The 57671-nt window shown below is 31.3% G+C and carries 46 protein-coding genes and 1 other annotated feature (2 of these 47 running past the window's edge); of the genes, 2 read left to right on the forward strand and 44 right to left on the reverse strand.

The window, feature by feature from the left end; all coding sequences use genetic code 11:
* Together ACJDT4_RS05740 and ACJDT4_RS05745 are read right to left on the reverse strand one after the other, a co-directional pair.
* Positions 1–773, reverse strand: the 5' portion of a protein-coding gene (locus ACJDT4_RS05740) for a YicC/YloC family endoribonuclease (RefSeq protein ID WP_406786584.1). 109 nt of this gene lie to the left of the window's left edge; only the first 773 of its 882 coding nucleotides appear in the window; the start codon lies at positions 771–773; the stop codon falls past the left edge of the window.
* A 134-nt stretch (positions 774–907) separates the two neighbouring features.
* Positions 908–2056: an aminotransferase class I/II-fold pyridoxal phosphate-dependent enzyme gene (locus ACJDT4_RS05745; protein WP_406786585.1), complete on the reverse strand. Its 1149-nt coding sequence runs from the start codon at positions 2054–2056 to the stop codon at positions 908–910.
* Positions 2057–2295: 239 nt separating this feature from the next.
* Between ACJDT4_RS05745 and pfkB the strand changes: the two genes are divergently transcribed.
* Both pfkB and ACJDT4_RS05755 read left to right on the forward strand, forming a co-directional pair.
* Complete coding sequence (gene pfkB / locus ACJDT4_RS05750; protein WP_406786586.1) at positions 2296–3219, forward strand: 1-phosphofructokinase; 924 nt, start codon at positions 2296–2298, stop codon at positions 3217–3219.
* Complete coding sequence (locus ACJDT4_RS05755) at positions 3219–5108, forward strand: PTS fructose transporter subunit IIABC (RefSeq protein ID WP_406786587.1); 1890 nt, start codon at positions 3219–3221, stop codon at positions 5106–5108. Before pfkB ends, ACJDT4_RS05755 begins: the two co-directional genes overlap by 1 nt.
* Before the next feature lie 530 nt (positions 5109–5638).
* On the opposite strand, the gene spoIVA is transcribed toward ACJDT4_RS05755, so the two are convergent.
* From spoIVA to ACJDT4_RS05965, 42 genes are all read right to left on the reverse strand, one after another.
* Positions 5639–7117, reverse strand: a complete 1479-nt coding sequence (gene spoIVA, locus ACJDT4_RS05760) for a stage IV sporulation protein A (RefSeq protein WP_406786588.1) — start codon at positions 7115–7117, stop codon at positions 5639–5641.
* Between the two features lie 446 nt (positions 7118–7563).
* Positions 7564–8556 carry an NAD(P)H-dependent glycerol-3-phosphate dehydrogenase gene (locus tag ACJDT4_RS05765; protein WP_406786589.1) on the reverse strand — a complete coding sequence of 331 codons (993 nt, stop codon included), beginning with the start codon at positions 8554–8556 and terminating at the stop codon, positions 7564–7566.
* Between the two features lies 1 nt (position 8557).
* Positions 8558–9874, reverse strand: coding sequence for a ribosome biogenesis GTPase Der (gene der, locus ACJDT4_RS05770; RefSeq protein ID WP_406786590.1), 1317 nt, complete (start codon positions 9872–9874; stop codon positions 8558–8560).
* A gap of 2 nt (positions 9875–9876) precedes the next feature.
* A complete protein-coding gene (locus ACJDT4_RS05775; protein WP_406786591.1) occupies positions 9877–11190 on the reverse strand; it encodes a DUF512 domain-containing protein in 1314 nt (437 codons plus the stop codon).
* A 173-nt stretch (positions 11191–11363) separates the two neighbouring features.
* A complete protein-coding gene (gene phoU / locus ACJDT4_RS05780) occupies positions 11364–12020 on the reverse strand; it encodes a phosphate signaling complex protein PhoU (RefSeq protein WP_406786592.1) in 657 nt (218 codons plus the stop codon).
* A gap of 30 nt (positions 12021–12050) precedes the next feature.
* Positions 12051–12800 carry a phosphate ABC transporter ATP-binding protein PstB gene (pstB, locus tag ACJDT4_RS05785; RefSeq protein WP_406786593.1) on the reverse strand — a complete coding sequence of 250 codons (750 nt, stop codon included), beginning with the start codon at positions 12798–12800 and terminating at the stop codon, positions 12051–12053.
* An 11-nt stretch (positions 12801–12811) separates the two neighbouring features.
* Entirely contained in the window at positions 12812–13696 is an 885-nt protein-coding gene (pstA, locus tag ACJDT4_RS05790) for a phosphate ABC transporter permease PstA (protein ID WP_406786594.1), read from the reverse strand.
* A complete protein-coding gene (gene pstC / locus ACJDT4_RS05795; protein ID WP_406786595.1) occupies positions 13693–14586 on the reverse strand; it encodes a phosphate ABC transporter permease subunit PstC in 894 nt (297 codons plus the stop codon). Before pstC ends, pstA begins: the two co-directional genes overlap by 4 nt.
* 119 nt (positions 14587–14705) lie before the next feature.
* Positions 14706–15620: a phosphate ABC transporter substrate-binding protein gene (locus ACJDT4_RS05800; RefSeq protein WP_406786596.1), complete on the reverse strand. Its 915-nt coding sequence runs from the start codon at positions 15618–15620 to the stop codon at positions 14706–14708.
* 112 nt (positions 15621–15732) lie between these two features.
* Complete coding sequence (locus ACJDT4_RS05805) at positions 15733–17808, reverse strand: methyl-accepting chemotaxis protein (RefSeq protein WP_406786597.1); 2076 nt, start codon at positions 17806–17808, stop codon at positions 15733–15735.
* Positions 17809–17967: 159 nt separating this feature from the next.
* Positions 17968–19668, reverse strand: coding sequence for a two-component system histidine kinase PnpS (gene pnpS, locus ACJDT4_RS05810; RefSeq protein WP_406786598.1), 1701 nt, complete (start codon positions 19666–19668; stop codon positions 17968–17970).
* Position 19669: 1 nt separating this feature from the next.
* Positions 19670–20368 carry a response regulator transcription factor gene (locus ACJDT4_RS05815; protein WP_406786599.1) on the reverse strand — a complete coding sequence of 233 codons (699 nt, stop codon included), beginning with the start codon at positions 20366–20368 and terminating at the stop codon, positions 19670–19672.
* 17 nt (positions 20369–20385) lie between these two features.
* Entirely contained in the window at positions 20386–21090 is a 705-nt protein-coding gene (gene pgeF / locus ACJDT4_RS05820) for a peptidoglycan editing factor PgeF (RefSeq protein ID WP_406786600.1), read from the reverse strand.
* A gap of 165 nt (positions 21091–21255) precedes the next feature.
* The gene (gene nrdR, locus ACJDT4_RS05825) at positions 21256–21720 is read right to left on the reverse strand and encodes a transcriptional regulator NrdR (RefSeq protein ID WP_406786601.1); all 465 of its coding nucleotides are present in this window, start codon (positions 21718–21720) and stop codon (positions 21256–21258) included.
* 61 nt (positions 21721–21781) lie between these two features.
* Complete coding sequence (locus tag ACJDT4_RS05830; protein WP_406786602.1) at positions 21782–22033, reverse strand: YlmC/YmxH family sporulation protein; 252 nt, start codon at positions 22031–22033, stop codon at positions 21782–21784.
* Between the two features lie 271 nt (positions 22034–22304).
* Positions 22305–23078 carry an RNA polymerase sporulation sigma factor SigG gene (gene sigG / locus ACJDT4_RS05835; protein WP_406786603.1) on the reverse strand — a complete coding sequence of 258 codons (774 nt, stop codon included), beginning with the start codon at positions 23076–23078 and terminating at the stop codon, positions 22305–22307.
* A 73-nt stretch (positions 23079–23151) separates the two neighbouring features.
* A complete protein-coding gene (gene sigE / locus ACJDT4_RS05840; RefSeq protein ID WP_406786604.1) occupies positions 23152–23859 on the reverse strand; it encodes an RNA polymerase sporulation sigma factor SigE in 708 nt (235 codons plus the stop codon).
* A 13-nt stretch (positions 23860–23872) separates the two neighbouring features.
* Entirely contained in the window at positions 23873–24673 is an 801-nt protein-coding gene (spoIIGA, locus tag ACJDT4_RS05845; protein ID WP_406786605.1) for a sigma-E processing peptidase SpoIIGA, read from the reverse strand.
* A gap of 482 nt (positions 24674–25155) precedes the next feature.
* Positions 25156–26274 (reverse strand): cell division protein FtsZ, encoded by a 1119-nt coding sequence (gene ftsZ, locus ACJDT4_RS05850; RefSeq protein WP_406786606.1) that lies wholly within the window; start codon positions 26272–26274, stop codon positions 25156–25158.
* A 16-nt stretch (positions 26275–26290) separates the two neighbouring features.
* Positions 26291–27550 carry a cell division protein FtsA gene (ftsA, locus tag ACJDT4_RS05855; protein ID WP_406786607.1) on the reverse strand — a complete coding sequence of 420 codons (1260 nt, stop codon included), beginning with the start codon at positions 27548–27550 and terminating at the stop codon, positions 26291–26293.
* Between the two features lie 288 nt (positions 27551–27838).
* A complete protein-coding gene (locus tag ACJDT4_RS05860) occupies positions 27839–29116 on the reverse strand; it encodes a glycosyltransferase family 2 protein (protein ID WP_406786608.1) in 1278 nt (425 codons plus the stop codon).
* A 161-nt stretch (positions 29117–29277) separates the two neighbouring features.
* A complete protein-coding gene (locus tag ACJDT4_RS05865; RefSeq protein WP_406786609.1) occupies positions 29278–30336 on the reverse strand; it encodes a type IV pilus twitching motility protein PilT in 1059 nt (352 codons plus the stop codon).
* 154 nt (positions 30337–30490) lie between these two features.
* Entirely contained in the window at positions 30491–31204 is a 714-nt protein-coding gene (gene sigK, locus ACJDT4_RS05870) for an RNA polymerase sporulation sigma factor SigK (RefSeq protein WP_406786610.1), read from the reverse strand.
* Positions 31205–31291: 87 nt separating this feature from the next.
* The gene (locus ACJDT4_RS05875) at positions 31292–32905 is read right to left on the reverse strand and encodes a penicillin-binding transpeptidase domain-containing protein (RefSeq protein ID WP_406786611.1); all 1614 of its coding nucleotides are present in this window, start codon (positions 32903–32905) and stop codon (positions 31292–31294) included.
* Positions 32906–32968: 63 nt separating this feature from the next.
* The gene (locus ACJDT4_RS05880) at positions 32969–34192 is read right to left on the reverse strand and encodes a peptidase U32 family protein (RefSeq protein WP_406786612.1); all 1224 of its coding nucleotides are present in this window, start codon (positions 34190–34192) and stop codon (positions 32969–32971) included.
* Positions 34193–34196: 4 nt separating this feature from the next.
* Positions 34197–34835: an O-methyltransferase gene (locus ACJDT4_RS05885; RefSeq protein ID WP_406786613.1), complete on the reverse strand. Its 639-nt coding sequence runs from the start codon at positions 34833–34835 to the stop codon at positions 34197–34199.
* Between the two features lie 16 nt (positions 34836–34851).
* Positions 34852–35871 (reverse strand): endolytic transglycosylase MltG, encoded by a 1020-nt coding sequence (gene mltG / locus ACJDT4_RS05890; protein ID WP_406786614.1) that lies wholly within the window; start codon positions 35869–35871, stop codon positions 34852–34854.
* A 27-nt stretch (positions 35872–35898) separates the two neighbouring features.
* Complete coding sequence (typA, locus tag ACJDT4_RS05895; RefSeq protein ID WP_406786615.1) at positions 35899–37719, reverse strand: translational GTPase TypA; 1821 nt, start codon at positions 37717–37719, stop codon at positions 35899–35901.
* A 134-nt stretch (positions 37720–37853) separates the two neighbouring features.
* Positions 37854–39500 carry a ribonuclease J gene (locus ACJDT4_RS05900; protein WP_406786757.1) on the reverse strand — a complete coding sequence of 549 codons (1647 nt, stop codon included), beginning with the start codon at positions 39498–39500 and terminating at the stop codon, positions 37854–37856.
* A 73-nt stretch (positions 39501–39573) separates the two neighbouring features.
* Positions 39574–40029 carry a Fur family transcriptional regulator gene (locus ACJDT4_RS05905; protein ID WP_406786616.1) on the reverse strand — a complete coding sequence of 152 codons (456 nt, stop codon included), beginning with the start codon at positions 40027–40029 and terminating at the stop codon, positions 39574–39576.
* 37 nt (positions 40030–40066) lie between these two features.
* Positions 40067–40330 carry a DUF1292 domain-containing protein gene (locus ACJDT4_RS05910; RefSeq protein ID WP_406786617.1) on the reverse strand — a complete coding sequence of 88 codons (264 nt, stop codon included), beginning with the start codon at positions 40328–40330 and terminating at the stop codon, positions 40067–40069.
* Between the two features lie 53 nt (positions 40331–40383).
* Complete coding sequence (gene ruvX / locus ACJDT4_RS05915) at positions 40384–40806, reverse strand: Holliday junction resolvase RuvX (protein ID WP_406786618.1); 423 nt, start codon at positions 40804–40806, stop codon at positions 40384–40386.
* A gap of 118 nt (positions 40807–40924) precedes the next feature.
* The gene (locus ACJDT4_RS05920) at positions 40925–41185 is read right to left on the reverse strand and encodes an IreB family regulatory phosphoprotein (protein WP_406786619.1); all 261 of its coding nucleotides are present in this window, start codon (positions 41183–41185) and stop codon (positions 40925–40927) included.
* Positions 41186–41264: 79 nt separating this feature from the next.
* On the reverse strand, positions 41265–43904 hold the full coding sequence (gene alaS, locus ACJDT4_RS05925) for an alanine--tRNA ligase (protein ID WP_406786620.1): 2640 nt from the start codon (positions 43902–43904) through the stop codon (positions 41265–41267).
* A 178-nt stretch (positions 43905–44082) separates the two neighbouring features.
* Positions 44083–44254 (reverse strand) — a binding site (T-box leader).
* 65 nt (positions 44255–44319) lie between these two features.
* On the reverse strand, positions 44320–45333 hold the full coding sequence (locus ACJDT4_RS05930) for an AI-2E family transporter (RefSeq protein WP_406786621.1): 1014 nt from the start codon (positions 45331–45333) through the stop codon (positions 44320–44322).
* The gene (locus tag ACJDT4_RS05935; RefSeq protein WP_406786622.1) at positions 45317–45829 is read right to left on the reverse strand and encodes a PRC-barrel domain-containing protein; all 513 of its coding nucleotides are present in this window, start codon (positions 45827–45829) and stop codon (positions 45317–45319) included. The genes ACJDT4_RS05930 and ACJDT4_RS05935 overlap by 17 nt, the downstream gene beginning before the upstream one ends.
* 169 nt (positions 45830–45998) lie before the next feature.
* A complete protein-coding gene (locus tag ACJDT4_RS05940; protein WP_406786623.1) occupies positions 45999–46430 on the reverse strand; it encodes an RrF2 family transcriptional regulator in 432 nt (143 codons plus the stop codon).
* Positions 46431–47221: 791 nt separating this feature from the next.
* A complete protein-coding gene (locus ACJDT4_RS05945) occupies positions 47222–48658 on the reverse strand; it encodes a glutamate synthase subunit beta (protein WP_406786624.1) in 1437 nt (478 codons plus the stop codon).
* A 14-nt stretch (positions 48659–48672) separates the two neighbouring features.
* Positions 48673–53196, reverse strand: coding sequence for a glutamate synthase large subunit (gene gltB / locus ACJDT4_RS05950; protein ID WP_406786625.1), 4524 nt, complete (start codon positions 53194–53196; stop codon positions 48673–48675).
* A 156-nt stretch (positions 53197–53352) separates the two neighbouring features.
* Positions 53353–55722: an ATP-dependent DNA helicase gene (locus ACJDT4_RS05955; RefSeq protein ID WP_406786626.1), complete on the reverse strand. Its 2370-nt coding sequence runs from the start codon at positions 55720–55722 to the stop codon at positions 53353–53355.
* The gene (locus tag ACJDT4_RS05960; protein ID WP_406786627.1) at positions 55715–56992 is read right to left on the reverse strand and encodes a replication-associated recombination protein A; all 1278 of its coding nucleotides are present in this window, start codon (positions 56990–56992) and stop codon (positions 55715–55717) included. Before ACJDT4_RS05960 ends, ACJDT4_RS05955 begins: the two co-directional genes overlap by 8 nt.
* 222 nt (positions 56993–57214) lie before the next feature.
* A protein-coding gene (locus ACJDT4_RS05965) for a prolyl-tRNA synthetase associated domain-containing protein (RefSeq protein WP_406786628.1) crosses the window boundary here: on the reverse strand, positions 57215–57671 show its 3' portion. 38 nt of this gene lie beyond the right edge of the window; 457 of the gene's 495 nt are visible here — the last part of the coding sequence; its start codon lies off the right edge, out of view; it ends in the stop codon at positions 57215–57217.

The raw sequence follows: 57671 nt of genomic DNA on the forward strand, positions 1-57671 counted from the left end.
TCCCTATTCATTTCTTGAACTATAAAATCAAGTTTTCTTCCTATTGGTTCGTCCTTTTCAAGTGTATCCTTGAGTTGAGTTATATGACTTTTAAGTCTTACTGTTTCCTCATCAATACATGCTTTATCAGCAAAAATAGCAACCTCCATTGAAATACGAGATTCATCTATTTCCTTATTTTCTCCTAATAATTCCTTAATTCTTTCATTTAGCTTTATCCTATATTCTTCCACAACACAAGAAGCTTTTTCTTCTATAAAGCATACATTTTTATTTATTATATCACATTTATTTCCTATGTCTTCTTTAAGTTTTGCGCCCTCTTTTTCTCTCATATCTATAAGCTTATTAAGAGCTTCTTGAAGTGGTATTGATATTTCATTCCAAATTTCATCAAAGTTTTCTTCTTTTTGTTCTATAGATATAACATCAGGAAATTTTGAAATAAGTGATACAGAAATATCATCCTTTACATCATAACTTTCTTTTATCTTTTTTAAGCAATTATAATAACTATCTGCTAAATTCTTATTTAATATAACATCATAATCATCATCATTATAAACATTTTGAGTTATGAAAACATCAACTTTTCCTCTTTTAAGCTTCTGCTGAATTTCTTTTCTTATTTTATCTTCTAAAGATATAAGACTTCTAGGCAATTTTACATTAAGATCAAGATACCTATGATTCACACTTTTTAGCTCTATGGTAAAATTTCTGTTACCATTATCATAAATAGCTCTTCCAAATCCAGTCATACTTTTTAACATTGTAAATCATCCTTTCGTAAGAGCTTATTGTAAGGTCGTATTTTAAAACAATAAGGAAATTTAAGAGTTTATATATAACAAACTCAATTATACCACATTTTTTATATGTTTATAGTACTTTTTTATTTTTAATGTTAAAATTCCTCAATTTTATTCAAATATTTATATATATCTTTCAAATCCTTCGTTAAAGACAATCTAAAATATCCATTTCCAAGATTTCCAAAACTATATCCTGGCGTAGTTATAATTCCATAATCCCAAATAAGCTTTTCATAAAATTCAGTTGTAGAATAGCCCTTAGGAACTTTACACCAAATATAAAATGTAGCCTCACTATTATAGTATTCAATATTTTTTGCTTTAAGTATATTTTTTGCTTTTTCTCTTCTCGCATCATAAATTTTTTTATTCTTAGAAGTTTCTATTTCTAATATATCTAATGCTCTAGCAGCTGCATACTGTATAGGTAAAAATTGTCCCGAATCCACATTACTTTTAACCTTCAAAAGCTCCTTTAAAACTTTAGAATTTCCAACCGCATATCCTATTCTAAACCCAGTCATATTAAAAGTTTTTGAAAATGTACCTATTTCCACAGATTTTTTAGCTTTATCAAACTGAAGCATGCTAATTGGAACCTTACCTTCTCTTACTATTTCCATATAAGCTGAATCATTTACTAATATTATATCCCTATCCGTACAAAATTTTATGATATCCTTAAAAAAAGTATCATTAGCTTCAGCACCTGTTGGATTATTAGGGTAATTTATTATGAACATCTTACTTTTTTTAGCTATACTTTCAGGTATTTTATTTAACTCCGGAAGATAGCTGCTTTTCTCTCTTATTGGAAGCTTATACGTATTAACTCCCCACAGCATAGGACTAGTAACATAAACTTGATAGCATGGGTTAGGCACTATAATAAAATCTCCTATATTGCAAACTGCTGGTATAATATTATTTATGCCCTCTTTTGAGCCTATTAAAATTAGTACTTCCTCTTCTTTTAGGTTGACGTTAAAGCGTTCCTTATAATATTCAATAATTTTCACTTTAAGTTCCCGGATTCCATCATATGGAGGATACTTATTAAATCCTTCTATATTAACAGATTTTAAGAACTCATCTATTATGATCTTATTTGTAGTAATATCAGGATCCCCTATACTTAAATCTAGAATATCCTTTCCCTCATTAATAAGTTTATTTTTAAAGCTTTCAATTTTTTTAAAATGATATTCTTCTATTCCTGATAACCTATTATTTATTTTCATACCTAATACGCACCTACTTTATATTTATATATCTCTATTCAATATATTCTCTTAATAAATATTTGTTAATTTCAAATTCAATTAAATTTTATGCTTATTTGTGTTTATATATGTTGTTTTTTGATTGATTTTGTATTATCATATTTCTGTTGACAAAGATATATAAAATAGAACTTAATTTATAGTTAAAATGTTTTTCTGTATACTATAAAAATTATATTTGCAAAGGTTGTGATCTAATGATATATACTGTTACCTTTAATCCAGCAATTGATTATGTAATAGAAGTGGATAATTTTAAATCTGGTACAGTAAACAGAGTAAAAAACAATGAAAAATTTGCCGGTGGAAAAGGCATAAATGTATCTAGAGTTTTAAATAACTTAAATGTAAAAAGTATAGCTTTAGGCTTTATTGGAGGGTTTACTGGAAAATTTATAGAAGATTCTCTAGAGCTTCAGGGTATAAAAACTAATTTTATAAAAGTAGAAGAAGATACTAGGATTAACGTTAAATTAAAATCCTCTGTAGAAACTGAAATTAATGGTTCTGGTCCTAACATTACTGAAGAAAATTTAAACAAACTATTTAAAATTATAGAAAGTTTAACTTCAGATGATTACTTGGTTTTAGCTGGAAATGTTCAAAAATCAGTTCCAGCGGATATATATTCTGTTATTCAAAAAAAATGTATTCTAAACAATACAAAGGTAATTGTGGATACAACTGGTGATGCATTAGTTTCCACTCTTCCCAATAAACCTTTTTTAATAAAACCAAATAACCATGAGCTTGGAGAAATATTCAAAAAAGAACTAGAAAGTGAAGAAGAAATTATATTCTATGCAAAAAAACTAATTGATATGGGAGCAGAAAATGTCATAATATCAATGGCTGAAAAAGGTGCCCTTCTTGTCAATGAGTCAGAGGTTTATAAAGCTTCACCTGCAAAAGGAACTGTTCAAAATTCAGTTGGTGCTGGTGATTCCGTAATAGCTGGCTTTCTTGCAAGTTATTCAAAAAATAAGGATATTGTCAAGGCTTTTAGACATGGAGCTGCTTCTGGAAGTGCTACAGCCTTTTCAAAGGATTTATGTAAAAAAGAAGATGTAGAACACTATTTACCACAGGTAACGATAACAAAATTAATAGGAGGAAAATAATGAAAATAACTGAGCTTTTAGGGAAAGATACGATTATTTTAGACTTAAAATCAAAAACAAAAACTGAAGTAATAGATGAATTAGTAGATAAGTTATTCAGTGCAGGAAAATTAAATGATAAAGATGAGTACAAAAAATGTATATTAAAAAGAGAATCTGAGTTCTCTACTGGAATAGGTGATGGAATTGCAATTCCTCATGCCAAAACTGCCGCTGTAAAAACTCCTGCATTGGCGTTTGGTCTTTCAAATGAAGGTATAGACTATGATTCTCTTGACGGAAATCCAGCCAACATATTTTTTATGATAGCTGCAAGCGAAGGAGCTAATAATGAACATTTAGAAACTCTTTCAAGACTATCAACTATGCTTATGGACTCTAATTTTAAAGAGGGCCTTCTTAAGGCAAAAAGTGCGGATGAAGTTCTAACTCTCATCAACAATCAAGAAGAGGAAAAATTAGAAGAAGCTTCAGAAGAAATACAAACTAAAGAAACAAATTCAAAAGATCTTGTACTAGCTGTCACTGCATGCCCTACTGGAATTGCTCATACATACATGTCTGCTGATTCCCTAAAGAGTAAGGCCAAAGAAATGGGCGTAGATATAAAGGTCGAAACAAATGGATCAACTGGTGTAAAAAATAGGTTAACTGCAGATGAAATAGAAAGAGCAGCTGGAATAATAGTTGCTGCAGATAAACAAGTAGAAATGGCACGATTTGATGGTAAAAAAGTACTGCAAGTACCTGTTGTAGATGGAATAAAAAGACCTGAAGAGCTTATTAATAAAGTTTTATCTGGAGATGCTCCAATCTACAAGCATGAGGGTGGAAGTAGTTCTTCTTCTGAGTCAAGCTCCGGAGGAGGAATAGGCATCTATAAGCATCTTATGAATGGTATTTCAAACATGCTTCCTTTTGTTGTAGGTGGTGGTATATTAATTGCTATATCCTTTATGTTTGGAATTAAAGCATATGATCCAAAGGACCCTACTTATAATTACTTTGCCAAGCTATTAAATGATATAGGCAGTGGAAACGCTTTTAGTTTAATGATTCCTGTGCTTGCAGGTTTTATTGGTATGAGCATTGCCGATAGACCTGGTTTTGCTCCTGCTATGGTTGGTGGATATATTGCCTCAACTAACGGTGCTGGTTTCATAGGCGGCCTTATTGGTGGTTTTCTTGGTGGTTATGTTGTAGTTTTCTTAAAGAAAATATTTGCAAAGCTTCCTGAAACTTTAGATGGCTTAAAACCTGTGCTTATATATCCACTGCTTGGAATATTTATTACTGGTGCAATAATGTTTGTAGCAATAGTGGGGCCTGTAAAATCAATAAACTTAGGTCTTCAACATTGGCTTTCTGGAATGGGTACAACTAATAAGCTTATTTTAGGTTTAATATTAGGTGGAATGATGGCCATCGATATGGGTGGTCCAATAAATAAAGCTGGTTTTGCCTTCGGTATTGCAATGATAAGCTCAGGAAATTATTATCCACATGCTGCAGTTATGGCTGGCGGTATGGCTGCTCCTCTTGGAATTGCCCTTGCAACTACCTTATTTAAAAACAAATTTACTGCTGATGAAAGAAAATCTGGATTAACCTGCTATGTATTAGGAGCTTGTTTTATAACAGAAGGTGCAATTCCTTTTGCTGCTGGTGATCCAACTAGGGTAATACCTTCTTGCGTTATAGGTTCGGCCATTGCCGGAGCTTTAACGATGTTCTTTAATATAGGTCTGCCAGCTCCTCACGGTGGAATATTTGTAATTGCAATAGTTAACGGAAACCCTCTTTTATACTTACTATCAATTATAATTGGAGCTGTAGTTACAGCAATACTTCTCGGAATCTTAAAGAAACCAATTAAAGCTCAAGAATAAAATTTAATAAAATGTACAAGCTTACATGTAAAATTCCGTAGGTGCGGATGATTTTTTCCTTGCACTACCATGAAGGTGAAGGAACAATGCTAAAGCAACAGTTCACGGCATCTAAAAAAAATAACAAGTCCATCTAGCAGCTAATTTTGCGTGATATTTCATCAACTGGTTCCGTTAATACTAACTAGTATTAACGGAACCAGTTTCCTCTTATTGCACAAAATCATCTTACAATATGGACTTGTTATTTTATTCTAAATTTCTAAAAAATCCTAATAAATCTTTGTAAAATACTTAAATATTTCAGTCTGTTTTGTATTATAAGTGTAGATACTAATCTCATTTGATTGAATAATCTGCACTTATTTTTGAGCGTTTTTCCAGTAAGTAAACATACAAGAGGCTTGGGCTAATATATAAATGACTAATACAAGTTAAAGAAGGATAATGGAATTACATACGAAACCCTGTATATGATCGTTATCCTTTTATACCTCAAGCAATTACTCGCTTAAAATCGCCACTTAGCTTTAAAGTATTATACAAATCAGTCCTCCGTTCCCTTCATTTATTATTTTCTCAAGTGTTTTCTGTATTTTAGCCTGAACGTCATCTGGCATTTTGTAGAGCTTTTTTTGAAGTCCCTCTTTTACAAGTACTTCTATTGATTTTCCAAACATATTGCTTTCCCATATCTGAGAAGGATCATTTTCAAATTGCTCTAAAAGTGATTTTACCATTTCTTCACTTTCTCTTTCACTTCCCATTATAGGTGACACTTCTGTCTCAATATCTGCTCTTATAAAGTGAAAACTTGGTGCACTGGCTTTAAGTCTAACTTCATACCTGCTCCCATTTCTAACTATTTGAGGCTCTTCAAGCTTCATCTCCGAAAGTTGAGGTGATACAAGGCCATAGCCTTTTTCTTTAACATCATTCAAGGCTTCAGATATCCTATCAAATTGTACTTTTGCTGTGTGCATTTCCTTCATAGCAGACAGTAATTTATTTTCTCCATCAATGTCACATTCACATTCTTCACTTAAAACTTTATAAAACATATCTTTTTTAGGTTCTAGGTTTATTCTTCCTGTTCCTTCTCCCATATTCATTTCAACCATTTCTGCTTTTTCAAGGTAGTCTACATTTGAATATGAGTCAATAGTTTTTGAAATATCCCTAACCTTATTAAGTCTCTTACTTAAATCCTTAACAAAGTTCATGAAATTTTCCTTAAGCCAATGGCTTGAAGTAAGCTTTTCAATCCATTCCGGCATATCTATATTAATTTCTTTTATAGGGAACTCTTTTAAAACTTTTGTAAACAATTTAGTTATGTCATTTGTTTCCATATTAAGTACATTTATAACCTCAACTGGAACATCATATTTCTCTTCAAGTTCAGTCCTTAACTGGAGTGTTTCTGGGGCATCCGTATGTGCAGAATTAAGTACTAAAATAAATGGTTTATTTATAGACTTAAGTTCCTCTACTACCCTTTCTTCAGCTTCTACATAGTCCTCTCTTGGTATGTCGGTAATAGAACCATCAGTAGTTACTACAAGTCCTATAGTAGAATGTTCGTCAATTACTTTCTTAGTTCCTATTTCTGCTGCTTCTTCAAAAGGTATTTCATGATCAAACCATGGGGTATTAACCATTTTAGGTTTTTCTCCTTCAGAATATCCAAGTGCATTCTTAACAATGTATCCAACACAGTCAACCATTCTCACCTTAAATTTTATCCCCTCATCTAAACTTATATCCACAGCTTCATTAGGTACAAATTTAGGTTCCGTCGTATGAATTGTTTTTCCAGAAGCACTTTGAGGAAGTTCATCCTTTGCTCTTTCTCTCTTATGAGGATTGTCTATATTGGGAAGAACCATAAGGTCCATAAATCTCTTTATAAAGGTTGACTTGCCAGTTCTTACAGGTCCCACTACACCCACATATATATCACCTTGAGTTCTTTCCGCAATATCCTTATATATATTAAAGTCTTCCAAAATCTTTCCTCCTGTACCTTAATATTAACAATATATATATATTAAGCTTAGAAGTACTTTATTCACAAAATAACATATTAATTTATTTAACTTTTGTTGAGAGATATCTATATATTTAAGATAAAAACACTATAATTTATCACCTTTAAATTTTTCATCGTAACTATTTGCTGTTCTAGTGCAGTTCTCATATAACTTTTTAGCGAAATAAAACCTAACATAATTAAAGTGTCAATATTTCATCACATGCATCTGCTAAAGCTTTATTTGTTACTTTAACTACTTTCATTATTCCTTCCTCCAATTCATTTTTTAACTACTTTAAAGTATAAATTTTAAAAGCCGTACTACTGTTTTTTTACAATAGTACGGCTTTCATCTAAATTATTAAATATTAAGTTGATGATAATGCGCTTACCGCAAAATCTCTTATATTATAAAGAGCTTTATGTTTCGCTTTTCTTTTCTCTTACCATTAAGTCATGAACTTCACTTTCTGGATTTTTATTTTTAAATAAAACATTGTAAAGTGCATTGGTTATAGGCATATCTACATTAAGTAATTTGCTAAGCTCATAAAATGCCTCACATGCTTTTACTCCCTCAACCACCATGCCAATTTCTTGGCAAGCTTCCTCACATGGCATACCCTTACCAATAAGTATACCTGCTCTTCTATTTCTACTGTACATACTGGTACAAGTAACTATAAGATCACCCATTCCAGTGAGCCCATAAAAGGTTCCAATTTTTCCACCAAGCTTTATACCTATTTTAACTATTTCACTCATCCCACGTGTCATAAGAGCAGCCTTTGTGTTATCGCCGTATCCCATTCCATCACATATCCCTGCCGCCAATGCAATTATATTTTTTACAGCACCACCTATTTCCACTCCAACAATATCATCATTAGTATATACCCTAAATTTATTTGCCATAAATACATCTTGAATTTCCTCAGCATACTTCATTTTACTTGAGGAAACAACAGCAGTAGTTGGAACTTCCATTGCTACTTCTTCTGCATGACTTGGTCCAGATAATATAACAACCGCATTTTTAGGCAGCTCTTCTTCTATAACCTCTGATAATCTTTTTTGACTTTGCTCTTCTATTCCCTTTGCAATATTTATTATTATTTGATCATCATTTAAAAACGGCTTTATTTTTTTACACATTTCTCTTATAACATGAGATGGAACTGCAAGAACTATATATTTACTTTGTTTAACCGCATATTCTATATCATTAATCGCTTTAAGCTTAAATGGTATTACAGCTTTTGGGAGATATCTTGAATTTCGCTTATTTACATTTATGTCATTTATAATATCCTGTTTTCTATCCCATATTAAAACATCATAACCTTTGTTAGCAAGCATTATCCCAAGGGCAGTTCCAAAACTACCCCCTCCCAAAAAAGTTATACCACTCATTTTAATCCTTCCTCTCCCTAAATATTGTTTTAATACCCGTTCCCTCGAAATCAAAGCTCTGTCTTATTTTATTTTCCAAGTATCTTTGATACGAGAAGTGGAGTGCATTAGGATTATTTACAAAAAATACAAATGTAGGAGGTTTAGTTCCTATTTGAGTTACATAATATATCTTAAGACGCGTAACTCCAACGACTGGAGGCTCTTTCATAAGCACGGCGTTACTTATAACATCGTTTAAAACTCCTGTCGCAATTCTTTTATTATAGTTATCATAGCACTTTTTTATAATCTCAAGCACCTTATGTACCCTTTGACCTGTCTTTGCAGATATAAAGAGGTATGGAGCATATGCCATAAATGAAAAGTTAACTGCCATATTATCTTTAAAAGCTTTCATGGTTTTATCATCTTTTTCAACTAAATCCCACTTATTAACTATAACAAAAATAGCCTTATTACTTTCATGTGCATAGCCTATTATTCTCTCATCTTGCTCACTTACACTTTCAGTTGCATCAAGTACAAGTACACACACGTCGCACCTTTCTATAGCTGCCATAGTCCTTACTGCGCTGTACTTCTCTACTTCCTCTTTTATCTTGCTTTTCTTTCTAAGTCCTGCTGTATCTATAAGAACAAATTTCCCAAGATCAGTTTCAAGGTAACTGTCAATAGCATCTCTTGTAGTTCCCGGAATGTTACTTACTATAACTCTTTCTTCTCCAAGAATTCTATTTATCAAAGATGACTTACCAACATTTGGTTTACCAACTACTGCAACTTTAATATACTCTTCTTCAGGTTCATTAGCTTCAATATCATCAAAATATTTTACAACTTCATCAAGCATATCTCCAAGACCAAGTCCCTGAGCTGCAGATATTGAAATAGGGTCTCCTAAACCAAGATTATAAAATTCGTAAATATTATTTTCTTCTTTGCTTTTATCTATTTTATTTACAACAAGAAGCACAGGCTTTTTGCTCTTTCTAAGCATTTGAGCTACTTCATTATCTGCATCTGTAAGTCCCTGTTTTCCATCGACTATAAATATTATTACATGGGACATTTCTATTGCGATTTGTGCCTGACGTCTCATTTGAGATAATATAATATCATCGTTTTCTGGTTCTATACCTCCAGTATCAATTATTGTAAACTTTTTTGCTACCCATTCTGATTCTGCATAAACTCTATCTCTTGTAACTCCTGGAGTATCCTCTACTATAGAAATTCTTTTACCTGCTAATTTGTTAAACAAAGTTGATTTACCAACATTTGGCCTTCCAACTATAGCTACTATAGGTTTTGCCATTTTTATTCCTCCCTGCCACTTTCATTAATAAGCTTTATTAGGTCTTCACCTGTACTTCTACATATTATGATTTTTCTATTAAGCTCTCTTTCCATGTCTTTCACACTTGTGTCATCTAAAAATATTTTTTCATCATCTTTGAGCATATTTTCTGGCAATATTATGTATTTGCCAAGTTCACTTTTTTTTGCATATTTAATAATATCTCTACCTGTTAAAAGACCTGCTACAGTTATTTTTTCTCCAAAAAATTCATTTATAACTCTAATAACATTTATCTTTACATTTTTATTTTTTTTCATAATCATATCCGCAGCATTTTTTATCTCATCATATGCTAAAACACCAGTAATCATGGTATAAGAACTCTCAATATCATCTAGAAGAAATTCAATGTTTTCCTCTATATTATCTCTAAAAGTTCTTATCATGCCTATACCATCCTCAAATTGATCAAAGCTTCCATAAAAATCGGTATTAGGTATTTCTTCGCCACTTAAAACATAGAACTCATCTGAGAGTCTTATGAAGGGAGAACCTATCTCCTTCATAAATTTCTCTTGAAGTTTTTTCACATTTTTTATCTCTATTCTAGCCTTTTCAGCATCAAAAGTATTCATATTAAATAAACCTTCTCTATAGTCAGTAACTCCTACAGGAACACCTGCTACATTTCTAACTGCTGGATAAAATTTATACAAATCATTAACAGTTTTTATAAGTTCATCTCCATTATTTATACCAGGACACAAAACAATTTGGCAATTCATTTCTATGCCTGCCTCAGCCAGCTTCTTCATTCTTGGAATTAAATTTCCAGCAAACCTATTATGAAGCATTTTAATTCTAAGCTCAGGATTTGTTGTTTGCACAGATATATTTATAGGGCTTATTTTGTAATCTATTATCCTATTAATATCATCATCACTCATGTTCGTAAGAGTCACAAAGTTACCCTGTAAAAATGAAAGCCTTGAATCATCATCTTTAAAATAGAGAGTTTTTCTCATTCCCTTTGGAAGCTGATCTATAAAACAAAAAATACAATTGTTAGTACAGGATTTTGCTTTATCAAGAATTCCATTTTCAAATTCTATTCCAAGCTTTTCATCATATTCTTTTTCTATTTCAAGCTCCCATATCTCTCCATATGGTTTTTCTATTTCAACTACTATGTATTCATCACACATCATAAATCTATAATCTATAATATCTTTAACCTTTTTACCATTTATACTTATAAGTTTATCCTTAGGCTCAATACCAAGCTCTTCAGCTATACTTCCTTTATAAACTTTAGAAATTACATTTTCCATGGTTACACTCCTAAAATATCTTTAATCTACCTTTTAGTAATATACATTACTTAGCATGTTAAGTCAAGAAAGTAATTACATTACGTGAAAATTCAAGCCAATATAATTAGTATACCATTTAATCATAATATAATGAAAGGGGGAAGGATATTTAATCCTCACCCCCAAAAATTCTAATCATTTAAATCTACTTGTTCACCGGTTATAAGATATATTGTAGATTCGCAAATATTAGTTGTTCTGTCACCAACTCTTTCAAAATACTTGCACACAAACAAAAATTGAGTTGCTTGATTTATTGTTTTAGGATCATTTCTCATCATAAACAAAAGTTCACTAAAAACATGCTTATATATAGCATCTAATTCATCATCCATTTTACATACTTCATATGCCTTATCAAGATTAGTATCAACATACGCATCAAGAGCACCTTTTATCATATTTTTAACTATATTCCCCATGTTTGGTATATCTATAAGAGGCTTTACATACTTTTCATCTTTAAGTCTCTTTATTGCCTTTGCTATATCAACAGCATGATCGGCCATTCTTTCAAGGTCTGTAACTATTTTAATAGTCGTAAATATATTTCTAAGGTCTGCTGCAATAGGCTGCTGCATTGCCGTAAGCTTTATAGCCTTATCTTCTATGCTTTTTTGCATTCCATCAATTATATCATCGTTTTTTATAATTTCTTCTGCGACTTTTATATCTTGATTAACAAGAGCTTCAATACACTCATACATTTGCTTTTCAACAAAGCTTCCCATTCTTAAAAGATCTGTATGCAGCTCTTCAAGATGCGAATCAAACACTTTTCTTGTCATAAATATTCACCTACTCTTCCATATATTATTCTACCCAAATCTGCCTGTTATATAATCCTCTGTTCTTTTATCTTGAGGTTTATAAAAAATATTCTCTGTTTTACCACTTTCAACTACTTCTCCATTTAGAAAAAATGCTGTATTATCTGATATTCTTCCAGCCTGCTGCATATTATGCGTTACAATTATAACTGTGTATTTTTTCTTAAGTTCATCCATAAGTTCTTCAATTTTTAGTGTTGAAATAGGATCCAATGCTGATGTAGGCTCATCCATTAATAAAACTTCTGGTTCAACAGCAAGTGTTCTTGCTACACAAAGTCTCTGCTGCTGCCCTCCAGAAAGTCCAAGGGCATTTTTCTTAAGTCTATCTTTAACCTCATCCCAAAGAGCTGATCCAACAAGGCTTCTCTCTACAATTTCATCAAGTCTGCTCTTATTTTTAATACCATGTATTCTAGGTCCATAAGCTATATTATCATATATGGACATAGGAAAGGGGTTAGGCCTTTGGAATACCATTCCTATCCTCTTTCTAAGTTCTATTTCGTCATAATCCTTGTATATATTTTTATTTTCAAATAATACCTCACCGTCTATTTTTACACTGTCTATAAGATCATTCATTCTGTTAATCGTTCTTAAAAAAGTTGACTTTCCACATCCTGAAGGCCCTATAAGTGCAGTGACTGTATTCTTCTCAAAATTCAAGTTTATTTCTTTTAAAGCCTGAACACTTCCATAATATAAATTTAAATTTTTAGTTTCTATTATGTCCATCAAATCTCCTCCTATTTTCCACTGTATGATTCATATATTTTTCTTCCAATTATACGAGCTAAAAAATTAAATAGTAGAACCATTATTACAAGAACTGCAGATGCGCCACTGGCAATTTTAGCTGCATCTGGAACCATTCCCTCTGAATTAAGCTTCCATATATGAACCGCAAGAGTTTCAGCAGGTCTAAACAAGCTAAAGGGTGATTCTTTTCCAACCAAACTAACATTACTATATTTAAGTATTGGTGCACTCATACCCGATGTATATAAAAGTGCAGCAGCCTCACCAAATATTCTACCTGCTGCCAGTATTACTCCTGTAAGTATTTGCGGTATTGACGAAGGTAAAATTACAGTTTTTATAGCTTGCCATTTAGTCGCACCAAGTCCAAGACTAGCCTCTTTAACCTTTATTGATGAAGCTCTAATAGCATTTTCACTAACTCTCGTCATAGATGGCAAATTAAGTATTGTAATGGAAAGTGCACCTGCCAAAATAGTAAAGCTCCATTTTGTCATTGTAACAAACACTAAAAGACCAAATAATCCTACTACTATAGAAGGAAGCGATGCCATTGTTTCAATACAAAGTCTTATAAAGCTGAGAAAGATCCCTTCTTTTGCATATTCAGCCAAATATATTCCAGCACCAACTCCAAGTGGTATTGTTATTGCAAGAGAAATCACCAGCATATAAAATGAATTAAAAAGCTGCGGACCTATTCCCCCGCCAGATGAGGCTACCTTAGGTTCTCCAAATAAGAAGTTTAAATTAAGTGATTCCCTTCCTCTATATAAAATATATCCTATAAATAATACTAAAATTACTACAATTGATAATGACATAATATATAATATCGCTGTTGCTATTTTATCAACAACCTTAGATTTCATCGCACCTCACCTTTCCTTCCAATAAATCTTATTAAAATTATGAATATAAATGAAATTATTAAAAGTAAAAATGCAAGTGACCACAATGCATCATTCCACATAGTCCCATTAGCTGTATTTGCCATGTCCATAGTTATAACGCTAGTAAGGGTTGTAGTTGCATCTGTTAATGCTCCTGGAGATTTAATAGTATTTCCAATGACCATTTGAACTGCTAAAGCTTCTCCAAATGCCCTTGCAAGTCCAAGAACAATTCCTGTAAGTATACCATTTTTGCTAGCTGGAACTATAATTTTATATATTGTTTGCCATCTTGTTGCACCAAGTCCATAAGAAGCCTCTATATAATCTTTTGAAACATTTTTAATTGCATCAGAAGATAAACTTGCAATAGTTGGAAGTATCATTATGCTTAATACAAGTATTCCTGCAAGAAGGCTAAAGCCTACTCCACCAAATCTATTTCTTATAAATGGTACAAGAACAATTACTCCAATAAAACCATATACAACTGATGGAATTCCAACAAATAGTTCAAGCGACGGCTGAAGCAGCTTTTCTCCGAGCCTTGGAGATATCATATTCATAAACACAGCTAATGCCACAGCCATAGGAGTACTTAAAATTACAGCACCAATTGATACAAGTGCAGAACCCTTCATGAAAATCAAGGCTCCAAACTGTCCTGGTCTATTATCCGGTTTCCATGAACTTGAAAATAGAAACTTAGTAAATGAATAATGATCTTTAGTAAAAATTTGTATTCCCTTAGATGCTACAAAAAATATAATTGAGAGGGTTAATATTACTATCAAAAAACCGCATAAAGTAACAAATCCTCTTCCTATATACTCATTTTTAAGTTTTTTTAAGAAACTCTTTCTTCCCATATTTTTTACCTCAATTATCAATTAATTTATTTATGTAAACAAAATAAAATCTATGTAATATTATCCAATATAAATTTTAACAGACTGGCTTGTTAAACTTAAACCAGTCTGCTTTCAAGCTATTTAAGTTGAACTTTCATATCAGCTGTAGGTATATATCCAAGTTTTTTAACTAAATCTTTATTGTCGCTGCTCATTACATAATCTATAAATGCTTTAGCAACACCTTTTGCTTCTCCCTTTGTGTACATATGTTCATAAGACGCAAATTTATACTTTCCTGAAATTATGTTGTCATTAGTTGCATCTACTCCATCAAGCTGAACCATATTAATATCCTTTTTAACATCTTCTGTTAAGTATGATAATGCAAGATAGCTTATTGCTCCTTTAGTGCTTTGCATAGCAGTTTTAACTGATCCACTTGCATCTTGTATAGTTCCCAAACCTTCTTTTTCATTTTTTCCCTCCATTACTGTCTTAAAGAAAGTTGCTCTTGTTCCTGAAGATGCTGGTCTGTTAATTATATTTATTGGAAGATTTGGTCCTGAAACTTGACTCCAATTTGTTATCTTTCCTTGAAATATGTCTTGTACTTGGGTTTTTGTTAAACTTTTTACAGTTACATCTTTACTTGTAACCACAGAAAAACCTATAACACACACTTTATGATCAGACAATTTTCCAGCATCTGCTGCACTTAACTTGTCTTCTGCAAATATATCTGAATTTCCTAAATCAACTGAGCCTTGTAAAACTTGATTTAAACCAGTTCCACTGCCTCCACCTTGAACATTTACACTAGCATCAGGATTCTTTTGCTTAAATCCTTCAACTGATTGTTCAGCAAGTGGTTGAAGTGCTGTAGAACCAGAAGCAGTTATTGATCCAGAAACTTTTTGCTCTGTTTTAGTCTTCGTATCTGAAGCTGCCTTTTTTGTATCAGAGGATGTATTACCACAACCTGCAAATATTCCAGCCATAACTGTAATTGCAAGAGCAGCAACCACTATTTTTATCTTTTTATTTTTCATATTTAAATCTCCCTTCAAAACTCAATAAATTTTATCTCTTAACTACAAGTAATATGATATCTTGTCAATGTTAATCGAATATTATACTAATGTTAAATAAATTTAACATTGCTTAAAATTTAAATTTATTTATGCCTATATTTAGCTTGACTATAACATTATCCATGCTTTCAAGTGAAATATCTACTTTGTTAATTAAAGAATATTGATTGCTTATTACATCTTCAATTTCATTGACAAGCATCATGAACTGTCCATAGGAATGGTTTATTTTATCGAATTTATCTCCAACAATTTGATTCTCATTGTTTACCACTTCAAGATTTGTATTTATAGACCTTATGCTGTCTGTGATTTTATTATTAAGCTTAAATATTTTTTCATAGTTATCAGCGGTATTTTTAGTTACATTTATTTCTCTGCTGCATAAATTATTAACAGATTGTATTTTTTCCCCTACCTCATTAACTTTAAGTTTAATTTTGTTTATTATTATTTCTACATTTTCCATCTGAAGCTCTATTCCACTGGATAATTCTCTTATTTCACCTGCAATTACGCTAAAGCTATTGCCTGAATTACCTAATCTTGCTGATTCAACAGCTGCGTTTATACCTAAAATATGAGTTTTTTCTGATATCTGATTTACAACATTAATAATGTATTTTATATCATCTATACTTTTTATTAATTCTTCAAAAGAATTTTGTACATCTTCCATACTCTTTTCTGAAACAGTACTCATTTCTATAAGTTCTTTAACATTTTTTATTCCATCATTATTGATTTCATTTATACCTTGAGCAGTATTAATCATTCCATCCGATAAAAGTTTTATACCTTCAACTTTAAGTTTTATGTTATTAAATGCTTCAAACCCCTTATCTAAATTATCAGATATGTTATTTGTATTTTCCGAAACAATTTTAATATCTTTATCTATTACTTTCATTTTACTTACTACCAGCTGCTGAGAATCCTTTACAGAGTCATTAATATGAACAATATCATCTGAAACATACTTTATATTTCCAACAAGCTGTTTTATATTTGATGTCATTTTATTAAAGGAACCTGTAAGTCTTCCTATTTCATCTAATCTCCCTATTTCGTTTTTTATATTAAAATTTCCATCAGCAATTTGATTAGTATTTTGTATAAGTACATTCATAGGTTTAAAAAGCCTAGCTATAATAAGATTAATTATTGGTATTACAATTAAAATTCCTATAAAAGTAATAATTGAAATTATAATTTCAAGCTTTTTAGGGGTGTTCTTTATTTCATTTTTATCATCAGTAAGTATTATTCCCAACTTAAGCTCCGGTATACTTTTTATATTTGCTATATATGTTTTATCCTTAAAATTATATTGAATAAAAGAAGAACTTTCTTTCAAAAAAAATTCTTTGGATAAAATCACTTTTTTTATCTCGTATATTTCATTTTTTTTATTTATGTAATACTTCTCCGGATGATACACTATGTTGTTTTTTGAATCAACAATACATACATAACCCTTTCCCATGTATTTAAAATTATCAAATCTTTTAGAAAAATAATCTATAAGCATAGTTTTACCAATAACACCAATTGTATTTCCATTTCCATCTTTTACAGGACTTACAAAGGTTATAACTGGTTTGCTGCTCATAACAGAAGTGTACACAGAGCTCACTTCGGACTTTCCATTAAGAGCATCTTTTACATAATCATAATGTGAATTATCATAGCCCTCATAATTACTATTCGTACATATAGTTGTTATACCATCCTTGCCTGTAAAAAATACATTTTCAGTATATTCCTTGTTCATGACACTTAAATTAAACTTATTTTTAATTAGATTTATATTGATACTTTCTTTACTTAAAATATCTTGTCTTGAAGTTTCATTCTCCTCTGCTGCAAATTTTTGAAGTTCTAAATCCTTTGACATGTTTTCAACGTCGCTTATCTGAACCTTCATCATGCTTTGAAAGTTATTTCTCATCTCAGAAGTAACTATACCGATATTGCTAGTACTCATGTCATAAATCTTATGATAAGTTAAATAGTATATTATTACGTTTGTTGTAAGCATTAGAATTATAATTGAAATTGAAATTGCCATCATTATTCTTAATGCAATTGAATCCTTCTTTAATTTTATTCGTTTTAAAGCGCCTTTTTCAGTTGAAACTTCCATACACAGTCTCCTTTTCTTAATAGAATTAAAAACTTATATTTTTAATTACCTAATGTAATTTTATTAAATCGGTGTTAAGGCTGTATAAGAAATTGTTATCTTTATGTTAAAAAAATAAAGAGGGTGTAATATCCTCTTTATTTTAATCATTATTCATATTTATCCTATTGGTAAAGTTACTATAAACTTACTTCCTCGATTAAGTTCGCTCTCAACTTTAATTGTACCCTTAAAATTCATAACTATATGCTTTACTATAGCTAAACCAAGCCCTGTTCCTCCTTTAGCTCTAGAACGTGCTTTATCAACTCTATAAAAGGTTTCAAAAAGTCTTGGTATATCCTTATTTGGTATGCCAGCGCCTGTATCTTCAACCCATATAATACAATTACCGTCCTCGTACTTACTTCCAATAAAAACCCTGTCGTTACTTTCACTATACTTTATAGCGTTATCCGCAAGATTAATAACAATTTGTTTAAATTTATCAATATCTCCTGTTATCATAGGTCCTTCTTCACACTTAGTTTCAATTTCAATATTTTTCTTTGCAGCAGTATCCTTAAGCAAATTATAAACTTCTTTAATACTCTCTTTTACATTAATTTTCTCCTTTTTCATCTCCGTATTTATTTCTATATCTGAGAGTACAAGTATATCACCTATAAGTCTTGTCAATCTATCTACTTCGCTGTCTATTATGTCTAAAAACTCATTTCTTTTTTTATCGTCATCAACATATCTTATAGTTTCTGCAAAGCCTTTTATTGAAGTAAGCGGAGTTTTAAGTTCATGAGAAACATTTGCTACAAACTGTGTTCTCATATTTTCAAGCTTCTTTATATCAGTAATATCTTGAAATACAGCTACAATGCCTATATATTCATATCCATTTATTATATCGGCAGTTTTAACCCTAAGAATTCTTTCTGTTGGCCATGTAATTTTAAGTTCCTTATATTTTTTTGACTTTTCTCTAAATATATTTTCAAGATCATAATTTCTTATATTATCTATAAGCTTTAGCCCTATTATGTTCTTCTTGAGTCCAAATATCCTTTCAGCATAAGGATTTATCATTATAACATTGTTTTTTCTATCTACTGCTATGACTCCACTATCCATACTTTCAAGAATAGCTTCAAGCTTATTTTGCTTTTCTACAGAATCCATAATAGTGCTTTGAAGTTTGTCTGCCATATGATTAAATGTCTTTCCTAAATGTCCTATTTCATCATTAGAAGACATTCTAACCCTTCCTTCAAGTTCTCCCTTAGCTATAGCAGAAGTTATAAACTCTAAATCCTTTATTGGCGCTGTAATTCTATTTGACAATTTAAACGATAAAAACATAGCAAAAATACCACTTAATGCAACAACGGCTATATAGTATTTTAAATAAACATGCTTAAAGCTGTTAACATAGGAAATTTGCATAGCACTTCTAACTATGCTTCCATCATCCCCCCTACAAGCATAATATATTATGTTCTTTTTTAAAGAATTACTATACCTTATACTATAACCTTCTCCGCTTTTTCTTGCTTCAATTACCTCTGCCCTTTTGTTATGGTTATCAAGCTTTTTATAGTCTATATCATTATCATATAATACTACTCCAGCTCTATTTATATATGTAATCCTAAAATCACAGTTTTTAAATTCTTTTTTCAGTATAGTAATTACATCTTTACTGTGCTTAAAACTCAATAAATTTGAAACTAAAATGCTGTTTCTTTTTAAATCCTGCTTTAAATTTTCCTCATATTCCTTGTTTACTATTTTCATAAACAAAACAGTTACAATAAAAAGAGTAAAAACAAGAACAACTATATTGTATAAAAATAATTTTTTTCTCATCCTACTCACCCTCAAAACTAAATCTATAACCTATTCCTCTTATAGTTTCTATATATTGAGGATTTTTGTCATCTTGCTCAATCTTTTGTCTCAAATGTCTTATATGAACATCAACTGTACGCGTTTCACCTATATATTCATATCCCCAAATTTTATCAAGGAGAAAATCTCTTGTCATGACTCTGCCCTTATTCTTTATTAAAACCTCAAGCAGTTCAAATTCTTTTAACGTAAGTTCTATTTTTTTACCATTTTTAATAATCTCATGCTTTTGAAAATCAATTAATATGTCACTAAACTTATAAACTTTATCATTATACTCTATTTTAGTTCTTCTTAAAACAGCTTTAACTCTCGCTACAAGCTCTCTTACAGAAAAAGGTTTTGTAATGTAGTCATCAGCTCCAAGTTCAAGTCCTAAAATTTTATCAAGTTCCTCACTTTTTGCTGTAATCATAATAACAGGCATATTTGATATATTATTATCACGTCTTATCTCCCTACATACATCGTATCCATCTAATTCTGGAAGCATGAGGTCAAGAAGTACAAGTTGAGGTAATTCACTCTTTGCCATTTTTATCCCATCAATTCCATTACTCGCACTTATTACCTTATAGCCATTCTTTTCGAGGTTAAAAGTGATAAGTTGAACTATATGTTCTTCATCATCTACAACTAAAATTTTTTCTCCAGCCATACTATATACCTCCAATTTTATTTAATAAAAATAAAAGAAAACATCCTCCCGGCCACACTTCCATCTCTCCTATAAGAATGAAATTTATATCGTTTGCTGCAGCTAGTGCATTGATTTAAGCTTTTAATATTCTTCACTTCAACATTTTGAAGCTGCTTTTCTATACACCTTTGTAAATTTAGCTTTCCATTTAAATATATTTTTTCATTCCTATATATTGGCACTTCACTAAACTTTTTGGCAACATCATATCCAAACTCGTAACAGCATACCATATTATGAGGTCCGATAACTGCACCTATTTTCTTAGTATCGCACCCAAATTCTTCTTTCATTTTAATTACTGTTTTTTCAACTATACAGCTTAATGTACCTTTCCAACCACTGTGAACTGCCGCAAAAATTTCTTTTTCTCTATCATATATTAAAATAGGAACACAGTCTGCAGTAAAAACCCCTACTGCTATATTTTTTTTATTTGAAATTATGGCATCGCCATCATGAACTTTTTCATCATACCTGTAAATAGAATCTCCATGTACTTGGTTTAAATAACCCACATTGTCCAAATCAAACCACCCTTTAAGGTTATTGATATTTTCTAAGCCCTCTTCACTCTTCAAATTAAAATTCAAATTATTTTTAGCAGTTGAAAAATACAAATGTATATTTTCATCTTCTATTTCTATAAATTCATAACTTCCTATATTTTTTATTCCCATAGATAATTATCCTCCCAATAACATATTAGCATATTTTATTTTTTTGTGTTAATCCAAACAACATTTTAACATAGTTAACAATATCTTAATATAATCATTTATTTAAAGTAAATAAACAAAAAAAATTGATAGGCTTTAATCTATCAATTTATATATTAAACAAAATTATTCTTCACATCTTTTATTAATCAAATTTGATAATTCTTTCATAAAAGTGTTTACATCCTTAAATTGCCTGTATACAGACGCAAACCTAACATAAGATATTTCATCAATATCTTTAAGTTTATCCATAACCATTTCTCCAATAAGATTTGATTTTACTTCTGTAAGCATTTGATTACTTATATTTTTTTCAATCTCAGAAGCTATATCTTCAATTTGTTTTCTTGAAACTGGTCTCTTTTCACAAGACTTTATTAGTCCATTAACTATTTTAGATTTATCAAAAAATTCTCTACTAGAATCCTTCTTTACAACTAATATTGGTATATCTTCAACTTTTTCATATGTAGTATACCTCTTAGAACATCCAAGGCATTCTCTTCTTCTTCTTATAGCCATATTATCTTCTGTTGATCTTGAGTCTATTACTTTACTTTCATCATATCCGCAAAATGGACATTTCAATACTTTCACGTCCTTTGTTATAAAACTTTAACATAATTATACACTTTATGTAACACACTATTCAATCCCTATTTTCAAATAAGTTGTCCCCATCTATAAGTATTACATCTACTCCTATAACTTTTATTTTGTTCCATTCTATCTCTATATCGTCGCTTTTTGAAAACCAATGCGAACTTTTAGAATTTGGAATTATTAAAGATAAAACTTTATAATTATCGGTATCTACCTTTAAATCCTTTATAAATCCAAGCTTTGTCCCAGTGTTTATATCTATAAGCTCCATTGATTTTAAATTGTTCAAAGAATGCATATAGCTCCCTCCAAAAAACTACTTTTATATATTATATGTACTCTAAATGTCTGTTAGAATTTAAAAACCTTAAATTCTAAGTTTATCCAATTAACATTTGATTTAGAATAAAGAGTACAAACAGAGTAAAAAGTACAGTGAAGGATGATTTAAGTAAGTGAAACAAAAGATAAATCCACCAGCACCATACTTTCTACTCTGTGTAAAAATTAAACCCTATTAAAAATATTTTAGCTAGTTTAAAGCCGGGAAGCATTTTCACTATATATTTTTAAACGTATTTTCTCATATGTTTGAGGGCCGTTTTCTCAAGCCTTGATACCTGAGCCTGGGAAATTCCTATTTCATCCGCAACTTCCATTTGAGTTCTGCCATCAAAAAAGCGCATATTAAGTATCATTTTCTCTCTACTACTCAATTTTTTCATAGCTTCTTTAATGGATATATCCTGAACCCAATTTTGATCGTGACTTTTATTATCACTTATTTGATCCATAACATATATTGCATCTCCATCATCATGGTATATTGGTTCATATAATGACATAGGTTCCTGTATAGCATCTAGTGCAAATATTACCTCTTCTCTTGGCACTTTAAGTTCTTTTGCAATTTGAGAGACAGTTGGTTCTTTATTATTTTTTGCTACAAATTTATCTCTTACCTGCAGAGCCCTATATGCAATATCCCTAAGAGATCTACTTACTCTTATTGAATTGTTATCTCTTAAATACCTTCTAATTTCACCTATAATCATAGGAACTGCATATGTTGAAAACTTTACATTTTGGCTCAAATCAAAATTATCTATTGATTTTATAAGCCCTATACATCCAACCTGAAATAAATCATCAGCATTTTCGCCCCTATTATTAAATCTTTGTATTACACTAAGTACTAATCTCAAATTTCCTTTAATAAACTTCTCTCTTGAACTTTCGTTGCCATTTCTCATGCTTATCAAAAGCTCCCTCATTTCTTTTTCCTTTAAAACTGGAAGTTTTGATGTATTAACTCCACATATTTCCACCTTATTTATAACCACTTTATATCAGCCCCTTTGGAATAATAGCATTAAAATTATTCCCTTTGAAAGCTGATTTTATACGAGAGACAAACTATAGCATTTTATTTATCTCTCGTTTTAAACGTTTAATTATTCTTTTCTCAAGTCTCGAAATATATGATTGGGAAATGCCTAGCATGTCCGCAACTTCTTTTTGTGTTTTTTCTCCAGACCCTGTAAGACCATATCTTAATTCAACTATCTCTTTTTCTCTATTGTTTAACTTTTGGAGAGCTACCACAAGAAGTTGTTTATCTACTTCATCTTCAATAAAATTATATACACAATCATTATCTGTGCCTAATATATCTGATAAAAGCAGTTCATTTCCATCCCAATCTACGTTTAAAGGTTCATAAAATGATATTTCTGATTTCACCTTACTGTTTCTCCTAAGGTACATAAGAATTTCGTTTTCTATACACCTTGATGCATATGTAGCTAATTTAATTTTTTTCTTTGGGTCAAATGTATTTACTGCTTTAATAAGCCCTATAGTACCTACAGATATTAAATCTTCAACTCCGACCCCAGTGTTTTCAAATTTTCTGGCAATATAAACTACAAGCCTTAAATTTCGTTCTATCAAAGTTGATCTTACACTTTCATCTCCCTCAATTAATTTATTTACTAAATCATCTTCTTCATCTTTTGATAATGGGGGAGGAAGAGCATCATTTCCACCTATATAATAAAGTTTACCTGAAAATAATTTTATTTTACTTATTAACCTATTTAATAATACTAATAATCGCCTCATAAAATCCCTCCATTCATATACATCCTCTAGGCAGAAGTGCTGTATATTCATTATATTCACTTAGTTTATTATCACTTAATGCTATAACCATATCTTTATTTTCTGCTTTATTTCCAACATATATTTTTATATAGGCTGGCTTAAAAGCTTCCAATCTTCCTATTTTACCATCAACAACCTTATACTTTATGTAACACTTATACCTATCATCCAAAATAATATTACCTAAGGATTTTCTTTCAATAACCATCACTGGAAGATTGCTTATAGGCTCTCTTAATTCATTTCCAGTGTCTAAAAAAGCTCTTATAGATTTCTCAGTGTTATTTATACCGATATCCACACGATATATTAAATTAAATACATCCTTTCTATCCTTAACAAAGGTAATAATTCTAAATATGAGCATATACAAAATCATTATTCCAACCATTAAATATCTGTAAGATATATTACTAAAATCAATATCAAAAATTTTAGCCTGGGACTGTGAAAAATTTAAAAACATACACACACCAGCTAAAGTCATTGAATAAATTATAAGTATAACTAACGCTCTTATATTAAATAATACATTTTTATTTCTAAAGGTAATGTAAATCATGATTTCAGCAGTAATAATTTTAAATATAATGCCTGAAAAAAATCTAATGCTAGGAAATATTAATGTGCAAACATACATACCTCCTATAGTGCCCGCTATAATAATATATCTAAATTTAACTTTCTTCATTAGTGTTTGAGATGTTATATAAAGTAAAAATGTGTTTACAATGGCATTTTCAATAATAAGTACATCAAGATATATAAGCAATGTTATCCACCCCTTTTATGATAATTATATTACTAACATCTTCAAAATTTTGTCATTTTGTATTAATTGAATAAGTTTTTTGATTTTTAATTTTTGATAATAATTTTTTTATAACGCTATATAATATCTTTTTTTATGAATAATTTATTCTAAATATGAAAAATGAAACAAAAATATCTGGTATTATACATCTAATATGCAGAATATATAATGAAACTACTGCGAAACTTAAACTATTTATGTTCCAAAACACAAATTTTCAAAGGATTATGGTACATAAATAGTTTGTAGCTCAGCTATTTTCACTATAGATAATTTGGAATATTAAAATTGTCACCGCCAAATTAATACCCTTACAGACCCAAATTGAAATGCTGATTTGTCATGATAAAATTATCTGAATTCTATTTTTTTAAATATCGTCTAGAATAACTAAAAAATCTTAATTTGCATAAAAAAAAAGCGCCTATAAAAGCACTTTTTTAAAATCTATTTTTATTATGCTGCCTTCTCAAAAAAGCAGGTATATCTAAATCATCCTTTTTTACAGTAAATGAACCCGTATTGTCCAAAGCACTAGCAGCTTCATCTTCTGGCTTATTAGATGATTGAATTATGTTTTCATCTTCATCCTTCTGAACTTCTTTATCATTTTCAAATCCTGTTGCTATTACTGTTATTCTTATTTCATCTTTTAAATTCTCATCTATTACAGCACCAAATATTATATTAGCATCTGGATCTGCTGCTTCTTGTACTACCTGTGCCGCTTCATTTATTTCAAGAAGACCAAGATCTGCTCCACCTGTAACATTAAGAAGAACACCAGTTGCTCCAACAATTGAAGTTTCCAAAAGAGGACTTGATATTGCCTGTTTAGCCGCATCAGCTGCTCTTGTATCTCCTGCACCTCTTCCAACGCCCATATGTGCAAGGCCTTTATCTATCATAACAGTCCTTACATCTGCAAAATCAAGATTTACAAGACCTGGAATAGTAATCAAATCTGAAATACCTTGAACACCCTGCTTCAAAATATCGTCTGCCAACCTAAACGCTTCAACAAGAGTTGTCTTCTTGTCTACAATGGCAAGCAACCTTTCATTAGGAATAGTTACAAGTGTATCTACACTTTCCTTCAAATTTTTAATTCCAGATTCCGCGTGAAGCATTCTTTTTCTTCCTTCAAACGGGAAAGGCTTTGTAACTACACCTACAGTTAAAATCCCCATAGATTTTGCTACCTCAGCAACAACCGGAGCCGCACCTGTTCCCGTACCGCCTCCCATACCTGCTGTTATAAATACCATATCTGCGCCCTTTATAGCTTGGGAAATTTCATCTTTACTTTCCTCAGCTGCCTTTTTGCCAATTTCCGGATTTGCTCCTGCACCTAGTCCTTTGGTAAGCTTATCACCTATCTGTATCTTTTGTGAAGCCTTAGAAAGAGCTAAAGCCTGCTTGTCCGTATTTATTGCAATAAATTCTACATTTTTAAGTCCCTCTACAATCATTCTGTTCACGGCATTATTTCCTCCACCACCGCAACCAATTACCTTTATCTGAGCAAATTGCTGAACATCAACATCAAAATCAAGCACAATAATACCTCCCTCATTAGAAAAGATCTGTAAAAAAATCCTTAACCTTTGAAAAAATATTTATATTTTCCTGGCTTTTTTTACTATTTTTATTCCATATACTTTTTATTTCATCTTCATTACTAAAATTTGAAAAATCATCATTTTCAATATTTACACTATTACATATATCATATGTAATACCTACTGCTCCTGCATACATAGGATTAGAAGCCCCTACATAATTAGGTGAACCTATTGCTACATTTTTACCTAAAATACTAGTACCAAGCTCATCTGCTCCTCTTATTAATGCTATACCACCACCAACTATTACGACATTTGATATTTCATTATAATATCCACTATCAACTATTTTCTTTTTTATAAACTCATATAATTCTTCTACTCTTGATTTTATTATTAATTTTAAAAACTTACAATCAACCTCTACAACTTGATTACCAGGTAATTTTACATTAACCTTTTCAGCATATCCAGAATTTCCACTTCTGATATCTGCAAATCTTAATTTTAACTTCTCTGCCTCATTAAATGGTATTTTCACTCCAATTGAAATATCATTAGTTATATTATTACCACCTAAAGGAATAAAGTCTTCATAACAAATATTATCATTTTTTATTATAGTTATGTCAATTGTTTCTGCTCCAACATCAATTAATGCACACCCAAGTTCTCTACTTTCTGTAGATAACACAACATTTGAAACAACTTTAGGTGCAAAGCAAATTCCTTTTACATTATATCCAGCTTTAGCTACACTTTTTATAAAATTATTTACAATAGCCGATTGGGCCGTAATAACGTGAACATCAGCCTCTAACCTCATCCCGCTCATTCCAATAGGATCTTTAATATTATCATATCCATCAACAATAAACTGCTGAGGTTCGACACCTATAATTTCATTATTAGACGGTACGGATATGAGTTTGGCAGACTCTAAGAGTCTTTCTACATCTTTACTTCTTATCTCTCTGTCATCTGATGAAACTGCAATTACAGCCTTATTATGTACTAATCCACATATGCTTCCAGGAAGTGATACGTAGACATTGTCTATTTTAATATCAATTATCATTTGTAGTTTTTCAATGCATTCTTTTATAGATTCAGCTGTTTTATCTATATTAACAACAATGGATTTCTTCAACCCTTTACAATCAGAAGAAGTTATTCCTAGTATTTCAAGTTCCCCTCTTTTTGCGATTTTTCCTGCTGCTGCACAAATTTTTGATGATCCTATGTCCAATCCTACAATGTAACTATCCATTTACTTCCCTCCCTCTATGAGAACTCACATGTAGGGGAATAATACTTAAAATTTAACATATCTTGTATAAAAATTCCCTTAAATATTAATTTGTTTCAATTTAATATTTAATTAATAATTAAAATTCTCCACATTAAATTATATTCAACATAAATACAAATTTTCCTTTAATAATTTTAATAAAAATATAACTTCGCTTAAATGTACACATAGTTATAGTATATACAAAAAATAAGAGATATACAAGATATCCCCTCTACTTTTAGCATGATTTATGAAAAAATATTTCTAATTAACCTTTTCTAATTCAGATATATCCATACTTCTTGTATGAGCTGTGTGACTCCATTTTTTATCATTCTTATTAATAATTCCAATTAATGCAATGGGCGCCCATGTCAATAAATAAATAGGATAAAATATTACATAGCATAATAATATTTTTAAACTTAATTTTTTATCTATAAAAATTACTAAAGGTGTGTATATATATTGAGCTACAGCAACAATAGCAGCACAAATCTTAAGCAAATTAAAATCCATATATAATCCTATTGAATTAATTTTATATATAAAATCAGAAATTTGTGATAATAATTGTGAAAAACTTAATATTCCAGCCACTCCAAAAAGAACTGTAATTATAGGCTGAATTGTATAAATTGCACAATCAAAGGCTGTAAAGCTCCTTTTTAAAACAGCCCTCTTCATAAGCTTAAAGAAATATCGGCTGTAAACATCTGCAAAACCTTGCATCCATCGTTTTCTTTGATTCCAAGATTGTTTTAATTTTAATGGCTTTTCATCATACACAATAGCATCATGTGCCCAACCAACCTTATAACCATTTAATATAAGCTTGCAAGTGAACTCTAGATCTTCTGTAAGACAAGTTGCACCCCATCCAAGCTTTTTTAACACATCTACATCTATACATAGACCTGTTCCCCCCAATTGAGCAGAAAGCCCTATGTTAGCCTTCGCCAATTGAATCATTCTATCAGTAGACCAAAAAGCTATTGAGTAGCTTCCAGTAATCCATGAATCAACAGGATTTTTACTGTCAAGATATCCTTGAACAACCTTATAGCCCTCGCATAATTTTTTATTCATTTCATTAAGAAAGTTCTTAGATGCTAAATTATCTGCATCAAATATTATGACAGCATCATACTTTTTCTCCATCTTGAATATTTTGTCAAACATCCACTCTAACGCATAACCCTTACCACGTTTGTCTTTACTTTTTCTTTCATATACAATGGCACCCTTTTCCTTAGCTTTCATCGTTGTACTATCATTAGAATTGTCAGAAATAACATATATATCATATAATTCCTTAGGATAATCTAACCTGTTAAGACTATCAACCATTTCACCGATTACAGCTTCCTCATTGTGGGCTGCAACTATAATTGCAAATTTTTTTTCTGGGTTAAACTTTTTACTATCTTTTTTTCTATAAAGCCCGAAAAAAGATATAAGCAAATAATACATTGCAATAATTAAAACTGTATATGTAAATACGCGTAAAATTACATGCATTATGCTATTTACTATATTCACTATGTACCCCCCCTAATCAAAAATATTTTAGCACAAATAAATGTTAAATACTATAGTTTTGACTATTTTATCTCAATTTATTGGAAATACAAGCTTAAAAAGCTCCGAATAGTCAGAGCTTTTATCTTTAATGCATATCATAATTTATACTTTAGAAAATTCTATAAGACTAACATTTTTGTCATAAACTCTCTATCAACACATGAAGCTATAGCAACATCATATGAAATAATTCCGTGCTTATATAGTTCTTCAATAGACATATCCATCGTTTTCATGCCATATTTTGAGCCTGTTTGAACTAATGACTGAATTTGATGAGTTTTTCCTTCTCTTATAAGGTTTTGTATTCCAGGTGTAGCCATCATTATTTCAAGTGCAGCAACTCTTCCCTTTCCATCTTTTCTTGAAAGAAGCTGTTGAGATACAATTCCCTGTAAAACTCCAGAAAGTTGAATTCTTATCTGCTGCTGTTGATGATCTGGGAATACATCTACAATTCTATCTATTGTTTTTGCAGCTCCTATAGTATGAAGTGTAGAAAGCACTAAGTGACCTGTTTCTGCTGCAGTAATAGCTGTAGATATAGTTTCAAGATCCCTCATCTCACCAATTAATATAACATCTGGATCTTCTCTTAATATAGATTTCAAAGCATCCTTATAGGATGTACAATCCTTTCCTATTTCTCTTTGATTTATTATACTCTTATTGTGTTTATGTACATATTCTATTGGATCTTCTAAAGTAATAATATGTTCAGATCTAGTACAATTTATTTCATTAATCATAGACGCAAGGGTTGTACTTTTTCCAGAACCTGTTGGTCCTGTTACAAGTATAAGCCCTCTTTTATTTTCTAATAAATCTTTTATAACCATAGGAAAATTAAGTTCTTTAAGTGATGGAATTTTAAGTTCAACAACTCTTATAGCTATTGCATCACTGCCTCTTTGTCTATATACGTTAACTCTAAAACGTCCAACTCCAGAAATTGAATACGACTTATCGTACTCTCCTACCTTTAAATATTTTTCATAGTCATCGCCTAATATCTTCTTAGCATATTTACTACTGTCCTCTGGTAAAATTGTTTCTTCCTTATTTAAAATATTCAATCCTCCATTTATTCTTAAAACAGGTGGTAACCCAACTGTAATGTGCAAATCAGAAGCTTTCTTTTCTACAGTTAATTTCAATAATTCATTAAGTGTCTTCAACGCTATTCCTCCCTAAGTATATAATATAATTCCTTACTTTTATATGGGGTATCTTTATTTATATCAGTTTTAACTGTAATTATACTACATTTTAATTCCAATTAAAATAGAAAGATTTATTCCTTTGTATTTTAGAATTCACTTTATATATAAGTTATTTATTATATTTTATAGTGTTATTATCAAGCTGCTTGCATAGTTTTTTTAATGCCCTTTTCTCTATTCGTGATACATAAGATCTTGAAATTCCTAAAATCTTAGCAATTTCTCTTTGATTTTTAGGCTTTCCATCTCCAAGCCCATATCGCATTTTTATTATAATTTTTTCTCTTCCTTTAAGTGAATTTTCAATTTCTATATATAGTTTGCTTATCTGTATTCTGTTTTCAACAATTTCGATAACTGAATCCTCATCACTACTTAATATATCCATAAGAGATATTTCATTGCCTTCTTTGTCAACACCTATTGGATCTTGAAGATATACTTCATTTTTAATTTTTTTATTGTTCCTTATAAGCATTAATATCTCATTTTCAATACATCTTGCAGCATAGGTAGCAAGCCTTGTTCCCTTTAAGCTATTATAGGAATCTATTGCTTTTATTAGTCCTATGGTACCTATTGATATTAAATCATCAACTTCTTTTCCATAATATGAGTACTTCTTCACAATATGTGCAACCAACCTTAAATTTCTTTCAATAAGTACACTTTTTGCTTGAGGATTACCTTCTTCTAATTGCTTGATATACTCCTTTTCTTCACTTTCTGTAAGAGGTTTAGGAAATGACGTTCCGTTCCCAATATATGCTGTAAAAAATGACATACCGCCCATTATATTTAATAAATAATATATTGATAACAAAGGTTTTCCTCCTAATAGTGCTTATTAATATATTATTTAAACAGCTTGTATAATGTTCCTAAAAAACAAATATTTTTTGAGTAACTTTTAGTTGTTACTATTAAGTGCTTCAACTATTTTTTTAAATATAGGCGCCGTTGTAGTAGCTGCACTCATATTTTTATCTATTTCAGGTGCAAATATAATTGCTGAATAATTAATACCCTTAGCATTAAAAAATCCTGCAAACCAAGAGTCTACATTTTTAATAGTTTTATCTTTGTTTTCTCCTCTTTGTGCTGTTCCTGTTTTTCCACCAATACATGGATTAGGAGTGTACGCAAGTAGTCCTGTTCCGTGTTTATCTGTAATAACTTGTTTAAAAAGCTCCAGCATTATGTTAGCTGTATTTTCACTTATAACTCTATTACTATATATTTTTTCTTTTTCTACCTTGCCAGTATTTCCATCAACATATGAATCAACAATATGTGGTTTAACATATATCCCCTTATTAACTACAGTATTAGGAATAGATAGTGCTCCTAATGGGGTTATTCTAAGGCTTTGGCCATATGATAGTAAACTTAAATTTCCTGTATTATTAGAATCCATATTATCCATTGAACCACTACTTTCTCCATCTATATTTAGTACTTTATCAAACAATCCTTGCTTTTTAGCAGTATTATATATGTTATAAAAACCAGTTTTTTGTCCTATGTTTATAAAAACATCATTAGAAGAAACTACAAATGCTTGTTTTGGAGTACAGTAATCATAAACTTTTTCTTCACTATATTTTCCCGTATCTTTTATAGGTTTATCTAAATCAATACTTTTGTTTTCAATAGCAGCCTCCTCAACTATAGCCTTAAATATGGAACCTGGATAATAAACTCCCTTTAGTCCTAAATTTATATTAGCATCGTACAAATCCTTTTGGCTAATTGCTCTTATAGCTCCATTTTCACTTTCCATTACAATTGCACAAACCTGTTTAAGGTCACTACTGCTTAATATGCTTTGAACTTTATCATTTATAGTTTTATCTATAGTAAGTTTAACTTTAGAAAGATTTTTACTGTTAATTTCAGTTGAAGAAACAGTATTTCCATTATTATCGTTTTTAAATACCTTTTCTGGGTAGGCATTGTTTTTAAACTTATCATATATTAATTTTTCAATTGAATTATTTGCTTTAAATTTTTTATTATTTTTATCCTTAGGATTAGTTAATATATTGTATATATCCGCTGCTTTACTTCTATCTATTTTATTAACATAGTAGGTATATATACCATTTACATCCTTAAACTTTTTAAGATTATTGTAAAGTGCCTCATCTATTTTCCAATATAGCTTATTGGTTGAGTCTTCTATGGATATTTCACTTAAATCATAATTTTTATTATAATTTTTTAAGATATAATTTAATGCAGTTAATTCTCTTATATTTGTATCACTATTGTTCCTACTAAAAATATATGGATTTACTACAACATAGTATTCTTTGTTAAACGATAAAAGATTATTTCCATTGCAATCTACGACATCATAATTTGCATCAGAAATTTTTTCAAAAGATGACATTTGTGCTGCATAATTCACCTGCAAAGCTTTATTGCTGCTCATAATAAAATATAACCTGTATATTAAAAAAGAAAAAGCGACAATAAGCACAGCAAATATGGATATGCATCTAATTTTTGATTTATACATAAAAACACCTCACCTAGTCTAAATTTTTGACTAAAATGAGGTATTTTATTCAAAAGTAATCTCTTACTTTTCCTTTTCCTTAATTAACATATTACCTTTACTTAAAACTTCGTCACACTTTATTGTGTATATCATTTGTGCTACAGGTGCACTCTCTATTTTTTCGCCCTTTTCATTTTTCATATCCTCTAGCTTTATTTGGAAGTTATCTCCCTTAGGTCTTAAAACTTCTACTGTATCACCAGAATAAACTTTATTCTTCTGTTCAATAACGGCAACTTTAGAAGCCTCATCATAATCTTTTACTATTCCAACTATATCAAAATCTCTTATATATGATGAAGATCCATAATACTGCCTATTATCCTCTCCATAATAAAATCCTGTGCAGTATCCTCTATGACTTGGTTTTAATAAGTAATCCATCCATTTAGAATCAAATTTATATTGAGAAGGATTTTCAAAATACTTATCTAAAGCCTCTCTATATGCTTTTACCACAGATGCAACATAATAAGCACTCTTCATTCTTCCTTCGATTTTAAGTGAGTTTATTCCAGACTCAACCAAGTCCGGAATATGCTCAATCATGCATAGATCCTTTGAATTCATTATATATGTTCCTTTATCATCTTCCATTATTGGAAAGTACTGTCCAGGTCTTTTTTCTTCAACAAGAGCATATTTATATCTGCAAGGTTGAGCGCACTGTCCTCTATTCGAATCTCTTCCTGTCATATAATTAGATAAAAGGCATCTTCCTGAATAAGAAATACACATAGAACCATGAACAAAAGCCTCAATTTCACAAGTTTCCGGAAGATTTCTTCTAATTTCTTTTATTTCCTCAAGAGACATTTCTCTTGCAAGAACTATTCTTTTAACTCCTTGTTTATGCCAAAATAAAGCTGATTTCCAATTTACATTATTAGCTTGAGTACTTAAATGCAGCTCTAAATCTGGGACAACCTCTCTCGCAGTCATTATTATTCCAGGATCAGAAACTAAAACTGCATCAGCCTTTAAATTATACAATTCTTTTAAGTAGTCTTCTAATCCAATTAAGTCTTCATTATGAGGAAAAACATTTAAAGTTACATACACCTTTTTTCCTAGGGAATGTGCAAAATCAATTCCCTGCTTCAATTCATTAGGGCCAAAATTATCTGCAAAAGCCCTTAAATTAAGTTTACTTCCACCAAGATAAACAGCATCTGCCCCATATTCAATGGCAGCTTTTAATTTTTCTAGATTTCCAGCTGGTGCTAATATTTCAGGTTTATTCACAATCTTACCTCCTTGTTGTAACTGCAATTCCATCTCCCATTGGAATCACAGAAGTAATCAAATTTTTATCATTCGAAACCATGTCAAGATAGCTTTTCATTCTTTTAACTATGGTGATTTTTCTTCTTTGTAATAATTCTCTATTTGCCACCATGCCTCTAAATAGTACATTATCTGCTATTACAATTCCATCCTTTTTAAGCATTCTAAGACATTCATTAAAAAAGTCTTCATAATGACCTTTACCAGCATCTATAAATATAATATCATATTCATCCTTAAGTCCTTTGAGGGATTCCATACAATCTCCTAATATAACATTTATTCTTTTGTCCATTCCATATTTATGTATATTTTGGAGTGCTATATTTACCATTTCTTCGCTTCTATCTATAGACGTTATATGAGCCTCTGAATTAGTAGCCATTAAAATCGCAGAATACCCTATAGCAGTTCCAAGCTCAAGTATTTTAAGTGGCCTTTTTATTGTTACCATTAATTGAAGAAACTTAGCAGTTTCTTTTTGAACTATTGGCACATTATTATCTTTTGCATATTGCTCTAATTCCTTAAGAAATCCTTGCTCTTCAGGAATCAATTTTCTTATATAATTTTCAATGTAATCATACATTATTTTGCTCATTAGAATTCCTCCAAAACTAAAATCCCTGAGTTTTTTGTTTCATCTTTAAAAATTCACTATAATTCCTTGTAAAAAAATGTGTTCCATCATTCTTAGCTACAAAATAAATATAATCTGTATTTTCTGGTTTAATTGCTGCAACTATTGAATTCTTACCTGGCGAACATATAGGTCCCTCGGGCATGCCATTTACTAGATAAGTATTATAGTTGGATTTTACTTTAAGATCATTATATGTCAGCTTATCCTTATGATATCCAAGTGCATACTCTACCGTTGCACAAGATTGGAGCTTCATATTAAGCTTTATTCTATTATAAAAAACCGATGAGATTACCGCTCTTTCTTTCTGAACCTCTGCTTCACGCTCTATAATTGAAGCCATAGTTATTATCTTATCAATGTCATCTATTTTACCATCAGACTCCTTTTTTAGTTCAGTAAATACTGAATTAAATCTTTGGAGCATAGTATCTATTATAGCTTTTCCCTCTGCATTCTTTTTAAATTCATAAGTATCCGGGAAAAGATAACCTTCAAGTTTATACTTTCTTTTACTATCATTCTTAATATAACTAGGAATATTATATTCCTCGCAAGCCTTCAAGAAATTACTACTTGATATTATTCCTTTTTTTTCTAAGGTGCTTGCTATCTGCGTTATTTCAAATCCCTCTGGTATTGTTACTTTAATATATGTATCATCAAAAGTTCCATTGTTCATATCACTTACAAGAGAATTTATGGTTTCTCCAGCTTTTATTGAATAAAATCCCGGTTTAATTTCACCGGGAAATTTTTTATATTTCACATATGCCTTAAGTAAAAACTTATTTTTAATCAAATCATTCTTGCCTAGTCTATCTATTATTTTATATAAATTATCATCTTTTTTTACTTCAAATCTATATTTATTATTCACTTTAAATGGATTTTCTATTGTCCTACTTATATATAATACCCCAATTAAAATAATAAGCAAAGAACAAATCAAAATAGAAATTTTTCTTTTAGCAAATAATTTTTTAATCTCCATAGACCCATTCCCCTTAATTATGGTTCTCTATTTTCCTCTGTTTTTTCTTCTAAGGTTAGTATCAAGTATTTTCTTTCTCATTCTAATACTCTTTGGTGTAACCTCTACCAATTCATCAGATGCTATAAATTCAAGACACTTTTCCAAAGTCATTTCAGTTATTGGAACTAATTTTAATGCATCATCTGCTCCTGATGATCTAGTATTTGAAAGATGTTTTTTCTTACAAACATTAACTTCTAAATCTTCAGCTCTCGCGCATTCTCCAATGACCATTCCTTGGTAAACATCTACTCCTGCACCAATAAATAACTTTCCTCTTTCTTGAGCACTGTATAATCCATAAACAACAGAAGTTCCTGTTTCAAATACAACTATTGATCCTCTAGATCTTTCAGGTATATCTCCCTTATATGGCTCATAATCCTCAAGTACTGAGTTCATTATTCCATTTCCTTTAGTATCAGTCATCAATTCATTTTTGAAACCAATAAGTCCTCTTGAAGGAATTTTAAACTCTAATCTTGTATAACCATTAATTGCTGAAGTCATATTTACAAGTTCAGCTTTTCTAGGTCCAAGCTTTTCCATAACTACACCCATAAATTCTTCAGGTACATCTATTGTTAATGCCTCTATTGGTTCTAATTTCTTTCCATTTTCTTCTTTATAAATTACCATAGGCTTTGATACTTGAAATTCATAGCCTTCTCTTCTCATAGTTTCAATTAAAACTGAAAGATGAAGCTCTCCTCTTCCACTTACCTTAAATCTATCAGGTGAGTCCGTTTCTTCAACTTTTAAGCTTACATTAGTTTCGAGCTCTTTCAAAAGTCTATCTCTTAAATGTCTTGATGTAACAAAATCCCCTTCTCTTCCTGCAAAAGGAGAGTCATTTACAATAAAGTACATGCTTAATGTAGGTTCATCTATCTCAACGAAAGGAATTGCCTCTGGATCTGAAGCATCAGCAATAGTTTCGCCTATATTAACATCTGGTATACCTGCAACAACTGCGATATCACCAAGTTTAACCTCATCAGCATCAACTCTTTTTAATCCATCATAAGTAAATAAAGATGAAATTCTAACATTTTCTTTCTCTCCATCTTTTCTAATAAGAACAGCTGATTCATTCTTCTTAATAGATCCTCTTTCAACTCTACCTATGGCTATTCTTCCAACATATTCATTTGAATCAATTGTGGAAACAAGCATTTGGAATGGAGCATCTAAATATCCTTCTGGTGCTTTTACATTCTTAATAATAGTTTCAAATACTGGTTCCATAGAGTTGCTTTCATCCTCAAGTTCATACTTAGCAATTCCAGCTTTAGCTGAAGAATATACTATTGGGAATTCTAACTGCTCATCATTTGCACCTAATTCAACAAATAAATCAAATACTAAATCCACAACTTCTTGAGGTCTGGCATTTGGTTTATCGATTTTATTAATAACAACAATTGGCTTTAATCCAAGCTCCAATGCTTTTTTTAATACGAATTTTGTCTGTGGCATAGGACCTTCAAAAGCGTCAACTAATAAAAGTACACTATCAACCATTTTAAGAACACGCTCAACTTCTCCACCAAAATCAGCATGGCCTGGAGTATCAACTATATTTATTTTAATTCCTTTATGCATTACAGACGTATTTTTAGAAAGTATTGTTATGCCTCTCTCCTTTTCCAAATCATTTGAGTCCATAACTCTTTCCTGTACTTTTTCATTACTTCTAAATATATTACTTTGTTTCAATAACGCATCTACAAGAGTTGTTTTACCGTGGTCAACGTGCGCAATTATTGCAACATTCCTTATATCTTCTCTGGTAAACTTTTCCATTCTTTTTCCTCCATATATTGTAAAATATTAGCTTTAAATATCATAAAAATAAATTGGATACTTAATCGTACCCAATTTATTTTAATATTACTATCCTAAAATGTCAAATTGATAATATTATTTAACTCAAAGGGTTATATTTCCATTATTATAGGTAGTATCATTGGTTTCCTCTTTGTTTTCTCATATAGGAATCCTCTTAAAACTTCCTTAATATTTGACTTAATAGCAGCCCATTCCTTAATGTGGTTATCTTCGCACTCTTTAAGTGCATTCTTTACAAGTTCTCTTGCTTCATCCATTAAAACTTCAGATTCTCTTACATAAACAAATCCTCTCGAAATAATATCTGGTCCAGCAATAACACTTCCACTTTCTTTTTCTATGGTAACCACAACAGTTAGTATTCCATCCTGAGATAAATGTTTTCTATCTCTTAAAACAATATTACCAACATCTCCAACACCAAGTCCATCTACAAAAACTTGCCCTGAAATTACTGTGCCACTTTTCTTTATACCGTCTCTTGCTACTTCTATAACGTCTCCATTGTCTGAAAGCACAATATTTTGCCTTGGCATACCCAAGCTTACTGCAAGTTCTGCATGCTGTTTCAAATGTCTATATTCGCCATGAACAGGCACAAAGAACCTTGGCTTTAAAAGAGTGTGCATCATTTTTAATTCTTCCTGACATGCATGGCCAGAAACATGTACATCTGCAAGTCCTTCATAAATAACATCTGCACCTTTTTTGAAAAGTTGATTTATAACTCTTGAAACTAGCTTTTCATTTCCTGGAATAGGATTTGCAGATATAATTACAGTATCACCTTCTTGAATGGTTATCTTTTTATGTTCTGAAGCTGCCATTCTTGAAAGTGCTGACATAGGCTCTCCTTGACTTCCTGTTGTTATAATTACAATCTTATCATTTGGATATCTGTTTATTGCATCAACTCCTATAACAACACCATCATTAACTTTGAGATATCCAAGCTCTATAGCAACTGCCACAATATTTTCCATACTTCTTCCTGAAACAGCAACTTTTCTGTCATACTTTTCGGCTGCTTCAACTATTTGCTGTATTCTATGAATGTTTGAAGCAAATGTGGCAATAATAAGCCTACCTTTAGTCTTTGCAAATATATTATTAAATGTTTCTCCTACCGTACGTTCAGTCCTCGTATATCCTGGTCTTTCAACATTTGTGCTGTCACACAGCATTGCGAGTACTCCTTTTTTGCCAAGTTCCGCAAAACGGGCAAAATCAGCGACACATCCATCTATAGGAGTATAGTCGATTTTAAAATCCCCGGTGTGAAGAATAACCCCCATTGGCGTATGAATAGCTATAGCTACAGAATCAGCAATACTATGGCTTTGTCTTATAAATTCAACAGACATGCTATCAAGCTTAACTATATCTCTTGCCTTAACGATTTTTAAATCTACACTACCGAGCAAATTATGTTCCTTAAGTTTTGATTCAACTATTCCTATAGTAAGCTTTGTACCATATACTGGAACATTCAAATCTTTTAACACATATGGAAGCGCACCTATATGGTCCTCATGGCCATGTGTTAAAAATATTCCTTTAACCTTTTCTGCATTTTTAATTAAATAACTGACATCTGGTATTACAATATCTATACCAAACATCTCTTCATCTGGGAATTTAAGGCCGCAATCTATAACAGCTATCTCATTCTTGTATTCAATAACCGTTAAATTCTTACCTATCTCATTTACACCACCAAGGGGAATTATTTTTATTTTATCTTTTTCTCTTCGCGTGGTTCTCCCCTCCTTTTTTTATATTTTATATCAACTATAAATTATTTGAAATTTACAGCTTCTTTCTACAATCACTGCATAAACCATAAAATTTAACGCTGTGGTTTTTAACAAGGAAGTCATATTGTTTTTCAACTTTTTCTTCTAAACTCTCTAACAAATCTCCTTGAACCTCCATTACTTTACCACAATTAGTACAAATTAAATGGTGGTGTTGATGAATCTCACTTCCATGAACTAATTCATATCTACTGCATCCGTCATTTAGCTCAAGTTTAGAAACAACTCCTATTTCTTCTAGAAGCTGTATAGTTCTATAAACAGTTGCAAGACCAATTTCCGGACACTCAACCTTAACTAGATCATATAATTCCTCAACTGTAAGGTGTTTACCTTCACTTTTTATTATTATATCTAAAACCGCTCTCCTTTGTGGAGTTAGTTTATAGCCTTTATCTTTAAGATTACTTTTAAGCTTTTCGATATCTTCCTGAGACATCATACTCATTCTTATCACCCATTTCAAAAAGTTAAATCAACATATATTATTCTGAATCTCCAGAAAATAAAGACTCATATGCCTCTGATACAATTCTAAATTCTTCGTCATCTTCAACAGTAAACAAAATATCATCATCATTTTCATCTTTACCTATTTTAAGTATTATAGCTTCTGAATCTTCAGGTGCATTTTCAGGTATAACAATTACATACTCATTTTCTTCAATATCCATTTTAGTTACGACTTCAAATGTATTTTCTTTTCCATCTTCATCTAAAAGGGTTATTTTATCTACATCATTTTCCATATAATTAAATCCTCCAGTATTATATTATATTTTAGATTTCAAATAACATTTTGTCAAACTTTACTTTTGTATATGCTGTCTAAATAACCTTGCAAAATATATGTAGCTGCAACCTTATCAACTATTTTTTTTCTCTTAGCTCTAGATAAGTCAGCCTCAAGCATAGCTCTATGAGCAGCAACCGTTGTAAGCCTCTCATCCCACATTTGTATTGGAAGCTTAATAACTTCCTTTATTATTTCACAGAATGCTAATACCTTTTCGCTTTGTGGCCCTACGGTTCCATTCATATTTTTAGGAAGACCACATATTATAGTATCAACACCATATTGATCGCAAATCTTTTTCAATTCTTCAATATCGTATTTTTCATTTTTTCTTCTTATTGTTCCTATGCCTTGGGCCGTAAAACCAAGCGGATCACTTATTGCCATACCTATGGTTCTATCTCCAACATCTATTCCTAGTATCCTCATTTAATAACTCCTTACATATATAATAAAATGTTAGGTAATAAAAATTTTCCTGACATCTTCAATGCATTTTTAATAGTTTGCTGCAGTCATAAAACAAAAATGCCCCAAAGGGGCACTTTTATTTAACATCAAGATAAGATTTCAAAACTTCTTCTAGTATTTCATCTCTCTCTAATTTTCTAACTAAAGCACGTGCACCATTGTAGTTAGTTATGTAAGTAGGGTCACCGGATATTAGATATCCAACCAATTGGTCTACCGGATTATATCCTTTTTCTTTTAATGCTTTATATACTTCACTTAAAATTGCTTTTGTTAAGTCCTTTTTATTTTTTAGTACATCAAATTCTATTGTATCGTCATTATTTATATTCCCCATTTTACATATTCACCCCTTTTTATTTAGTAGTAAATTTGTGCTTTAATATCATTATAAATCATATTATAGTAATTGTATACTACTTTACTAATTTTTCCAGTATTTTTTTTACCTCTCCAAGTGCAAACTCTAATTTTTCAGGAGACTTTCCGCCTGCTTGAGCCATATCTGGTCTTCCTCCACCATTTCCTCCACAGATGTTTGCAATTTCTTTTATAAGTTTTCCACAGTGAACTCCTCTTGAAACAGCTCCTTTGCTAGCCATAGCAACTAATTGAACTTTATCTTCACTTGAAGTTCCAAGAAGGACTACTCCTTCTCCAATTTTATTTCTTACCTTATCACATAGTTCTCTTAAAGAATTTGCATCAATATCTCTTACATAATAAGCAGCGTATTTTACGTCTTTAACATCATCTAAAGCTTTAAGTATTTCGTCCTCAGCACTGCCTGCAAGTTTTGATTTAAGTGCAGCTATTTCTTTTTCCTTTGCTTTAATTTCAGATGCTTGCTGCTCTATTTTATTTATTATATCCTTATCTGAACATTTAAATTCATTTTCTATGCTTCTTATTAAATTTTCTTTTTCCTCTATATACTCAACAGCTGCAATACCAGTTACAGCTTCTATTCTTCTTATACCTGCTGCAACGCCACTTTCAGATACTATTTTAAATAGTCCAATCTCACCACTATTTTTTACATGAGTACCACCACAAAATTCTTTGCTGAAATCTCCAACTGAAACAACTCTTACCTTATCACCGTATTTATCATCAAATAAAGCCGTTGCACCAGTTTCTTTAGCTTCATTAAGAGACATTACATCAGTCTTAACATCATATATTTTCATTATTCTTTCATTTACTATTCTTTCCACCTTAACAAGTTCCTCACTCGTAACCCCTGTAAAATGAGTAAAATCAAATCTCAATTTTTCATCATCAACATAAGATCCAGATTGATGTACATGATTTCCGAGTACCATCTTTAAAGCTTCTTGAAGCATATGTGTTGCTGTGTGGTTCTTCGTAATATTCTTTCTTCTTTCTACATTAACCTTTAACTGAACTTCCTCACCTTTTTCTATATATCCATTTAACATTTCAACAAACTGAACTGTTTTACCAGATATATTCTTTTTACAATCAACAACCTTTGCTTCACCATGTTTTCCTATAATTAATCCTGTATCACCTATTTGACCACCCATTTCAGCATAAAAAGGCGTTTTTGAAACAACTACAACTCCTGTTTCTCCTTCATTTAATACCGAAACCATTTCTTCATTTTTTATCAAAACTTGAACTTTTGAAATACTTTCCAGCGAATCATATCCTGTAAAAACAGTTTCTATATCAGATGCTATCTTATCAATGGTTTTTATATCCTTACCCATGTAATTTGATTCTTCTCTTGCTTCTCTTGCTCTTTTTCTCTGAAGCTGCATTTCTTTGTCAAAACCGTCTCTATCAACCTTTATTCCTTTTTCTTCAAGTATTTCTTCTGTAAGTTCAATTGGGAAACCATAAGTATCATATAATTTAAATGCTTTAGCTCCGTCTAAAACTTTATCCTCTTTTCCTATTTCATCTATATACTCTTTAAGTATCTGAATACCACTATCTATAGTTTGAGAAAATCTTTCTTCTTCAAGCTTTATTACCTTCTTTATATAATCCTTCTTTTCTGCAAGTTCAGGATAAGCACCTTTTGAATCCTCTATAACAACCTCACAAATATTGCATAAAAATGCCTTATCTATTCCAAGAGTTTTTCCATGCCTTGAAGCTCTTCTTAAAAGTCTCCTAAGAACATATCCTCTTCCTTCATTTGATGGTAGTATTCCATCACTTATCATGAATGTGACACTTCTAACGTGGTCAGTTATAATCCTTATAGAAAGATCTTTTTTATCATCTTCTCCGTATTTTACGTTTGATACTCTTGCAACTTCATTTAGTATATTTTTCATAGTATCGACTTCAAATATACTCTGTGTTCCCTGCATTATAGTGGCCATTCTCTCAAGTCCCATACCTGTATCTATATTAGGATTTGAAAGCTTATTGTAGTTTCCTTCTTCGTCTTTATCAAATTGTGTAAAAACAAGATTCCAGAATTCTATTATTCTATCTTCATCCTGAGCCTTTACAAACTCTTCAATAGTTTCTACTGCCCTCCCGCCTTTTCTATCAAAGTGTATTTCAGAGCAAGGTCCACATGGTCCTGCACCATGTTCCCAAAAATTATCCTCTTTTCCAAGTCTAAATATTCTTTTAGGATCTACGCCTGCTTTTTCAGTCCATATTTTAAAGGCTTCATCATCATCAAGGTAAATAGTCACATATAGTCTATCCTTTGGTAATTCTAAAACTTCAGTTATAAACTCCCATGCCCATGGAATAACTTCATTTTTAAAATAATCTCCAAAGGAAAAATTACCTAGCATTTCAAAAAAAGTAGCATGCCTTGCAGTTTTTCCTACATTTTCTATATCTCCTGTTCTTACACACTTTTGGCAAGTAGTCACTCTTTTTCTAGGTGGAACTTGAAGTCCTGTAAAATATGGCTTTAAAGGTGCCATTCCTGCGTTAATAAGCAATAAGCTTTTATCATTATTGGGAACAAGTGAAAAACTTGGAAGTCTTAAATGTCCTTTGCTTTCAAAAAAGCTTAAATAAGCTTCTCTTATATCGTTTAATCCCATATATTTCATAGTGTATCTCTCCTCAAAATGTTTTTTGTATTATATAGTGAAACTAGTTCAACTATTGAAATCCATGTGCACCATAACGCCCAAAAAACGGCATTTTTGTACAAATAAGTTTCAAGGTTGTTTATCTTTATTAAAATTTCAAAATCATATGTAAAACAAAAAGCCCCCATCCTTCAAACGAAGGGACGAAAGCTAAATTTCCGCGGTACCACCCTAATTACACATATGTGCCACTTATTATAAATTTATTGCTCCAAGGCAGCTTCAAAATGCCAAATAAAAAGTTTTCACCAACCACTTTTTCTCTAAATATTTGAAACATATTTACTAGTCCTCATCATCACTTTACTGTATTTAAAAAGATAAGTAAATTATAGTTAATATTTAATGCATTGTCAAGCAAAATAGTTAAGTGTCAAAACAGGTAATAATTTAAATCCTCATAAATAACTCTTAATATAACTGCAGCAGGAATAACCAAAACCATCCCAACAAATCCTCCAAGCTTTTCCCCAATTATTAATAGTACTATAACAACAAGAGGATGCATGTCAACTGAGTCACCTGTCATCTTAGGTGAAATAATATTTCCTTCTATAATTTGAATTAGATAAAGGGCTGCAGCAGTATAAATTGCCTTTTTAGGAGAAATTAGCAATGCCACTATTATTGCAGGTATTGCACCAAATATTGGTCCAAAGTATGGTATTATGTTAAATAATCCGTTTATTATAGATAACAATATAGGATAATTTATTTTAATAATACTTAAGATAATAAATGTAAACGTGCCTATAAGTATGCATAGCGCAAGCTGACATACAGTATATCTACTTAATATAACATCAATATCATAAACTATTTTTTCTACTATATTTCTATACTTATGAGGTACAATTTTAATAATACTGTTTCTTATTTCATGTAAATCTGCCAAAAAGTAATAGGATATTATCGGAAAAACAGTTACATCCAAGGCATTTTCGCAAATTGCAAGAATTGAATTAACTATTTTATTTATTATAATTTTAAGTTCATAATTAAACTTATCATATACACCCATAATCAAATTTTCACCAGGAGAAATTTTAGCTAATGGTTTCATAACCCTTTGTATTTTTTCAATATAATCTTTTACCTCTGTTCTTGTAACATCAACTGTTAAGGTCTCCTTTAATATTGATGGGATGAGAAAAATTATAAATCCTAAAATAGTAATTATCATAGCGCTTACAAGAAACATTGCAGAAATCTTTCTATTTATCCCCCTATTTATTAAAATTAAGTGCATTGGTTTTAATATGTATGCCACTATAAAGCTTAAAAGAACTAAATAAAATACTGATCTAAACACTTTAATTTTACTAAGTATCATCAAAATTATTATAATTAAAATTAAAGCTAGTATATACTTATACACCTTTTTCATTTTTATCAACTTCCATTGCAATATCATGAAATATCCTTACAAAATTAAACTTTTCCTGCTTAGAAAGACATAGCAAACTACTCTTCCCCATTATATAATCGCCTTGTAAAATTACTTTTTTACCTGAAATCATATTATCAAAAATACCCTTTGATATAATAATTCCTTTAATTGCCAAATTCATTTCATCAAATATTATTTCTTCTATTGATCCAAGTATAACTCCCTTAATATTTACAGCCTCCATACCCTTTATATTCTTAAATTCAACAAAGTTTCCATTATACTCTTCCTCTTTAACTATAAGCTTTGAAGCAACACATATTACACTATCCTTGCTAATACATATGCTCCTACTGAGTATACTACCCTTATTTATTCTAAAGCCTTCAATTGTACCAGTATTAAAATTCACTAGTAAATCCTCTACTATACCTATTCTTTTGCCCCTTATAGAGTATACATTTTCAAGGATAAGTTCTCTACTCCTCATCATAAAAATCACCTTATTATAGGGTAACCCTTTTTCTTAAGTATATACTTGCAATTTAATTTGAGGGCTTAAAAATATTATAAACAGAGTAGAGTGGCGGAGAAAAATTATCCTTCACTCTACTCTTGTTTTAATTACATTCAAAAAAGCAGAGACCCATAAGTCTCTGCTTTTATTTTTCTTTATTTGTTCTTATACCATTATAGTCATCTATCATGTCCTGCAAACTAATAGCACTAGTAACACGATCTATACTTTCTTTAATTTTAACCCATAATAATCGTGTAGGACAAGAATTACTGTTACCACATTTTCCTTCTTCCTCAATACATTCTGATACTCCTATAGGTCCTTCCAAAACATCTAAAATATCAGAAATAAATATATCTTTAGGAGCTTTTCCAAGCACATACCCTCCCTGGGCACCTCTTATACTCTTAATTAAATTTGCCTTTCTTAAAGGGGCAAAAAGCTGTTCCAAGTAAGCTTCAGATATAGCTTGTCTTTTCGATATACTTTTTATTGAAACAGGCTCATTGTTACAGTGGAGTGCTAAATCTATCATAGCTTCAACACCATATCGTCCTTTAGTCGACAGTTTCATTAACTCACTTCCTTTAAAAGGGTAAAAAACTTTAGAATATAATTATAGTATCAAATCCGAGTATTTCTGTCAACTATAAAAAAAGCAGGATAGTAAGCTATAACTTGAAAACTATAAAATTGAAAGTTCACTCCGGAAAACTTGGATTTAAATTAGAGCACAGAGTACAATTAACAGAGTACAGTTAAGGATGATTTCCCTTTCGTTTCTCTCAGGTAAATCTCAGAACTTAATAATGTCACCTTCGCTGACATTACATTTATGCATATATAAACATTAATGTTTCGTATATTAAAAAGCAATGATAAAATGTACTATAAACATTCACGCCAAAATTCCGTAGGTACGGAGGAATTTTTTCCTTGCACTAGCGTAGGGCGAAATAACAATGCTGAAGGAACGATTCACGACATCTTCAAAAAAATAACAGGTCCATCTAGTGGTTAATTTTGCGTAATATTTCGTCAACTAAACCCGCTAAGACTGGCTAGTATTAGCGGAACCAGTTTCCTCGTATTACACAAAATTATCTCACAATATAGACTTGTTATTTTCTTTCAGATGCCTAAAAAATCCTAATAAATCTTGGCAAAAATCATAAAATGCTTAGATATTTCAATTTGTTTGAGCATTCTTTCAGCGAGTTATTGAAATATCTTAGGATTTTATGATTTTCTTGCCTTAGATTTATAGGATTATTTAAGAAAATGCTTTTATCTAGTTTAAGAATCACATGGGCTAAACGCCCAAACCCCTATTGGTTTATGCAACGAAGCATTGTTACTTCGCATTTATCCTATTAGTGAGGTTTCTCCCATTAAGTATTCATCAATAGCTTTTGCTGCTTGTCTTCCGTCGTGCATTGCATGAACAACAAGAGATTGTCCAGTTCTCATATCACCAGCAGAAAATACTTTTTCTACGCTAGTCATATGCTTTTCATCTATAACGACATTTCCTCTTCCGTCAAGCTTTAAGCCAAGGTCATTTATAATTCCTTCATGCTGAGGATGTACAAAGCCCATTGCTATAAGAATTAAGTCAACATGTTCTGAAAATTCGCTGCCTGTTACTTCTTCCATAGTCATTCTTCCAGTATCATCTTTCTTCCATTCTACCCTAACGCCATGAAGAGTATCAATGTGTCCATCCTTGCCATCAACCTTTTTAGTTGAAACGCAGAATTCTCTTGTACAGCCTTCTTCATGAGAAGATGTTGTTTTAAAGGTTCTAGGGAAAAGTGGCCATGGCATAGTCTTGTCTCTTTTAACTGGTGCCTTAGGCATTATTTCATATTGTAATACCTTTTTAGCTCCCTGTCTTACAGCTGTTCCTATGCAGTCAGAGCCTGTATCTCCACCACCTACAACTACAACTACCTTATCCTTTGCAGTAATTTCTTCTTCATCTATTTTTATTCCAGAGTTTCTCATGTTCTGCTGTTTTAAATAATCTACAGCAAAATGAATTCCTTGAAGTTCTCTTCCTTCAACCTTAAGGTCTCTTGGTATAGTAGAACCACCAGTTAAAAGCACACTATCAAATTCCTTTAAAATGTCTTTTATATCCACGTCAAAGCCAACATTTACAGAAGTTTTGAATTCTATGCCAGATTTTTTCATTATGTCAAGTCTTCTATCTATAACATTCTTTTCAAGTTTAAAATCTGGAATTCCATATCTTAAAAGTCCACCAATTTGATCTGCTCTTTCAAATACAGTTACTAAGTGACCTACAGAATTAAGCTCTGCTGCAGCTGCAAGTCCTGCTGGACCCGAACCTATAACAGCTACCTTCTTTCCAGTTCTAACCTTTGGCTGCTGCGGTTTAACCCAGCCTTCTTTATATGCTCTTTCTATTATTGCATACTCTATTTCTTCAACTGAAACAGAGTCAGAATTTGAGCCAAGGGTACAGGAACCTTCACATAGTGCAGGGCAAACTCTTCCTGTAAATTCCGGAAAGTTGCTTGTAAGAGAAATTCTCTCATAAGCCTTTTTCCATTCATTTTTATATACCATATCATTAAAATCAGGTATTAAATTTCCGAGCGGACATCCCCATGAGCAGAAAGGTATTCCACAGTCCATACATCTTGCTGCTTGGGTTTTTATGCCATCCTCATTTAATCTTTCATACACTTCTTTATAATCCTTTATTCTTACATTTACAGGACGTTTAATAGAAACTTCTCTTTTATATTCTTTAAATCCAGTTGCTTTTCCCATCTCTGCACCTCCCACTACATGTCTGCTGCCACAGATTTTTGTCTGGCTGCTTCTAAAATAAGCTTATAAGCTGTAGGTATAACTCTCTTGAACTTTGGTTTATATTCATCCCAATTATCTATGATATCCTTAGCCTTAACACTTTCAGTATAATCATAATGTTCCTTTATAAGGTTATATAACATTTTCTCATCCTCAGCATTATCTACAGGTGTAATTTCAATAATTTCATTAGTACATTTTGAAGTAAAGTCACCTTTTTCATCAAGTACAAAAGCAAGTCCACCGCTCATACCAGCTGCAAAGTTTCTGCCAGTTTTTCCTATAACAACAACTGCACCACCAGTCATATATTCGCAGCCGTGGTCTCCTACACCTTCAACAACTGCATATGCTCCACTGTTTCTAACTGCAAAACGCTCACCTACGAGTCCATTTATAAATACTTTTCCACTTGTTGCACCATACATAATAGTGTTTCCAGCTATTACATTTTCATCCTGCTTGTAAGTAGCAGCTTTAGGAGTTTTTATTATTATCTTTCCACCAGAAAGACCTTTTCCTACATAATCATTTGCATCTCCCTCAAGTGCAAGGGTAAGTCCCTTCATTCCAAAAGCACCAAAGCTTTGACCTGCTGAACCTGTGAAGTAATATTTAATAGTATCCTCTTCTAGTCCTGCTTCACCATATAATTTTGCTATCTTACCACTGAGCATTGCTCCAACTGCTCTATCTACATTTTTTATTTCAAAATTTCCAACTACACTCTTCTTGTCATTAAGAGCTTCCTTTGCAATTTCTATAAGCTTGTAATCCATGCATTTATCAAGACCATGATTCTGCGGTACAGTGCAGTAAGGTTTAATTCTCTTAGGCATATCAGGCTTATATAGTATATTTGAGAAATCTAATTTCTTTGCTTTCCAATGAGTTACGGCATCCTTAGTATCTAATTTATCCACTCTACCTATCATCTCATTTATACTTCTAAAACCAAGCTGTGCCATATATTCTCTTACTTCCTGTGCTATAAATGTAAGGAAGTTAATAATATATTCTGGTTTTCCTTTAAATCTCTTTCTAAGCTCAGGATCTTGAGTTGCTATTCCCATGTCACAAGTATTTGAATGACATTTTCTAAGCATTGTACATCCCATTACTACAAGAAGTGTTGTTGCAAATACATATTCTTCAGCTCCAAGAAGTGCTGCTACTACAACATCTCTTCCTGTTTTTAATTGTCCATCTGTTTGAAGTACAACTCTGCTTCTAAGACCATTTAAAAGAAGTACTTGCTGCGTTTCAGATAATCCAAGTTCCCAAGGAATACCCGCATGTTTTACTGAAGATAATGGTGCTGCACCTGTTCCTCCATCATGACCACTTATTAGTATTGAATCTGCATGTGCCTTTGCAACTCCAGCTGCAACTGTTCCAACGCCTACTTCTGAAACAAGCTTTACACTTACTCTTGAAGAAGGATTTACACATTTAAGATCAAATATAAGCTGTGCTAAATCTTCAATTGAATATATATCATGGTGAGGTGGTGGTGAAATAAGATCTATACCAGGTGTTGAATGTCTAACTCTACCAATGTTTTCATCTACTTTTTTACCTGGAAGCTGACCGCCTTCTCCTGGTTTTGCACCCTGTGCCATTTTTATTTGAAGTTCATCTGCATTTACAAGATATTCTGTAGTAACTCCAAATCTACCAGAAGCTATCTGCTTAATAGCACTTCTTCGTAAGTCACCATTAGGGTCCTTCTTATATCTTTCGTTATCTTCTCCGCCTTCTCCACAGTTGCTTTTTCCGCCAATTCTATTCATTGCAATAGCTATTGTTTCATGTGCCTCTTTGCTTATAGAACCAAAGGACATAGCTCCAGAACAAAATCTCTTTAATATTTCATTTACAGGTTCAACTTCCTCAATTGGAATAGGATTTAAGTCCTTAAATTTAAATAATCCTCTTATAGTACATAATTCCTTGTCTTGATTATTTACTGCACCTGTATATTCTTTAAACAATTTGTAGTCTTTATTTCTAGCTGAAACCTGAAGTTTATATATTGTTTCAGGATTAAAAAGATGGAATTCACCATTTTTTCTCCATTTATACTGTCCTCCAACATCAAGTACAGAAACAGGCTTCCTTATTTTATTAAAGGCATTTTCGTGTCTTATAAGCACTTCTTTAGCTACCTCTTCTATGCCTATACCTTCAATTCTAGAAGGAGTTCCTTCAAAATATTTATTTGTAAATTCGCTGCTTAATCCAATTGCTTCAAAAATTTCAGCTCCATGATAACTTCTAAGTGTTGATATTCCCATTTTTGATAAAATCTTAAGAAGTCCATGATTTATTGCATTTAGGTAGTTGTCTACTGCTTTTTTCTCATCAACGCCTTGTATTTCCTTGTCCTTAACCAGCTCACTTATAGTTTCAAAAGCAATATAAGGATTAACTGCTGTAGCACCATAGCCTATTAAAAGTGCAAAGTGCATTGTTTCTCTTGCTTCTCCTGTTTCAACTATAATAGATACCTTTGTACGTGTTTTTTCTCTTATAAGATGATGCTGAACTGCTGAAACTGCAAGAAGGCTAGGTATTGCTGCTTCATAAGAATCCATATTTTTATCGCTTAAAACAATTATATTGAAGCCTTCCTTAATTCTAAGAGAAGCTCTTTCACATATTCCACGAACTGCTTCTTTAAAACCTTCAACACCTGTATCATATTTAAAAGTAATAGGTATAGTTGTAGTTCTAAAATCCTTGTTTCTAAGATTTTTTATTTTGCTCATTTCTGCATCAGAAAGTATTGGTTCTTCTATCTCAATAAATGGATTTTCACTAGCTTCCTTGTTAAGTATATTCCCCTGTGATCCAATGTAATTTTTAAGTGAAGTTACAAGCTCTTCTCTTATAGGATCAATAGGTGGATTTGTAACCTGAGCAAAAAGCTGTTTAAAGTATGCAAAAAGAACTTGTGGTCTATTTGATAAAACTGCAAGAGGAGCATCGTTACCCATTGAACCTACAGGCTCTTTTCCCGTCTCAGCCATAGGTCCTATAAGAATTTTTAAATCCTCCATAGTATATCCAAAGGCCTGCTGCTTTTCTTTTAGCACATCTTCATTATTAGCTTTATTTATTTCATCAGCAGCAAAATCATCAAGTGTAAATTTATTTTTTTCTATTACTTCTTTATATTCTTTGCTGCAGCATATTTTTTTCTTTATTTCAGAGTCATCTATTATTCTTCCCTGGCTCGTATCTATTAGGAACATCTTTCCTGGCTTAAGCTTTCCTTTGCAAGCTATTTCTTCAGGTGCATAATTAAGAACTCCTGTTTCTGAAGCAAGTACAACTACTCCGCCTTTAGTTATAACGTATCTAGCAGGTCTAAGTCCATTTCTATCAAGAACTGCTCCAACTTGAACTCCATCAGTAAAGGAAACTGCTGCTGGTCCATCCCATGGTTCTATTAAGGTACCTTGATATTCATAAAAGGCTTTCTTCCAGTCTTCCATTTCCTTATTGTTTTCCCATGCTTCAGGAATAAGCATCATAAGTGCTTCAGCTGGTGTTCTTCCATCGGCTACAAGAAGTTCAAACACATTATCAAGAGAAGTAGAATCACTGCCCTTTGGATTTATTATTGGGAATAGCTTTGAAATCTCTTTACCCAAAGTAGTTGATTTCAAAACACCTTCTCTTGCATTCATCCAGTTTCTATTTCCTCTTATAGTGTTAATTTCACCATTATGAGCTAAAAATCTAAATGGTTGTGCAAGATCCCAAGTTGGGAAGGTATTTGTACTGTATCTTTGATGAACTAGTGCTATAGCACTTTTAAAGTTTATATCATTTAAATCCATATAAAAGCTTTTTATTTGTTCTGCAAGTAAAAGTCCCTTGTACACTATTGTACGGCTTGAAAGACTACAAATATAGAAGTATTCTGTACTTCTTTCAACTAGTCTTTTTACTTCACTTTCAGATTTTTTTCTTATTATATAGAGTTTTCTTTCAAATTCAACTTGACTGTCACAGTTGCTGCCTATAAAAAATTGCTTTATAATAGGTTCGCTTCCCTTAGCTGTTTGTCCTATTGATCTGTTGTCTCTTGGAACCTCTCTCCAGCCTAAAACTTTTTGTCCTTCTTCTTCAACTGCTCTTTCGAGAATTCCTTCACATTGATTTGAGAGTGCTATTTCTTTAGGTAAGAACACCATTCCAACTGCATATTTCCCTTCTTCCGGAAGTTCTATACCTAAATTATCACAGGTAATTCTAAAAAATTCATCTGGAATTTGAAGCATTATTCCAGCACCATCACCTGTCTTTGTATCTGCCCCTACAGCACCTCTATGTGTAAGATTTACTAAAATCTCAATTCCCTTTTTTACAATACTGTGAGTTTTTTCACCTTTAATACTTGCTATAAATCCAATACCACAATTGTCTCTTTCAAAGGCTGGATCATATAGTCCCTGCTTTTCAGGCAACCCCGTATTTTTTATCATTTTTAAGCCCCCTAACCTACATATCTATATAATTTTATATTCTATTACGAAAAAAATTATAATAATTCATAAAATAACCTGTATATTTATTAATAAAAATGCTATAGTTTTTATTATAATCTTAAAATGAAATTTTTCAATACTAAACTTGCATTTTTAAATGTGTTCCCAAAAATTTTTCGCATTTTTTTCTATTTCCCCTTTATTTTTAACATAATGATAAAAATAAAGGTCTTTTTCAAATAAACTGATATACTCATTGGTACCAAACCTTTCATCTAAAAGCATAATAATCCCCCTATCGTTTTCTGTTCTTATTACCCTTCCCGCTGATTGAAGCACTTTATTTATTCCTGGATACATATATGCATATTTGTATCCAAAATTATTCTTTTTATTGAAATATTCCTTAATTAGATCTCTTTCCATGCATATTTGCGGAAGTCCAACACCAACTATTATGGCTCCAATGAGTTTATCATGTGCAAGGTCAATGCCTTCTGAGAAAACTCCACCCATGACGCAAAAACCAATAACCTCTTCATCCTCTTTATTATTAAACTTATCAATAAATTCTACCCTTGCTGCTTCATCCATACTATTATTTTGAATTATTGTATTATGACTATATTCATCTAAAAATATAGAATAAACCTCATTCATATATTTATAAGAAGGAAAAAACACCATGTAATTTCCAATCTTTTCACTTACCATAGAATTTATATACTCTGCAATAGCCTTATAGCTCTTTTCCCTATTCACATATTTAGTTGAAATTCTATTTCCAATTAGGACGCATTTATTTTCACTAGGAAAAGGTGATTTCAAGGATATAGCATAGTCTTCATCATTTGCTCCAAACATTTCTTTATAATAATTTAAAGGCTCTAAGGTTGCAGAAAAAAACACAGCACTTTTACCTCTCTTTAAAGCTTCGGAGATAAGTTTTGAAGGATCCAAGCAGAAAAGCTTTACTTTAAATTCATTTTTAAACTTTTCACCATAAAAAACAAATTTATCATCATAAAATTCTGCTATTCTAATAAAGGAAATGCAGTCGAAATAAAATTGAAGTACATCTTCATATATTTCATCCTTAGAATTTTGAATAAGCCACTCTTCACATATTACCGTAAATTTATATACGTACCTTAACAAATCATCAGGAATTTCCGCGCTAACTACAGTGTTTTTTTCTTCTGCTGATTTCCTTATGCTTATGAATACTTTGTTTATGTTATCCAGCACCTTATAAATTTTGCTCTTTTTATTTTTGATATTCTTTTTTAAGCTCATAACCGTACTTTTTAAAAGCTCTTTTGAAAACATGTCCCTTGCTCTGTCCACAAGATTATGTGCCTCGTCAATTAAAAAGGTATAATTTCCTCCATTTTCTGAAAAAAATCTCTTTAAATACACAGCAGGATCAAATACATAGTTATAATCACATATTATAATGTCAGACCAAAGTGTTAAATCCAGAGAAAATTCAAATGGACATAATTTATACTTTTTTGCATACTCTTCTATTACGCCCCTTGCAAAATTATCTTCATTATTTATAATGTCTAAAATAGCTTCATTTACCCTGTCATAATGTCCTTTGGCAAATTCGCAGCCTTCTGGATTGCAGGAAACCTTATCATTAAAACATATTTTTTCCTTTGAGGTTATTGTAATTGATTTAACCTTAAGCCCCTTGCTCCTCATAAATTCCAGTGCTGCCTCTGGTGCTTTTCCATGGGTGCCCTTAGCGGTAAGGTAAAAAATTCTTTCATTTATTTCTTCTCCCATGGCTTTAACTGCTGGAAATATAACTGACATAGTTTTTCCTATGCCTGTAGGTGCTTTTATAAACGCTTTTTTCTCCTTTTGTACAGCTTTATATACACGCACTGCTAGTTCTCTTTGACCACTTCTATACTCATGAAATGGAAATTTAAATTCCTTCATAGAGGAGTTTCTTTTTGCTGTCCAGTATTGTATAAAATGAGCCCATACTATGTATTTATCTAAAATATCAAAAAAATATTCCTTAAGTTTAGAATGGGACATAACTTCTTCAAATTGTTTATTTTCATAGCTGTCTGCATTTATATATGTAAGTCTTATATTTACATTATCTAGTTTTTTTTCTTCAGAATACATATATCCATAGCACTTTGCCTGAGCCCAGTGAAGTTCATTATAGTTCTCATCAATAGATTCAAGTGATCTTCCCGTACTTTTAATTTCATTTATAATAACTCTATTTTCTTCCTCTATTATTTCATCTGCACGGCCATCAATCAAGAACTTTACACCCTTATATTCAGTTTCATACTTCAAATAAACTTCCTTTGAATATTTACAATTTTCTATGCCTTCATAGAGCTTTTTGTTTTCTCTTTGAAATTTTCCATGAATTTTAGTTCCTTCTAGAGCCCTTCCCATTCCTTGAAATCTATTGTCAATGCTTCCACTTCTCATTACAAATTCCACAAGATTTCTTATTGATATTTTTATCTTATTATCTTCACTCATTATTTGTTCCTTTTATCCTATCCCAATAATTTTTAGAGGCCTGTTCTAGCTTGTTTTCACCATAAATATAGTACTTTTTATCCTTAACCTTATCCGGTAAATACTGCTGCTTTACATAATTATTTTTATAAGCATATGGATATTTGTAATTTTGCATCCTGCCAAGCGCCTTTGCACCTTCATAATGACCATCCCGCAAATACACTGGAAGTTCTCCAAGGTTTGTAGTATCAAGCTCAGAAAGTGCTGCATCTATTGCCTTTATTGCAGAATTTGATTTTGGAGCTGTTGCAAGGAGTATTGTTGCCTCTGAAAGCGGAATTCTTGCTTCTGGAAAACCAATTTCAAGCGCTGCATCTGTACATGCCTTAACTATTGAAATAGCCTGTGGATATGCAAGGCCTATATCCTCTGCTGCTATTACGAGGAGTCTCCTGCATATTGACTTTAAATCTCCACCTTTAATGAGCATGGCAAGGTATAGTGAAGCTGCATCAGGGTCACTTCCACGTATTGATTTTTGAAAGGCACTTAAAATATCATAGTGATTATCACCATTTTTATCATATTTAAATATATTTTTCTGAGTGCATTCCTTCATTATATTTATATCTACATTTATATTTCCATCTTCATCCTTTGGCGTTGAAAAAATAGCTATTTCAAGAGAATTTAAAGCTTTTCTTATATCTCCTCCACTTACATTTGCAGAGTATTCTAAAGCTTCTTCCTCTATATTTATAACCGTGTTTTCAAATTCACTTTGAACTATTTCTAAAGCTCTTTTCATGGCCTTAACAATATCCTCATTTTTAAGAGGTTTAAATTCAAATATTATGGATCTACTTAAAATGGCATTGTACACATAAAAATACGGATTTTCAGTTGTACTTGCAATTAAAGTAATACTGCCATTTTCCATAAATTGAAGAAGAGACTGCTGCTGCTTTTTATTGAAATTTTGAATTTCATCGAGATAAAGCAACACCCCATCTCTTGCCATTAAAGTATTTAAGCTTTCAATCACTTCCTTTACATCACTTAAAGATGCTGTAGTGGCATTAAGCTTATATAATTTTTTATTTGTCTTACTTGCAATTATATTTGCTACCGTAGTTTTTCCAGTCCCCGGCGGTCCATAAAAAATCATGTTTGGTATCATCTTACTTTTTAAAATCCTATGGAGTATTTTTCCTTCTCCAAGTATATGCTCTTGACCAAAAACATCTTCAAATTTTTCCGGTCTAATTCTATCTGGTAATGGCTTCAAAATGGAACCCCCTTTTCAGTTCACAGTGCACAGTTCACAATTCACAGTTAAAGATGATTTACCTTTCGTTTCTCTTAGGTAAATCTTAAAACTTAATAGTATCAGCTGCGCTGAATACTATACTTACGCCATGCGCAAGCATTAAGTTTTAGATTTTTCGCAGTGACAATGGAGAAAAATCCTCCTTCACTGTGAACTGTGCATTGTGAATTGTGAACTGGATCAAGTTTCTACATAAATAAATTTATTTCCGTGCCACTTAATAAACTTCTCAAAATCCTCGTACAAAACACCAATTGTTGCTGTATTCACGTTAGGATGAAAGTTCACAAGATGATCACCTACTAAATCCTTATCTATTAAAATTATAACAGAACTTTCTTTATCATTTATTATACCAAAAGGAGTTACAGCTCCCTTTTTTAAATCTAAATATTTAGCCAGCCTTTCCTCTGAGGCAAAAGATAAGCGTGAACTTCCTATTTGTTTTGATAGAAGCTTTAAATCAGCCCTTTTGGTTTCTTCTAAAACAAAAAGGTAATGAGTATCACCTTTGCTATTTTTCAAAAACAAGTTCTTGCACAGCTTTCCTTTTATATTTATCTTTAATTTATCTGCCTCTTCCACAGTATATACTGCTTTGTGCTCGTATCTTACATATTCAATTTTTAAACTTTCT

The organism is Clostridium neuense (assembly GCF_045310695.1).
Taxonomy (GTDB): Bacteria; Bacillota; Clostridia; order Clostridiales; family Clostridiaceae; genus Clostridium_S; species Clostridium_S neuense.

What these genes read in the sequence shown, in the direction of transcription:
- ACJDT4_RS05745 (WP_406786585.1), bottom strand. Translation starts at nt 2,056, where the DNA reads ATGAAAATAAATAATAGGTTATCAGGAATAGAAGAATATCATTTTAAA.
- pfkB (WP_406786586.1), top strand. Translation starts at nt 2,296, where the DNA reads ATGATATATACTGTTACCTTTAATCCAGCAATTGATTATGTAATAGAA.
- ACJDT4_RS05755 (WP_406786587.1), top strand. Translation starts at nt 3,219, where the DNA reads ATGAAAATAACTGAGCTTTTAGGGAAAGATACGATTATTTTAGACTTA.
- ACJDT4_RS05765 (WP_406786589.1), bottom strand. Translation starts at nt 8,556, where the DNA reads ATGAGTGGTATAACTTTTTTGGGAGGGGGTAGTTTTGGAACTGCCCTT.
- der (WP_406786590.1), bottom strand. Translation starts at nt 9,874, where the DNA reads ATGGCAAAACCTATAGTAGCTATAGTTGGAAGGCCAAATGTTGGTAAA.
- ACJDT4_RS05775 (WP_406786591.1), bottom strand. Translation starts at nt 11,190, where the DNA reads ATGGAAAATGTAATTTCTAAAGTTTATAAAGGAAGTATAGCTGAAGAG.
- phoU (WP_406786592.1), bottom strand. Translation starts at nt 12,020, where the DNA reads ATGACAAGAAAAGTGTTTGATTCGCATCTTGAAGAGCTGCATACAGAT.
- pstB (WP_406786593.1), bottom strand. Translation starts at nt 12,800, where the DNA reads ATGGACATAATAGAAACTAAAAATTTAAATTTATATTATGGAAGTGTT.
- pstA (WP_406786594.1), bottom strand. Translation starts at nt 13,696, where the DNA reads ATGAAATCTAAGGTTGTTGATAAAATAGCAACAGCGATATTATATATT.
- pstC (WP_406786595.1), bottom strand. Translation starts at nt 14,586, where the DNA reads ATGGGAAGAAAGAGTTTCTTAAAAAAACTTAAAAATGAGTATATAGGA.
- ACJDT4_RS05800 (WP_406786596.1), bottom strand. Translation starts at nt 15,620, where the DNA reads ATGAAAAATAAAAAGATAAAAATAGTGGTTGCTGCTCTTGCAATTACA.
- ACJDT4_RS05805 (WP_406786597.1), bottom strand. Translation starts at nt 17,808, where the DNA reads ATGGAAGTTTCAACTGAAAAAGGCGCTTTAAAACGAATAAAATTAAAG.
- pnpS (WP_406786598.1), bottom strand. Translation starts at nt 19,668, where the DNA reads ATGAGAAAAAAATTATTTTTATACAATATAGTTGTTCTTGTTTTTACT.
- ACJDT4_RS05815 (WP_406786599.1), bottom strand. Translation starts at nt 20,368, where the DNA reads ATGGCTGGAGAAAAAATTTTAGTTGTAGATGATGAAGAACATATAGTT.
- pgeF (WP_406786600.1), bottom strand. Translation starts at nt 21,090, where the DNA reads ATGGGAATAAAAAATATAGGAAGTTATGAATTTATAGAAATAGAAGAT.
- ACJDT4_RS05830 (WP_406786602.1), bottom strand. Translation starts at nt 22,033, where the DNA reads ATGCATTCTTTGAACAATTTAAAATCAATGGAGCTTATAGATATAAAC.
- sigE (WP_406786604.1), bottom strand. Translation starts at nt 23,859, where the DNA reads ATGAGGCGATTATTAGTATTATTAAATAGGTTAATAAGTAAAATAAAA.
- ftsA (WP_406786607.1), bottom strand. Translation starts at nt 27,550, where the DNA reads ATGGATAGTTACATTGTAGGATTGGACATAGGATCATCAAAAATTTGT.
- ACJDT4_RS05875 (WP_406786611.1), bottom strand. Translation starts at nt 32,905, where the DNA reads ATGTATAAATCAAAAATTAGATGCATATCCATATTTGCTGTGCTTATT.
- ACJDT4_RS05885 (WP_406786613.1), bottom strand. Translation starts at nt 34,835, where the DNA reads ATGAGCAAAATAATGTATGATTACATTGAAAATTATATAAGAAAATTG.
- mltG (WP_406786614.1), bottom strand. Translation starts at nt 35,871, where the DNA reads ATGGAGATTAAAAAATTATTTGCTAAAAGAAAAATTTCTATTTTGATT.
- typA (WP_406786615.1), bottom strand. Translation starts at nt 37,719, where the DNA reads ATGGAAAAGTTTACCAGAGAAGATATAAGGAATGTTGCAATAATTGCG.
- ACJDT4_RS05905 (WP_406786616.1), bottom strand. Translation starts at nt 40,029, where the DNA reads ATGAGTATGATGTCTCAGGAAGATATCGAAAAGCTTAAAAGTAATCTT.
- ACJDT4_RS05910 (WP_406786617.1), bottom strand. Translation starts at nt 40,330, where the DNA reads ATGGAAAATGATGTAGATAAAATAACCCTTTTAGATGAAGATGGAAAA.
- ruvX (WP_406786618.1), bottom strand. Translation starts at nt 40,806, where the DNA reads ATGAGGATACTAGGAATAGATGTTGGAGATAGAACCATAGGTATGGCA.
- ACJDT4_RS05920 (WP_406786619.1), bottom strand. Translation starts at nt 41,185, where the DNA reads ATGGGGAATATAAATAATGACGATACAATAGAATTTGATGTACTAAAA.
- alaS (WP_406786620.1), bottom strand. Translation starts at nt 43,904, where the DNA reads ATGAAATATATGGGATTAAACGATATAAGAGAAGCTTATTTAAGCTTT.
- ACJDT4_RS05930 (WP_406786621.1), bottom strand. Translation starts at nt 45,333, where the DNA reads ATGAAAAAGGTGTATAAGTATATACTAGCTTTAATTTTAATTATAATA.
- ACJDT4_RS05935 (WP_406786622.1), bottom strand. Translation starts at nt 45,829, where the DNA reads ATGATGAGGAGTAGAGAACTTATCCTTGAAAATGTATACTCTATAAGG.
- ACJDT4_RS05940 (WP_406786623.1), bottom strand. Translation starts at nt 46,430, where the DNA reads ATGAAACTGTCGACTAAAGGACGATATGGTGTTGAAGCTATGATAGAT.
- ACJDT4_RS05945 (WP_406786624.1), bottom strand. Translation starts at nt 48,658, where the DNA reads ATGGGAAAAGCAACTGGATTTAAAGAATATAAAAGAGAAGTTTCTATT.
- gltB (WP_406786625.1), bottom strand. Translation starts at nt 53,196, where the DNA reads ATGATAAAAAATACGGGGTTGCCTGAAAAGCAGGGACTATATGATCCA.
- ACJDT4_RS05955 (WP_406786626.1), bottom strand. Translation starts at nt 55,722, where the DNA reads ATGAGTGAAGATAATAAGATAAAAATATCAATAAGAAATCTTGTGGAA.